56 protein-coding genes, 1 tRNA gene and 1 riboswitch (1 of these 58 cut by a window edge) are annotated in these 57671 nt (G+C 35.2%); of the genes, 48 read left to right on the top strand and 9 right to left on the bottom strand.

The features are described from left to right. From BLQ19_RS00565 to rlmN, 25 genes are all read left to right on the top strand, one after another. Positions 1 to 203, top strand: partial view of a phosphoadenosine phosphosulfate reductase domain-containing protein gene (locus BLQ19_RS00565; RefSeq protein WP_029447078.1) — the 3' end only. Its footprint begins 421 nt before the window's first position; only the last 203 of its 624 coding nucleotides appear in the window; its start codon lies off the left edge, out of view; its stop codon occupies positions 201 to 203. 86 nt (positions 204 to 289) lie between these two features. Continuing rightward, on the top strand, positions 290 to 1192 hold the full coding sequence (cysD, locus tag BLQ19_RS00560) for a sulfate adenylyltransferase subunit CysD (protein ID WP_024481760.1): 903 nt from the start codon (positions 290 to 292) through the stop codon (positions 1190 to 1192). 94 nt (positions 1193 to 1286) lie between these two features. After that, positions 1287 to 2534 (top strand): sulfate adenylyltransferase subunit 1, encoded by a 1248-nt coding sequence (locus BLQ19_RS00555; RefSeq protein ID WP_025615874.1) that lies wholly within the window; start codon positions 1287 to 1289, stop codon positions 2532 to 2534. A gap of 112 nt (positions 2535 to 2646) precedes the next feature. Next, entirely contained in the window at positions 2647 to 4740 is a 2094-nt protein-coding gene (locus tag BLQ19_RS00550; RefSeq protein WP_074537079.1) for a ferredoxin-like domain-containing protein, read from the top strand. Between the two features lie 2 nt (positions 4741 to 4742). Then, a complete protein-coding gene (gene cobA / locus BLQ19_RS00545) occupies positions 4743 to 5537 on the top strand; it encodes a uroporphyrinogen-III C-methyltransferase (protein ID WP_074537078.1) in 795 nt (264 codons plus the stop codon). A 76-nt stretch (positions 5538 to 5613) separates the two neighbouring features. Then, positions 5614 to 6675, top strand: a complete 1062-nt coding sequence (locus tag BLQ19_RS00540; protein ID WP_024481756.1) for an NAD(P)/FAD-dependent oxidoreductase — start codon at positions 5614 to 5616, stop codon at positions 6673 to 6675. Positions 6676 to 6814: 139 nt separating this feature from the next. Further along, a riboswitch (SAM riboswitch) is annotated at positions 6815 to 6939 on the top strand. Positions 6940 to 7129: 190 nt separating this feature from the next. Beyond that, positions 7130 to 8128 (top strand): homocysteine S-methyltransferase family protein, encoded by a 999-nt coding sequence (locus BLQ19_RS00535; RefSeq protein WP_034664649.1) that lies wholly within the window; start codon positions 7130 to 7132, stop codon positions 8126 to 8128. Positions 8129 to 8258: 130 nt separating this feature from the next. Continuing rightward, positions 8259 to 10979: a methionine synthase gene (gene metH, locus BLQ19_RS00530; RefSeq protein ID WP_074537077.1), complete on the top strand. Its 2721-nt coding sequence runs from the start codon at positions 8259 to 8261 to the stop codon at positions 10977 to 10979. Between the two features lies 1 nt (position 10980). Next, on the top strand, positions 10981 to 11223 hold the full coding sequence (locus BLQ19_RS00525) for a hypothetical protein (protein WP_074537354.1): 243 nt from the start codon (positions 10981 to 10983) through the stop codon (positions 11221 to 11223). Positions 11224 to 11342: 119 nt separating this feature from the next. Beyond that, positions 11343 to 12296, top strand: a complete 954-nt coding sequence (metF, locus tag BLQ19_RS00520; RefSeq protein ID WP_074537076.1) for a methylenetetrahydrofolate reductase [NAD(P)H] — start codon at positions 11343 to 11345, stop codon at positions 12294 to 12296. Between the two features lie 66 nt (positions 12297 to 12362). Next, the gene (locus BLQ19_RS00515; RefSeq protein WP_074537075.1) at positions 12363 to 13460 is read left to right on the top strand and encodes an acyloxyacyl hydrolase; all 1098 of its coding nucleotides are present in this window, start codon (positions 12363 to 12365) and stop codon (positions 13458 to 13460) included. 11 nt (positions 13461 to 13471) lie between these two features. Beyond that, positions 13472 to 14227 carry a head GIN domain-containing protein gene (locus BLQ19_RS00510; protein ID WP_074537074.1) on the top strand — a complete coding sequence of 252 codons (756 nt, stop codon included), beginning with the start codon at positions 13472 to 13474 and terminating at the stop codon, positions 14225 to 14227. Positions 14228 to 14229: 2 nt separating this feature from the next. Further along, positions 14230 to 15336: a serine hydrolase domain-containing protein gene (locus tag BLQ19_RS00505; RefSeq protein ID WP_074537073.1), complete on the top strand. Its 1107-nt coding sequence runs from the start codon at positions 14230 to 14232 to the stop codon at positions 15334 to 15336. Positions 15337 to 15458: 122 nt separating this feature from the next. Further along, on the top strand, positions 15459 to 16559 hold the full coding sequence (locus tag BLQ19_RS00500; RefSeq protein WP_074537072.1) for a hypothetical protein: 1101 nt from the start codon (positions 15459 to 15461) through the stop codon (positions 16557 to 16559). 395 nt (positions 16560 to 16954) lie between these two features. Continuing rightward, complete coding sequence (locus BLQ19_RS00495) at positions 16955 to 17782, top strand: prephenate dehydratase (protein WP_025615865.1); 828 nt, start codon at positions 16955 to 16957, stop codon at positions 17780 to 17782. After that, positions 17779 to 18924 carry a pyridoxal phosphate-dependent aminotransferase gene (locus tag BLQ19_RS00490; RefSeq protein ID WP_074537071.1) on the top strand — a complete coding sequence of 382 codons (1146 nt, stop codon included), beginning with the start codon at positions 17779 to 17781 and terminating at the stop codon, positions 18922 to 18924. The genes BLQ19_RS00495 and BLQ19_RS00490 overlap by 4 nt, the downstream gene beginning before the upstream one ends. Positions 18925 to 18956: 32 nt before the next feature. Continuing rightward, entirely contained in the window at positions 18957 to 19817 is an 861-nt protein-coding gene (locus tag BLQ19_RS00485; protein ID WP_025615863.1) for a prephenate dehydrogenase, read from the top strand. Between the two features lie 12 nt (positions 19818 to 19829). Beyond that, complete coding sequence (locus tag BLQ19_RS00480) at positions 19830 to 20912, top strand: bifunctional 3-deoxy-7-phosphoheptulonate synthase/chorismate mutase type II (protein WP_024481744.1); 1083 nt, start codon at positions 19830 to 19832, stop codon at positions 20910 to 20912. A 114-nt stretch (positions 20913 to 21026) separates the two neighbouring features. Beyond that, positions 21027 to 21701: a head GIN domain-containing protein gene (locus tag BLQ19_RS00475; RefSeq protein WP_074537070.1), complete on the top strand. Its 675-nt coding sequence runs from the start codon at positions 21027 to 21029 to the stop codon at positions 21699 to 21701. Positions 21702 to 21817: 116 nt separating this feature from the next. Continuing rightward, positions 21818 to 22771: a ribosome small subunit-dependent GTPase A gene (rsgA, locus tag BLQ19_RS00470; RefSeq protein WP_024481742.1), complete on the top strand. Its 954-nt coding sequence runs from the start codon at positions 21818 to 21820 to the stop codon at positions 22769 to 22771. Continuing rightward, a complete protein-coding gene (gene dtd, locus BLQ19_RS00465; RefSeq protein ID WP_074537069.1) occupies positions 22768 to 23220 on the top strand; it encodes a D-aminoacyl-tRNA deacylase in 453 nt (150 codons plus the stop codon). The genes rsgA and dtd overlap by 4 nt, the downstream gene beginning before the upstream one ends. Before the next feature lie 11 nt (positions 23221 to 23231). Continuing rightward, entirely contained in the window at positions 23232 to 23558 is a 327-nt protein-coding gene (locus BLQ19_RS00460; protein WP_024481740.1) for a nucleotide pyrophosphohydrolase, read from the top strand. A 56-nt stretch (positions 23559 to 23614) separates the two neighbouring features. Continuing rightward, the gene (locus BLQ19_RS00455; RefSeq protein ID WP_074537068.1) at positions 23615 to 24844 is read left to right on the top strand and encodes a 3-phosphoshikimate 1-carboxyvinyltransferase; all 1230 of its coding nucleotides are present in this window, start codon (positions 23615 to 23617) and stop codon (positions 24842 to 24844) included. Positions 24845 to 25014: 170 nt separating this feature from the next. After that, positions 25015 to 26064 carry a tRNA preQ1(34) S-adenosylmethionine ribosyltransferase-isomerase QueA gene (queA, locus tag BLQ19_RS00450; protein ID WP_024481738.1) on the top strand — a complete coding sequence of 350 codons (1050 nt, stop codon included), beginning with the start codon at positions 25015 to 25017 and terminating at the stop codon, positions 26062 to 26064. 96 nt (positions 26065 to 26160) lie between these two features. Next, the gene (gene rlmN, locus BLQ19_RS00445) at positions 26161 to 27204 is read left to right on the top strand and encodes a dual-specificity RNA methyltransferase RlmN (RefSeq protein ID WP_025615858.1); all 1044 of its coding nucleotides are present in this window, start codon (positions 26161 to 26163) and stop codon (positions 27202 to 27204) included. Between the two features lie 59 nt (positions 27205 to 27263). Here rlmN and BLQ19_RS00440 read toward each other — a convergent pair whose 3' ends face one another. Beyond that, on the bottom strand, positions 27264 to 27953 hold the full coding sequence (locus BLQ19_RS00440; protein WP_074537067.1) for a Lipl32 family lipoprotein: 690 nt from the start codon (positions 27951 to 27953) through the stop codon (positions 27264 to 27266). 227 nt (positions 27954 to 28180) lie between these two features. On the opposite strand from BLQ19_RS00440, the gene BLQ19_RS00435 reads away from it, so the two are divergent. From BLQ19_RS00435 to BLQ19_RS00420, 4 genes are all read left to right on the top strand, one after another. Beyond that, positions 28181 to 29158 (top strand): polyprenyl synthetase family protein, encoded by a 978-nt coding sequence (locus BLQ19_RS00435; RefSeq protein WP_024481735.1) that lies wholly within the window; start codon positions 28181 to 28183, stop codon positions 29156 to 29158. Positions 29159 to 29276: 118 nt separating this feature from the next. Continuing rightward, positions 29277 to 29840: an RNA polymerase sigma factor gene (locus BLQ19_RS00430; RefSeq protein WP_074537066.1), complete on the top strand. Its 564-nt coding sequence runs from the start codon at positions 29277 to 29279 to the stop codon at positions 29838 to 29840. Beyond that, a complete protein-coding gene (locus tag BLQ19_RS00425) occupies positions 29827 to 30603 on the top strand; it encodes a hypothetical protein (protein WP_029449987.1) in 777 nt (258 codons plus the stop codon). The genes BLQ19_RS00430 and BLQ19_RS00425 overlap by 14 nt, the downstream gene beginning before the upstream one ends. 111 nt (positions 30604 to 30714) lie before the next feature. Next, positions 30715 to 31800 (top strand): porin family protein, encoded by a 1086-nt coding sequence (locus tag BLQ19_RS00420; protein WP_029447061.1) that lies wholly within the window; start codon positions 30715 to 30717, stop codon positions 31798 to 31800. A gap of 31 nt (positions 31801 to 31831) precedes the next feature. On the opposite strand, the gene BLQ19_RS00415 is transcribed toward BLQ19_RS00420, so the two are convergent. The 3 genes from BLQ19_RS00415 to BLQ19_RS00405 form a co-directional block, all read right to left on the bottom strand. Continuing rightward, a complete protein-coding gene (locus BLQ19_RS00415) occupies positions 31832 to 32077 on the bottom strand; it encodes a zinc-ribbon domain-containing protein (protein ID WP_074537065.1) in 246 nt (81 codons plus the stop codon). A gap of 133 nt (positions 32078 to 32210) precedes the next feature. Next, positions 32211 to 32816, bottom strand: coding sequence for an SIMPL domain-containing protein (locus BLQ19_RS00410; RefSeq protein ID WP_024481731.1), 606 nt, complete (start codon positions 32814 to 32816; stop codon positions 32211 to 32213). A 32-nt stretch (positions 32817 to 32848) separates the two neighbouring features. Beyond that, positions 32849 to 33271 carry a hypothetical protein gene (locus tag BLQ19_RS00405; RefSeq protein WP_024481730.1) on the bottom strand — a complete coding sequence of 141 codons (423 nt, stop codon included), beginning with the start codon at positions 33269 to 33271 and terminating at the stop codon, positions 32849 to 32851. Positions 33272 to 33458: 187 nt separating this feature from the next. Here BLQ19_RS00405 and dnaG point away from each other — a divergent pair, with 187 nt between their 5' ends. Further along, positions 33459 to 35444 carry a DNA primase gene (dnaG, locus tag BLQ19_RS00400; RefSeq protein ID WP_074537064.1) on the top strand — a complete coding sequence of 662 codons (1986 nt, stop codon included), beginning with the start codon at positions 33459 to 33461 and terminating at the stop codon, positions 35442 to 35444. Between the two features lie 66 nt (positions 35445 to 35510). On the opposite strand, the gene BLQ19_RS00395 is transcribed toward dnaG, so the two are convergent. Together BLQ19_RS00395 and nadE are read right to left on the bottom strand one after the other, a co-directional pair. Further along, positions 35511 to 36140 carry a response regulator gene (locus tag BLQ19_RS00395; RefSeq protein ID WP_024481728.1) on the bottom strand — a complete coding sequence of 210 codons (630 nt, stop codon included), beginning with the start codon at positions 36138 to 36140 and terminating at the stop codon, positions 35511 to 35513. 162 nt (positions 36141 to 36302) lie between these two features. Beyond that, a complete protein-coding gene (gene nadE / locus BLQ19_RS00390; RefSeq protein WP_074537063.1) occupies positions 36303 to 37091 on the bottom strand; it encodes an NAD(+) synthase in 789 nt (262 codons plus the stop codon). 93 nt (positions 37092 to 37184) lie between these two features. Here nadE and gldB point away from each other — a divergent pair, with 93 nt between their 5' ends. After that, on the top strand, positions 37185 to 38150 hold the full coding sequence (gene gldB, locus BLQ19_RS00385) for a gliding motility lipoprotein GldB (protein ID WP_074537062.1): 966 nt from the start codon (positions 37185 to 37187) through the stop codon (positions 38148 to 38150). Continuing rightward, positions 38150 to 38485, top strand: a complete 336-nt coding sequence (gene gldC, locus BLQ19_RS00380; RefSeq protein ID WP_024481725.1) for a gliding motility protein GldC — start codon at positions 38150 to 38152, stop codon at positions 38483 to 38485. The genes gldB and gldC overlap by 1 nt, the downstream gene beginning before the upstream one ends. Positions 38486 to 38487: 2 nt before the next feature. Here the strand turns inward: gldC and bla are convergent, their stop codons facing one another. Then, positions 38488 to 39222, bottom strand: a complete 735-nt coding sequence (gene bla, locus BLQ19_RS00375; protein ID WP_074537061.1) for a subclass B1 metallo-beta-lactamase — start codon at positions 39220 to 39222, stop codon at positions 38488 to 38490. A gap of 44 nt (positions 39223 to 39266) precedes the next feature. Here bla and BLQ19_RS00370 point away from each other — a divergent pair, with 44 nt between their 5' ends. After that, a complete protein-coding gene (locus BLQ19_RS00370) occupies positions 39267 to 39644 on the top strand; it encodes a hypothetical protein (RefSeq protein ID WP_024481723.1) in 378 nt (125 codons plus the stop codon). A gap of 6 nt (positions 39645 to 39650) precedes the next feature. Here the strand turns inward: BLQ19_RS00370 and yihA are convergent, their stop codons facing one another. Beyond that, entirely contained in the window at positions 39651 to 40277 is a 627-nt protein-coding gene (gene yihA, locus BLQ19_RS00365) for a ribosome biogenesis GTP-binding protein YihA/YsxC (RefSeq protein ID WP_024481722.1), read from the bottom strand. A gap of 16 nt (positions 40278 to 40293) precedes the next feature. Next, the gene (locus BLQ19_RS00360; RefSeq protein ID WP_074537060.1) at positions 40294 to 41058 is read right to left on the bottom strand and encodes an alpha/beta fold hydrolase; all 765 of its coding nucleotides are present in this window, start codon (positions 41056 to 41058) and stop codon (positions 40294 to 40296) included. A gap of 258 nt (positions 41059 to 41316) precedes the next feature. Here BLQ19_RS00360 and mraZ point away from each other — a divergent pair, with 258 nt between their 5' ends. From mraZ to BLQ19_RS00285, 15 genes are all read left to right on the top strand, one after another. Then, positions 41317 to 41781: a division/cell wall cluster transcriptional repressor MraZ gene (gene mraZ / locus BLQ19_RS00355; RefSeq protein WP_024481720.1), complete on the top strand. Its 465-nt coding sequence runs from the start codon at positions 41317 to 41319 to the stop codon at positions 41779 to 41781. After that, positions 41768 to 42676, top strand: coding sequence for a 16S rRNA (cytosine(1402)-N(4))-methyltransferase RsmH (gene rsmH / locus BLQ19_RS00350; protein WP_024481719.1), 909 nt, complete (start codon positions 41768 to 41770; stop codon positions 42674 to 42676). Before mraZ ends, rsmH begins: the two co-directional genes overlap by 14 nt. Positions 42677 to 42678: 2 nt before the next feature. Beyond that, a complete protein-coding gene (locus BLQ19_RS00345) occupies positions 42679 to 42996 on the top strand; it encodes an FtsL-like putative cell division protein (protein ID WP_024481718.1) in 318 nt (105 codons plus the stop codon). Continuing rightward, on the top strand, positions 42996 to 44999 hold the full coding sequence (locus BLQ19_RS00340) for a penicillin-binding protein (protein WP_074537059.1): 2004 nt from the start codon (positions 42996 to 42998) through the stop codon (positions 44997 to 44999). The genes BLQ19_RS00345 and BLQ19_RS00340 overlap by 1 nt, the downstream gene beginning before the upstream one ends. Next, the gene (locus BLQ19_RS00335) at positions 44996 to 46459 is read left to right on the top strand and encodes a UDP-N-acetylmuramoyl-L-alanyl-D-glutamate--2,6-diaminopimelate ligase (RefSeq protein ID WP_074537058.1); all 1464 of its coding nucleotides are present in this window, start codon (positions 44996 to 44998) and stop codon (positions 46457 to 46459) included. The genes BLQ19_RS00340 and BLQ19_RS00335 overlap by 4 nt, the downstream gene beginning before the upstream one ends. A 55-nt stretch (positions 46460 to 46514) precedes the next feature. After that, positions 46515 to 47735: a phospho-N-acetylmuramoyl-pentapeptide-transferase gene (gene mraY / locus BLQ19_RS00330; RefSeq protein ID WP_025615847.1), complete on the top strand. Its 1221-nt coding sequence runs from the start codon at positions 46515 to 46517 to the stop codon at positions 47733 to 47735. Position 47736: 1 nt separating this feature from the next. Next, a complete protein-coding gene (gene murD, locus BLQ19_RS00325; RefSeq protein WP_074537057.1) occupies positions 47737 to 49071 on the top strand; it encodes a UDP-N-acetylmuramoyl-L-alanine--D-glutamate ligase in 1335 nt (444 codons plus the stop codon). A gap of 5 nt (positions 49072 to 49076) precedes the next feature. Further along, positions 49077 to 50279, top strand: coding sequence for an FtsW/RodA/SpoVE family cell cycle protein (locus tag BLQ19_RS00320; protein WP_074537056.1), 1203 nt, complete (start codon positions 49077 to 49079; stop codon positions 50277 to 50279). Then, a complete protein-coding gene (gene murG, locus BLQ19_RS00315; RefSeq protein WP_034664615.1) occupies positions 50266 to 51357 on the top strand; it encodes an undecaprenyldiphospho-muramoylpentapeptide beta-N-acetylglucosaminyltransferase in 1092 nt (363 codons plus the stop codon). The genes BLQ19_RS00320 and murG overlap by 14 nt, the downstream gene beginning before the upstream one ends. Before the next feature lie 27 nt (positions 51358 to 51384). Beyond that, positions 51385 to 52737 carry a UDP-N-acetylmuramate--L-alanine ligase gene (gene murC / locus BLQ19_RS00310; RefSeq protein ID WP_024481711.1) on the top strand — a complete coding sequence of 451 codons (1353 nt, stop codon included), beginning with the start codon at positions 51385 to 51387 and terminating at the stop codon, positions 52735 to 52737. After that, positions 52727 to 53446 (top strand): cell division protein FtsQ/DivIB, encoded by a 720-nt coding sequence (locus BLQ19_RS00305; protein ID WP_024481710.1) that lies wholly within the window; start codon positions 52727 to 52729, stop codon positions 53444 to 53446. The genes murC and BLQ19_RS00305 overlap by 11 nt, the downstream gene beginning before the upstream one ends. Positions 53447 to 53449: 3 nt before the next feature. Beyond that, positions 53450 to 54796: a cell division protein FtsA gene (ftsA, locus tag BLQ19_RS00300; RefSeq protein WP_074537055.1), complete on the top strand. Its 1347-nt coding sequence runs from the start codon at positions 53450 to 53452 to the stop codon at positions 54794 to 54796. A gap of 41 nt (positions 54797 to 54837) precedes the next feature. Next, complete coding sequence (ftsZ, locus tag BLQ19_RS00295) at positions 54838 to 56775, top strand: cell division protein FtsZ (protein ID WP_074537054.1); 1938 nt, start codon at positions 54838 to 54840, stop codon at positions 56773 to 56775. Positions 56776 to 56861: 86 nt separating this feature from the next. Then, the gene (locus BLQ19_RS00290; protein WP_074537053.1) at positions 56862 to 57311 is read left to right on the top strand and encodes a GatB/YqeY domain-containing protein; all 450 of its coding nucleotides are present in this window, start codon (positions 56862 to 56864) and stop codon (positions 57309 to 57311) included. Between the two features lie 159 nt (positions 57312 to 57470). Beyond that, positions 57471 to 57544, top strand: a tRNA-Arg gene (locus BLQ19_RS00285). Positions 57545 to 57671: the final 127 nt, after the last annotated feature.

The following is a 57671-nucleotide window of genomic DNA, read 5'->3' as shown; positions in this document are numbered from 1 at the left end:
TTAGAAAAGGACAAACAGCTTTGCGTAATTCTTTAGATATTTTTAGTGTGAGTAAAGACGGTGTTTTAAAGGTGAGTCCTTTTTACCATTGGTCAGATGAGCAGTTAGACGCATATTTAGAAGAATATAAATTACCAAACGAGCATAAATATTTTGATCCAACCAAGGTGTTAGAAAACCGTGAGTGTGGCTTGCATACTTAAAAGAAGACCTAAGTAAGCATCATAAAATTAGTAGTAAATAGGGTTGTTTGGCATTGCAGAAATAACCTTGACACTTAAAAAGTAACATGAAAGATACATCAGATATAAATCCATTAGAAAACGAAGCAATTTACATCATTAGAGAGGTGGCTGCTCAATTTGAAAAGCCAGTATTATTATTCTCTGGAGGTAAAGATTCTATAACCTTAGTTCGTTTGGCGCAGAAAGCATTCTGGCCAGCAAAAATACCTTTTCCGCTAATGCATATTGATACGGGGCATAACTTTCCGGAAACCATAGAATTTAGAGATAGGTTAGCTAAAGAGCTTGGGGTAGAGTTAATTGTACGTAATGTTCAAGATTCTATTGATGAAGGTAAAGTAAAGGAAGAATCGGGTAGGTATGCTAGTAGAAACTCTTTACAAACAACCACCTTATTAGATGCTATCGAAGAATTTAAATTTGATGCTTGTATCGGTGGTGCACGTAGAGATGAAGAGAAAGCTAGAGCTAAAGAGCGTATTTTTTCTGTTCGTGATGATTTTGGTCAGTGGGATGAAAAAAGCCAACGCCCTGAATTGTTTGATATGTTAAATGGACAAATTGAATTAGGTCAAAACGTACGTTGTTTTCCTATTTCTAATTGGACAGAATTAGATGTATGGTCTTACATCCAAAAAGAAGAAATAGAAATTCCGTCTATATATTTTGCGCATAAACGTAAAACTTTTGTTAGAGACGGTATGATATGGTCTGCAGAAGATGATATTGTTTTCCGTGATCAAGATGAAATCGTAGAAGAGCGCTTAGTGCGTTTCCGTACGGTTGGAGACATGTCTTGTACAGCGGCAGTTCTTTCAGATGCTGTTACCATTGATAAGGTGGTAAGTGAGATTAGAGATTCTACGATCTCCGAGCGAGGAGCGCGTATTGATGATAAGCGTTCTGAAGCAGCAATGGAGAAAAGAAAACAGCAAGGATACTTCTAGAGTCCCCTTAATCCCCTAAGGGGAAATGTTAGAGATCATAGAATATACAAATTTTTTTAAAAAAAGTCCTTCTCAGTGGGGAGGTCAGAATAGGATGGAAGTACTAAAAATAGCAACAGCAGGTAGTGTAGATGATGGTAAGAGTACCTTAATTGGTAGAATACTATACGATACAAAATCTCTTACTAGTGATAAGTTAGAGGCTATCGAAAAAACAAGCAAGCAAAAAGGATATGATTATTTAGATTTTTCTTTAGCAACAGACGGATTGGTAGCAGAGCGTGAGCAAGGAATTACCATTGATGTTGCGCATATCTATTTTTCAACAGCAAAGAAAAGTTACATTATAGCAGATACTCCGGGTCATGTTGAGTATACTAGAAACATGGTTACAGGAGCTTCTACATCACAAGCAGCTATTATTTTAATAGATGCGCGTAAAGGAGTTATTGAACAAACAAATCGCCATTTTTTCATCAATAACTTACTTCGTGTAAAAGATGTTATTGTAGCGGTGAATAAGATGGATTTGGTTGATTTCTCTGAGGACAGGTACAATGAGATTAAGGCAGATTTTTCTGAATTAATGGCTAAGAGAGATTACCAAGACCAGAAAATTACCTTTATTCCTGTGAGTGCTTTAAAAGGGGATAACGTAGTAAATAAGTCTGAACATACACCTTGGTACACAGGTCAGACATTATTAGAGCACTTAGAAGAATTAGATAGAAAAGATATTTTCAATGCGGGAACACCGCGTTTTCCAGTACAATACGTAATCCGCCCTAAAACGGAAGATTTTCATGATTTTAGAGGATTTGCGGGTAAAGTATACGGAGGTGAATTGAGTGTAGGTGATGAGGTTGTGGCTTTACCATCTCAAACAACATCAAAAATAAAAGAAATTTATTTCTACGATAAGAAGTATCAGACAGCTTCAAGACGTTCATCGGTAACCATCACTTTAGAAGATGAGATAAATGTAAGTCGTGGAGATATGATTGTTAAGGTGGGCGATTTACCGCAAATTGACAAACAGTTTACCGCTAATATTTCTTGGATGGATTCAGACCCATTAAAGACAGGTAGTAAATATGTGATTCAACATGGTGTCAATAAAGTATTGGCTAAGGTTGATCAAATTCACCATAAAATAAACCCGGATTACTCTGGTATAGAAGAGAATGTAGAAGGTTTAGGAATGAATGATATTGCTAAGGTGACGTTTAAATTAAATAAGCCTATTTTCTTTGATGCTTTTAAAGATCATAGAACAAATGGTTCATTTATTATTATTGATACAAAAACAAATAGCACGGTAGGGGCTGGGTTTATTCAATAAATCTTTTTAGCCACCACGTGCAAGCAAGTAGGTAGAAAAAATTAATAACAATATTCTTATTTTAACCGAGTAAGAATTCCTTCCCCTTGGGGAGGTTAGGAGGGGAAGATATATGCAAAGTTTTAGAACAGAAATAGAAAATCCAGTTGTAGAAAAAGATATCATCGATTTGGCTAACAAAATTGATATGTTCCACAATGGTAAACTAGACGAAGAAAAATTTCGTAGTCTTCGTTTAGCACGTGGTGTTTACGGTCAGCGGCAAGAAGGCGTACAAATGATTCGTATAAAATTGCCTTACGGTAAAGTTTCTTCGGAGCAACTAAGAACAATTTCTGATGTTTCTGAAGAGTATTCTAGAGGTCGTTTGCACATTACTACACGTCAAGATATTCAAATTCACTATGTAGATTTGAATAGAACTCCAGAGTTATGGGCAGAACTTGAAAAATCAGACATTACATTGCGTGAAGCTTGTGGTAACACTGTACGTAATGTAACGGCAAGTGAAACGGCAGGTATAGATGTAGAAGAGCCTTTTGATGTTTCTCCTTATGCACATGCGTTGTTTCAGTATTTTTTAAGAAATCCTATTAGTCAGGAATTAGGACGTAAGTTTAAAGTGTCTTTTTCTTCTAGTGATGCAGATACGGGTCTTTCATACATGCACGATTTAGGTTTTATTGCTAAAATTGAAGCTGGTGTAAAAGGGTTTAAAGTGATGTTAGGTGGTGGTTTAGGATCGCAACCACGTCATGCAGAGTTGTTATATGATTTTTTACCTTCTGATAAAATTATTCCTTTAATGGAAGGTGTTGTTCGTGTTTTTGATAGATACGGAGAGCGTAAGAGTAGAGCAAAAGCACGGTTAAAATTCTTATTAAAAGATTTAGGCTTAGATGGTTTTAAATCCTTATTGGAGGAAGAGCAAATTGCAGTTCCAATGAAATCTTTTCCTATTGATGCAGAGGCATATCCAAAGCCGCAAATAGCACAAGTTACTGTTCCTAATGTGGTTATAGAAGATCAGGCTACTTTTGATGCTTGGAAATCAACCAACATAATTCCTCAAAAACAAGAAGGTTATGTAGCTATAGGTGTAAAAGTTTTATTAGGAGATTTTTACCTTAAAGAAGCTCGTGCCTTGGCAGATTTAGTAGAAAAATATGCAGCAGACGAAATTCGTCTAAGCTTGCGTCAAAATATTGTAATTCCTTACGTAAAAGAAGAGCTAGTACCTTTCTTTTATTCCGAATTAAAAAAATTAGGCTTTACAGAAGCGGGTTATAACAGAGCTATAGATATTACCGCTTGTCCTGGAACAGATACCTGTAATTTAGGGATTGCAAGTAGTACAGGTATTGCAGAAGAGTTAGAGCGTATTATGAAAGAAGAATACCCAGATTATATTAATAACCCAGATGTGGTGATTAAAATTAGTGGGTGTATGAATGCATGTGGGCAACACAATATGGCAAATATTGGTTTTCAAGGAATGTCTGTGCGTACCAAATCAAAATTAGTAGCTCCAGCATTACAAGTGCTTTTAGGAGGTGGTAATATGGGTAATGGGGAAGGTAGATTTGCAGATAAGGTAGTGAAAATACCAAGTAAAAGAGGTCCAGAAGCGTTGCGTTTAATCTTAAATGATTTTGATGCTAATGGTAATGGATTATCATTTCCAGAGTACTATGCACAAAAAGAGCAAATGTACTTCTATGATTTCTTGAAAGACTTAACAGATGTTGAGAATTTAACACCTGATGATTTTATAGATTGGGGTAATTCTGAAGAATATATCCAAGCTATTGGAGTAGGTGAGTGTGCTGGTGTTGTGATTGATTTGATTGCTACGTTATTGTTTGAGAGTGAAGAGAAAATACAAACAGCAGAAACTACTTTTAATGAAGGTAAATGGGCAGCTAGTATTTATCACTCCTATTCTTCTATGGTAAATACAGCAAAAGCTATTCTTACTTCAGAAAATCAGAAAACAAATACGCATGCGGGTATCATTAAAGATTTTGATGAGAAATTCGTTGCGAATGGTAGAATTGCTTTAGATAAAGGTTTTGAAGAATTTATTCTTCAAATTAATAAAAACGAACCTACAGAAGTATTTGCTAAGAACTACTTAAATGATACGAAAGTATTTTTAGGAAAAGTTCAAGACTTCAGAAATGCTGAATTAGCAAAAGCAAACTAATCATGATCAAGAATACAAAACATACGAATGCTAGCAACTTAGGTTTGCTTACGGTAATTGGTGCGGGTCCCGGTGATCCAGACTTAATTACGCTAAAAGCTATAAAAGCACTGCAGGCAGCAGATGTTGTTTTGTATGATGCTTTGGTAAATCCTGAATTGTTAGAGTATGCGGAACACGCAGAGCTCATTTTTGTAGGTAAGCGTAAGGGGTGTTATGCCTATCAGCAAGAGCAAATTAATGAGCTTATTGTACAGCGTGGACAATCGCAACATGTAGTTCGTTTAAAAGGTGGTGATCCTTTTATTTTTGGTCGCGGTGCAGAAGAAATGGAATATGCAGCAAGCCATGGGTTGAATGTGGCCATGGTTCCGGGGATATCTTCATCTGTAGCCGTACCTGCATCTCAAAATATACCTGTGACTAAAAGAGGAGCTGCAGAAAGTTTTTGGGTTATAACAGGTACTACCAAAGAACACAAGCTCTCTTCAGATGTAGCTTTAGCAGCAAAATCAAACGCTACTGTGGTTATATTAATGGGAATGTCAAAATTGCCAGCAATAGTAGCTTTGTTTGAGGAAGAAGGGAAAGCAGATACGCCAATCGCTATCATCCAGAATGGTACAAGAGAAGATGAAAAGATAGGAATAGGAACTATTTCGACTATTCAATCAGAAGTAGATAAGCAACAATTAGCAAATCCAGCAATTATAATAATTGGTGAGGTTGTTAATCATAGAAAAGCACTTTCAGGTGCAATAGAGTCGTATAAACAAGTAAGCGAAGTGCACCATTAATTTATTTTACTGTCGTAAATTTGCAGTAGTATTTTAAGCGTATTTCAACACAAGAATTTTTTGAATTAGTAGAGAGATGATAAAAACAGATATTTTAATTATTGGAGCAGGACCTACAGGTTTGTTTACCGTTTTTGAAGCAGGATTATTAAAGTTAAAATGCCATTTAATTGATGCATTGCCACAAACAGGTGGTCAGTGTTCAGAAATATATCCAAAGAAACCTATTTACGATATTCCTGCTTTTCCAGAAATTTTAGCAGGAACCTTGGTAGATAATTTGATGGAACAAATTAAGCCTTTTGAAGCAGGTTATACGTTGGGAGAACGTGCTGAGACATTAGATAAGCAAGAAGATGGTTCTTTTATTGTTACGACAAATAAAGGTACACAGCATCAGGCACCGGTAGTTGTTATTGCAGGTGGTTTGGGTTCTTTTGAACCAAGAAAGCCTTTAATTCCAAATATTATCGACTTTGAAGATAAAGGGGTAAATTACTTTATTAAGGATCCTGAAGTGTATCGTGACAAAAAAGTAGTTATTGCTGGAGGTGGAGATTCTGCTTTAGATTGGGCAATTTTCTTAGCAGATGTAGCATCAGAAGTTTCTTTAGTACATAGAAGAAATGAATTTAGAGGAGCTTTAGATTCTGTAGAGAAAGCATCAGAATTAGCTAAGCTTGGTAAAATTAAATTATTTACAGAAGCTGAGGTTATTGGTATAGCCGGTGATGGTAATGTAGAAGCGGTAACTATTAAGCATAATGATGCTGAAAAAGGAGAAACAATTTTACCTGTAGATAACTTTATTCCATTATTTGGTTTATCTCCAAAATTAGGACCAATCGGAGATTGGGGTCTAGAGATAGAAAAAAATGCGATTAAAGTAAATAACGCAAAAGATTACCAAACAAATATACCTGGAGTTTTTGCTATTGGCGATGTTAATACCTACGAGGGGAAATTGAAATTGATACTTTCTGGTTTCCATGAGGCCGCAGTTATGTGTCAGTTTGCATACCAGATTATCAACCCTGGAAAACGTTATGTAATGAAGTATACTACCGTAGGTGGTGTAGAAGGTTTTGATGGATCTAAGAAAGTTGCAAAGAAAGAAGTCGTACAGAGTATATCGTAAAAATCTAAGCGATTTAAAAATACAAAAGCCTTCTTACTGTTCTAGTTAGAAGGCTTTTATTTTACCATATAATTTGGTTTTAATTTGGCGGTAACGTTTCTTTGCAGTCATTGTTTGAAGTTCATTGCAACATTGAAAATAGTTATCAAGAAAGGTGGAGGGACTAGACCCGATGAAGCCTTGGCAACCCTTTTAAGTAGTTTTACCTAAAAAGAAGGTGCTAAGTTCTATTCAAGACCCTACTCGTTTTGAAATAGATAACAAAAGCGAAACATTTCGTCTTAGTTTTTACTTTACTTGATAATTTATGATTAGAGCGTTTCATTTGCAGAAAAAGCAAGTGATTTGGCGATATCCTATTTTTTGCCTTAGCACGTAATAAAAAGTGGTGCTGTTGTGTGCAGTATAGTTATATCGCTTGAACGCATTTTTTTATAGTATAGAGATTTGAAAAATGAAGAATATAAAAGACATACTTAAGGAGCGTATTTTGGTGCTGGATGGTGCTATGGGAACGATGCTTCAACGCCATAAGTTTACCGAAGAAGATTTTAGAGGAGAACGTTTTAAGGACTGGGAGCATCCCTTACAGGGTAACAATGATTTGTTGTCCTTAACACAGCCAGAAGCAATCGCAGATGTGCACCGTAAATATTTTGCTGCCGGAGCAGATATTGTTGAAACAAATACCTTTTCCAGTACAACAATAGCCATGGCAGATTATTTTATGGAAGATTTGGTCTATGAGCTAAATTATGAATCGGCCAAGATTGCAAAGCAGGTAGCCGATGAATTTACGGCAAAAGAGCCGCATAAACCCCGCTTTGTAGTAGGTAGTATTGGGCCTACGAATAAAACGGCAAGCATGTCTCCAGATGTAAACGATCCTGGATATAGAGCGGTGTCATTTGATGAGTTAAGAATTGCGTACAAACAGCAGGTAGAAGCCTTAATTGATGGTGGTTCTGATTTATTAATGGTAGAGACCATTTTTGATACGCTAAATGCAAAAGCAGCATTGTTTGCTATTGAAGAAGTAAAAGATGAGCGCGGTATTGATATTCCGATCATGGTGAGTGGCACTATTACAGATGCATCTGGAAGAACTTTATCAGGACAAACAGCAGAGGCTTTTTTGATCTCCATATCTCATATTCCAATTTTATCCGTAGGGTTTAACTGTGCTTTAGGAGCAAGTCAGCTTGTACCTCATTTAGAAGTATTATCTGCTAAAACAGGTTTTGCAGTATCTGCACATCCCAATGCAGGTTTGCCTAATGCTTTTGGAGAATATGATGAAACACCAGCGGAAATGGCTGCGCAAATAAAAGAGTACGTAGAAAAGAACTTAGTAAATATAGTAGGTGGTTGTTGTGGTACCACGCCAGAACATATTTCTGCTATAGCCAATGTAGTGAAAGATATAAAACCTAGAATCGTTGCTGGGCAATAATTGGTTATGGTGTTTTAGCGCTGGATCAAGAATATATAGAAGAAGATAATTTTAAAATAATAATGAATCAGATTCTTAGCTGTAAAAAGCTACTAATCAGGTTTATAAAATAGTACAAAGGGTTGTAATTATGATAGAAGAGAGCAAACAACCATCAACTAACAACCGACAACCAAAGCGGTATCTGAAACTTTCAGGTCTGGAGCCTTTAGTGCTTTCGGAAAATACAAACTTTGTAAATGTTGGTGAGCGTACCAACGTAGCAGGATCAAAAAAATTCCTTCGCTTAATAAAGGAAGAAAAATTTGAGGAGGCTTTAAGCGTAGCTCGTGATCAGGTAGATGGTGGGGCGCAGATCATTGATATTAATATGGATGATGGACTTATCAATGGTAAAGAGGCCATGGTTAAGTTTTTGAATTTAGTGATTGCAGAACCAGATATTTCTAGAGTACCTATCATGATTGATAGTTCTAAATGGGAGATTATTGAGGCTGGTTTGCAAGTAGTGCAAGGTAAATGCGTGGTGAACTCTATTAGCCTTAAGGAAGGTGAAGAGCAGTTTAAACATCATGCAAAATTAATTAAGCGGTACGGTGCTGCAGTTATCGTTATGGCTTTTGATGAAACGGGCCAAGCAGATAATTATGAACGAAGATTAGAAATTTCAAAACGCTCTTATGATATTCTGGTGAATGAAGTAAATTTCGCGCCTGAAGATATCATTTTTGATTTAAATATATTTCCTGTAGCTACAGGAATGGATGAGCATAAGCTTAATGCTATTGATTTTATAAAGGCTACAAAATGGGTCCGAGAAAATCTGCCTCATTGTAGCGTAAGCGGTGGGGTGAGTAATGTGTCTTTTAGTTTTAGAGGTAATGACCCTGTTCGTGAAGCCATGCACTCTGTGTTCTTATACCACGCCATTCAGGCTGGGATGAATATGGGAATTGTAAACCCTAGTTTATTGGGTGTTTATGATGATATTCCTAAAGATTTATTAGAACGTGTAGAAGATGTTATTCTTAATAAAAGAGAGGATGCTACAGAACGGCTTTTAGATTTTGCAGAAACAGTAGTAGGTACGGCAAAAGAAAGTAAGATAGATTTATCTTGGAGAGAAGAGCCTTTGCAAAATAGAATCACCCGTGCCTTAGTAAAAGGTATTGATCAATACATTCTTGAAGATATTGAAGAAGCTCGTGTAGCAGCGCATAAACCTATTGAAGTTATTGAAGGTAACCTAATGACGGGTATGAATGTTGTTGGAGATTTATTTGGTAGCGGAAAGATGTTTTTACCACAAGTGGTAAAATCTGCCCGAGTAATGAAAAAAGCAGTAGCGTATTTGTTGCCGTATATTGAAGAAGAGAAGTTGCTAAATCCGCAAGAAGGAGACGATAAAGGGGCGGGGAAAATATTGATGGCAACCGTAAAAGGAGATGTTCATGATATTGGAAAAAATATTGTGAGTGTGGTGCTAGCGTGTAATAATTATGAGATTGTAGATCTTGGAGTAATGGTTCCGCCAGAAAAAATTATTAATGCCGCGATAGAACATGATGTAGACATTATTGGTTTAAGTGGGTTGATAACTCCGTCATTAGATGAGATGGTATTTTTAGCAAAAGAGATGGAGCGCCAGAACTTTAAAGTGCCATTATTAATTGGTGGGGCTACAACAAGTAAAGCGCATACTGCTGTAAAAATAGATACCCAGTATAGTCAAGCAGTGGTTCACGTAAATGATGCCTCTAGGGCGGTAACGGTTGTGGGCGATTTGTTGCAAAAGGATACTGCCTTAAATTATAAGAAAAATATTAAACTTGATTATGAATCTTTTAGAGACAAGTTTTTAAGTAGAACAAAAAAGAAAGAATATAAAACCATTGCAGAAGCACGTGAAAATAAATTTCAAATAGCCTGGGAAGAGTCTAAAATAGTAAAACCAAATCAATTAGGTATTCAGGTTTTTGAGGACGTTGATCTAGAGAAGTTAGAAGAATTTATAGATTGGTCTCCCTTTTTTAGAGGGTGGGAGTTGCATGGTAAATTTCCTGATATTTTAACGGATGATGTGGTAGGTGAGCAAGCTGTAGAGCTTTATGCTGATGCTCAGAAGATGTTGAAAAAGATATTCTCGGAAAAGAGGCTTACTGCAAAAGGTATTTTTGGTTTATTTCCTGCAAATGCCATCAGTGATGATGATATTGAGCTTGAAGCAGGAGGTAAAAAGTATACTTTTAGAACCCTTCGTCAGCAATTAAAAAGGCGTGAAGGAGTGGCTGACTATGCTTTAGCAGATTTTATAGCTCCTAAAACTTCAGGGAAACAAGATTATATAGGTTGCTTTTGTGTCAGTACTGGTTTTGGTGCTGATGAAATGGCAGATGCTTATAAAGAAAATCTAGATGATTATAATTCTATTTTAGTAAAAGCACTTGCAGATCGTTTGGCAGAGGCTTATGCAGAATACCTGCATAAAGAAGTGCGAATAAAGCACTGGGGATATTCGGCAGATGAGAACTTAAGTAATGAGGATTTGATCAATGAAACTTATAAGGGGATACGTCCTGCACCAGGGTATCCTGCTTGTCCTGATCATTTGGAGAAATTAACTATTTGGGAATTGTTAGGTGTTGAGGATAAAATAGGAGTAACCTTAACGGAGAGTTTGGCCATGTGGCCAGCTTCAAGCGTTAGTGGATATTATTTTGCTAACCCTGAAGCGCGCTATTTTGGACTGGGGAAAATAAAAGAAGATCAAGTAGCAGATTTTGCTGCTAGAAAAGGAATTTCTTTAGAAGAAGCTACACGTTGGTTGGCAACAAATATAGCAGATGATTAGTATGAAAAAATTTATAGAACTTAGCTTGGGTAGTTTTATGATTAGTCATGGATATGATGAAAATAATAAAGAAATTGAAGAGCATTGTCCAGTTCAAGGTTTTGCTAAAAAGTTAGTTGCTGTAGAAAGAATAAAATCGTTGAGCGAGAAATATATCTTGACAGATTATGTAGATGGTCGTTGGATCTATTGGGAATATGAAGAAGAGTATATTGCAGTAAAAAAAAAGTTGTTAAGCTTGTGATAAGCTGCGTTAAGGATAGAAGCGGTATCCTTTTTTTGCTTGGTAATGCAAGAAAAGATAAAGCAGATAGCCTGTTAAAACGCCCAAAATAAGAATAGGATTGTAATTAGAATACGGAAATGAAAGTAACAGACCACATAAAAAATGCCAACGGAAACACCTTATTTTCGTTCGAGATTGTTCCACCAGTAAAAGGGAACAGTATTCAAGAGTTGTATGATAATATTGAGCCATTGATGGAGTTTAATCCTCCGTTTATTGATGTTACCACTTCAAGAGAAGAATACGTTTATGTAGATAAAGCGGGACTTTACGATAAGAAAATTACACGTATGCGACCAGGTACTGTTGGGATCTGTGCGTCTATAAAGCATAAGTTTGATGTAGATACTATTCCTCATGTAATTTGTGGTGGTTTTACGAAAGCAGAAACGGAGTATATGCTGATTGATTGTCATTACTTAGGGATTGATAATGTGATGGCCTTACGAGGAGATGCGATGAAAGAAGAGAAGTATTTTAAGCCTACTGAAGACGGAAATTGCTTTGCTTCAGAATTGGTGACTCAGATCCAGAACTTAAATCAAGGAAGATACCTTCACGATGATGTTCAAGGAGAAGATAAGTCTGATTTTTGTATTGGTGTGGCAGGATATCCAGAGAAACATTTAGAGGCTCCATCCTTTAAATCTGATTTAATTAGATTAAAACAAAAAGTAGATGCTGGTGCAGATTATGTGGTGACACAAATGTTTTTTGATAATCAGAAATATTTTCAATTTGTTGAAGCGGCTAGAGAAATTGGAATTAATGTACCTATTATTCCAGGGATCAAGCCTATAGCAGTAAAACGTCATTTGCAATTATTGCCCCAAATATTTAGTTTAGACCTGCCTCATGATTTAGTAGAAGCAGTAGAAGCATGTAAGAATAATGCCGCAGTAAGGCAAGTAGGAGTAGAGTGGGCTATTCAACAATCTAAAGAATTAAAAGCAGCAGGAATTCCTGTTTTGCATTATTATTCTATGGGGAAATCTAATAATATAAAAGCGATAGCAAAAGAAGTTTTTTAATTATACGCTGTATGTTAGCTACGGGTTTAAAGTGAATTCTTACATTTGAGCCCATTATACCAACCAATGAAATTAAAATTTTCTGTTTACTTTATTTTTTTAGCCTTAACGTGTTACGCTCAAGATGCTCAGGAGAATAAAAGATATACGCTAGATGCTAGTCAGTTTTATGGTACAATTTTACGCCATAATCCAGATATTACGCATCTTATAGACTCGCATCCCGGTGGAGTGATTTTAAGTTTAAATCGTAAAACCTATGGGGAAGAATACTGGCAACAGCGTTATAATTATCCAGATTTGGGGTATTCTTTCATTTATCAAGATTATAATAATGAAACTTTAGGAAAGAGTTATGCGGCATATGCCCACTACAATTTCTATTTTCTGAATCGATATCTACAATTGAGAATAGGGCAAGGTTTAGCCTATATGACCAATCCTTATGATAAAGAAACTAACTTTAGAAATAATGCCTTTGGCTCTCAAATATTGAGTTCTACTTACCTGATGCTGAATTTTCATAAAGAGAATATTGTAAAAGGGATAGGTTTTAAAGCGGGGATTTCTGTAATGCATTATTCTAATGCAAATGTAAAAGCACCAAATACGTCTACCAATACATTTGCGTTAAATGCCGGTGTAACGTATGATTTAGATGGTGGGTTAGAAAACGACTATTTAACACATGAAAAGCAAAGAATCGTAGAGCCTGTAAAACTTAATTTAGCCTTTAGGACGGGAATTAATGAGAGTGATGTTATTAATTCTGGTCAATATCCATTTTATATTTTCTCAGGGTATGCAGATAAGCTCGTTTCAGATTTAAGTGCTATTCAAGTAGGGGGAGATGTTTATTTTTCTAAATTTTTAAAAGAACTTATTAAATACCAGTCTATTGCATTTCCTGAAAATAATGTCAATGCTGATGATGATTACAAGCGTGTAGGTGTTTTCATTGGTCACGAGCTGTTTATCAATAAAATGTCGGTCATCAGTCAGTTAGGCTATTATGTATATTATCCTTATGATTTTGAGGGCAGGATGTATAATAGAATGGGATTAAAACGCTATTTTGGAGATAATATATATGGCGTGTTAAGTTTAAAATCTCACGGAGCAAAGGCAGAAGCGGTAGAATTTGGTATAGGTATTAGATTATAGAAAATAAAATAATGAAAAAGTACAGTATACTATTTTTGATATTCTCATTCTTATTAGGGTGCAATAGTGAAAATGCATCAGATTGTTTTCAGAAATCTGGTGATCTAATTCAAGAAGAATTGCTTTTAGAAGACTTTTCTCAAATAACCATTTTTGAAGGCGTAAAATTAGTAATCAAACAGGCCGATGAACAAAAGGTTGTTTTAGAGACTGGTGAAAATTTACGTAATGATATTCGTGTTGAGGTCATTGAAGATAGATTGGTAGCCTATAATGATAATAGCTGCAATCTGGTACGTGATTTTGGATTGACCACGGTTTATGTGTTTTCGCCTAACATCAAGGAGATAAGAAGTAGTACAGGATTTTTAATTAAGAGTGATGGCGTGTTGGAGTACCCTTCCCTATCCTTATTATCTGAAAGTTTTGGAAACCCTGAAGCAGATACTACAGATGGCGAATTTGATATTGAAGTAAATAATACTAGCGTTAATATTATTTCTAATGGTATTGCATTTTTTAAAGTTTCTGGGCTTACCGCCAATCTAAACGTAGTTTTTGCTGCAGGAGATTCTAGATTGCATGCAGAAAATCTTATGGCTAATAAAGTGAATGTATCGCATAGAGGTTCTAATGATATGTTGGTCAATCCGCAAGAATCACTAACAGGCAGTTTGCTAGGTACAGGAGATCTTATCAGTTATGGTCAGCCATCAACGGTAGCGGTTGAACAGCCGTATAAAGGAAAACTCATTTATAAAGATTAAAATTGAAAAAGCCGTTCTTATCTTATTTTAAAGATTTTTTCGCTTTTAAGCGTGTTATTGGCGATGATGTTCAATTACAAGGCTTGGTAAAAGCAGATGCGCTGCTGTCTCATTTAGTTACTGCTCATAAAATTCCGGGGATTGCCATTTCGGTTTTAAAGAATGGAGCTCCTTATTTTCAAAAAGGATACGGATTCGCAAATCTTGAAAATCAGACTCCAATACATCCAGAAACATCCGTTTTTAGAATAGCCAGTGTTTCTAAACCTATTGCGGCAACAGCTCTTGCGCATATGGTGGCAGAAGGTCTTATAGATTTAGATACATCGTTTTATATATATGTACCTTACTTCCCAAAAAAGAAGTGGGATTTTACCATCCGCCAGCTCGCTAGCCATACGGCGGGTATTAGAGGGTATTTAGGTAAGGAATATGCCTTAAATAAGCCATATAGCATAAAAGAAAGTATTGCGGTGTTTAAAGATGCAGATTTGCTTTTTAAGCCAGGAACAGGATATCACTACAATAGTTATGACTGGGTATTAATTTCATTGGCTATGCAAGAAGCTAGTGGAATACCTTTTGAAGATTATGTGTCTAAAAAGGTAGTGCAGCCTCTTGGGCTTAATAGTGTTTTTCCTGCAGATCGTTCAGGAGTAGATCATATAAAAGCTAATAAATTAGCGCTCACCACTTTTTATTCTAAGCGCGCTATAGGTTTTAGACCTGCAGTAGCCGTTAATAATTATTATAAGTTAGCGGGCGGTGGGTATTTAGCAACGGCGACAGATATTGCCAAATTGGGTCAAGCTTATTTAGATAAAAAGGTGTTGGATGAACCTACTCTGATGCAATTTTTAACCAGTGAGTTGCTTGATGATGCGCCAACGTATTATGGTTTAGGGTGGCAAGTAAGTCAGGATGCTAAGGGAAGATCATATTATGGCCACATAGGTAATGGCGTTGGAGGATATTCTAACTTTTTCGTGTATCCAGAGCAGAATGTTGTTATTGCAATGCTCATTAATTGCACGAATCCTAATGTGCAAGAAACCTTAGATCAGGTAATTCATGAAGTTCTAGAATCTTCACCACCAACAGTAGGTTAAGATATTGTTGTTCAGAAATCTGTAAGTATATTTTCTATAATAATTTAAAATTAAGGTCGTTTAAAATTGATAAGGTGATTAATAATCGCTAAACCAACCAAATAATTAACCAATTTTAAATTATGAGAAAATCAAATTTACTAGTTATGTGCTTTTTAGCCGCAGGAATATTTTCGTGTTCTAAAGACGATGAAGCAAAGCTATCAGCAGAAATAGATCCTGATGGAGTAAATGCGACAGAAGAAGTTCAAATAGATATTAATGAAGCTTCAGGCGGACTTATCGTAGAAGGAGCAACATCTAAAACCGGGAGTATTACTCCAACAGGCGATTTAGTGTTTAGTTTAGATTTTTCGACGCAAACAGCATTTCAAAAAAATGGTTTTGATATTGTTTTTGATGCGTCTGCAGAATTTGCAGGAGCATATATTCAGCTAAAGGATGAAAACGGAATGGCAGATACTTATTTAGATGTGCCATTAAGTGCAATGAATAACTATGATAATAAGCTTACACAGAACAAAAGGAAAAAAATTTTTACTAAAGAAATGACATCTACTCGTAAAGAGGAGGGTAATACGATAAACGTCGATTTTGAATCGTCAGTTCCTGCAGGTACTTTTTGTTACGTAATTTGTCTGTATGATGCTCAGGGAAATATTAGTTTGCCAGAAGATGTTTGTGTTACTGTAGAAGCATGGGGAGGTAATGTAAACCTTGTTGCGGATTGGGAGTATACTAAAGAAATTTTTGAAGGTGAAACTATTAATTTAGGAGAAGCTATCTGCGAGGAAAATTCGTTTACTTTATCTTGTGATAGTGGGGAAGTTAAAGAGGTGGAAGGTAGTTATTGTTATACGCTTAATGGTTTTAATTTGACCTTTAATAGTGATGGAACTTATACCTATACTCAAAATAGCACTGACTCCAATTATGATTATGATGCTTCACAAGAAAACTGTGAATTGGTTGTATCTTATTATGACGAGACATATACTTCAAACGGGAATTGGGCATATAATGAAGATAAAGAAGAATTGACTTTGATTGAATTTGAATATATAAATACGGAGGCAGGTGATGATCAAATATATGATATTGAAGGCGGAGATGTAGTTTTTACTGGAGAAATAGATCTTTCATCTAATCAACTAATACTTAAAATCACAGATATTTACGAGGGCGACACGGAATACTACGAATATCACTTCAATAAAAAATAAACAACGGATCATTTATATTTCAAAAAGACTTCTTCATTGAAGTCTTTTTTCGTTTCAATATTTTTTTTAGAATCAATTATTCATAACAAAAGGTTCATAATCTCACAGTATCGGTACTTATTGTTTTAAAAAATAAAAGATTAAAAAAAAGATCGGACTATATTTTGATTTTTGAATATAAGTATTACTTTAGCCAAAGTTTATTACAATTATGACAAAGCAATATTTCTGGAACGGTTTCTTTTTTTACTTCTTTTTTAAGAGAGGTGCGGGACTGTTGTAGTATATTTCAAAATATATTTTCAAAAAAGTCCCGTATATAACGGGGCTTTTTTTTTGATTTTTTTTGAGCTGGCAATGCGTATTGTAAGGTATAAATAATTAGGAGTTTAGGTATGAAGTTAAAAATAGCCATACAAGGAGTAAAAGGATCTAACCACCATCAAGTGGCTAAAGATTATTTTGGGGAGCATATTGAATTGGTAGAATGTATGTCTTTTGATGAACTGGTTTGTCAAACACTATCAGGAAGAGCAGATAAGGCGGTAATGGCTATAGAAAATTCTATAGCAGGATCTATCATTCCAAATTATGCATTAATTCATCATAATAACTTACATGTTATTGGAGAGCATTTTTTAAATATTCACCATAATTTAATGGTCTTACCAGGTCAGAAAATTGAAGATATTAATGAAGTGCATTCACATCCAATGGCTTTGTTACAGTGTAAAGATTTTTTAAAATCATATCCGCACATTAAGCTTGTAGAAGCTGTTGATACCGCAGAGACAGCACAGCAGATTCAAGAGAAACAACTAATTAATATTGCGGCAATTGCTCCTAAAGCAGCGGCAGAATTGTATGGTTTAGAAATTATTGCAAATGAGATTCAGACCATCACCAATAATTCAACTCGTTTTTTAATTATCAATAAGGAAAATAAAGAATTGCCACCAGAGGAAATTAACAAAGCCTCTATACGCTTTATTGCAGATCATAAACGCGGTAGTTTAGCCGCATTATTGAATGTAATGAGTGATTGCAATTTAAATTTAACTAAAATTCAATCGTTGCCCGTAATAGAACGACCTTGGAAATATGCATTTTTTGTGGATATTACTTTTGATGCTTATCAGGACTTCTCAAAAGCAAAATCGCTTTTAGAGATTATGACGGAAGAATTTAAAATATTAGGAGAATACAAAAACGCTAGAGTATGATCACAACCGCAGATCGGCTGAATACCGTAGAAGAATACTACTTCTCGAAAAAACTTAGAGAAGTTCGTGGATTAATGGCCGATGGAAAACCAATTATCAACATGGGTATTGGTAGTCCAGATTTGGCACCTTCAGAAGAAGTAATAAAAGCAGTGCAAGCTGCCGTTACAGAAGATGGTGCACATCAATATCAAAGTTATCAAGGGCTTCCAGAGTTTCGGGATGCTATTGTTAATTTTTATAAAAAATATTACAATGTAGCCCTTAATCCATCAACAGAGGTATTGCCCTTAATGGGCTCTAAGGAAGGGATTATGCATATTAGTTTGGCATTTTTAAATCCTGGAGATGAGGCGTTAATTCCTAATCCTGGATATCCGACCTATACTTCAGTTACCAAATTGGTTGGTGCAGCGCCTAAATATTATGATTTAACGGCAGCATCTAATTGGTTTCCAAATATTGAAGCGCTAGAGCAGCAAGATTTATCTAAAGTGAAGCTCATGTGGGTGTCCTATCCTCATATGCCAACAGGAGCATCGGCAAATAAGGAGCAGTTTAAAGCCTTGGTTGCTTTTGCAAAACGTAACGATATTCTTTTAGTAAATGATAATCCCTACAGTTTTGTACTAAATGACACGCCAGATAGTATTTTAAGTATGGAAGGAGCAAAAGAGGTGGCTCTAGAACTGAACTCGTTAAGTAAAACGTTTAATATGGCCGGGTGGCGCGTAGGAATGGTTTTAGGAAATGAGGCGCATATTAGTGCGGTTTTAAAAGTAAAGAGCAATATGGATTCTGGTATGTTTTACGGCATACAAAAAGGAGCTATCGCGGCACTAAAAAGCAGCCAAGAATGGTTTGATGGCTTAAATAAGGTCTATGAAAAACGTAAGGAGCTTATGTTGCAATTAGCGGATAAGTTGGGTTGTACCTATGATAAAAATGCAGTGGGAATGTTTATTTGGGCAAAATTGCCTGAAGGTGCAGTTTCCGCAGAAGAGTTTATTGATGATATACTTTATAAGAAAAATATATTCATTACTCCAGGAACTATTTTCGGAAGCAATGGAGCGGGATATATTCGGTTTTCGCTTTGTGTAAAAGAAGATAAAATTAAAGAAGCGATTAGTCGCTTTTAGAAGAGAACAACGTAAAAAGTGATCAAAATAAAATGAACGTATTTGTTGTAGGTATCGGATTAATTGGAGGATCAATGGCTAAGGATATAAAAGCTACTAATCCTGATGCGGTGATTTATGGTATTGATATCAATGAAAAACATATAGAAGAAGCTTTAGCAATTGAACTTATTGATAAAAAAGCCACTTATAATGATTTGTCAATAGCGGATATCGTAATCGTCTCAGTACCTGTAGATGTTATGGTTTTGGAGCTTCCTAAAGTGTTGGATGTCGTAAATGATGATGCAGTTGTCTTGGATGCAGGCTCTACAAAATCGTTAATTTGTAATGCCGTGGCTTCACATCCTAAAAGAAGAAATTTTTTAGCATGTCATCCTATTGCGGGAACAGAGTTTTCAGGTCCAGCAGCAGCAATTAATAATTTGTACCGTGGTAAAACAAATATTATTTGTGAGGTAGAAAAAACAGCTTTCAAATTGCAAGAAAAAGCATTGGCAATTTTTCAGCAATTGGGCATGCGTATTCGGTATATGAATCCGGAGGCACATGATAAGCATATTGCCTATGTGTCGCATTTGTCGCACATCAGTTCGTTTATGTTAGGTAAAACTGTCATAGCAAAAGAAAAGAATGAGCGCGATATTTTTGATATGGCAGGGAGTGGATTTGAAAGTACGGTACGATTAGCAAAAAGTTCACCAGCCATGTGGACACCAATTTTTAAGCATAACAAAGCTAATGTTGTAGAGACATTAGAAGAGTATATAGAAAATCTAAAAGAGTTTAAGCAAATGCTTTTAGATGATGATTTTGAAGGTATCTATAATGAAATGAATAGTACCAATAGAATAAAAGAGATTTTAAACGGAATACCACTTAATAAAAAATAGAATAACAAAGAGATGGAGAATTCAAAACAAATGAGAACATGGTTGGATGATATGAAACTAGATCATCCTCTAGTAATAGCAGGGCCATGTAGTGCGGAAACTGAAGAGCAAGTACTTAAAATTGCACATCAATTAAAAGATACTGATGTAAATTATTACCGCGCTGGTATTTGGAAACCTAGAACTCGCCCAGGAATGTTTGAGGGTGTAGGAGCTTTAGGTTTAAAGTGGTTGCAAAAAGTTAAAGCAGAAACAGGAATGAAAACCTGTACAGAAGTTGCAAATGCAGCGCATGTAAAATTAGCTTTAGAGCATGATGTAGATTTATTATGGATTGGTGCACGTTCTACTGTAAGCCCGTTTATCATGCAAGAAATTGCCGATGCTTTAGGGGAAACGGATAAGATTGTATTGGTTAAAAACCCAGTAAACCCAGATTTAGCACTTTGGTTAGGTGGTATTGAAAGATTAAAGACTGCTGGTGTTAAAAACTTAGGCGCTATTCATAGAGGATTCTCTACTTACGAAAAGACAAAATACAGAAACATTCCAGAATGGCAATTAGCTATTGAGTTTCAAAATAGATTTCCAGATTTACCTTTAATAAACGATCCATCGCATATTACTGGAAATAGAGAAATGATTTTTGATGTATGTCAAACGGCATTAGATCTGAACTTTGATGGTCTAATGATTGAAACACATTTTGATCCTGAAAATGCTTGGAGTGATGCTGCGCAACAAGTAACGCCAGAGAAACTAGTGCAAATCATGCGTGATTTGAAAATTAGAAAAGAGTCTGATCCTGAAGCAGAATACAATAGCGATTTGAGTAACTTAAGAGCTCAGATAGATGTGGTAGATACACAGCTTATTGAAATGTTAGGAAAGAGAATGAAAATTTCTGATGGTATTGGAGCCTTAAAAAAGCAAAAAAATGTTGCAGTTCTTCAATCAAACAGATGGAATCAAATTTTGGGAGCAATGATTTTAGAAGGAGAATCTAAAGGATTAAGTGAGGAGTTTGTTTTAAAAATGTTTAAAGCAATTCACCAAGAATCAATAAATCACCAAGAGAAAGTTATAAACTCTTAAGGAGTAAAATAATATTCATAAGTAAACCCGCTTTTTTAAAGCGGGTTTTTTATTTTTAAAAGTGTAACATTCTTAAAATCGAGGTGTCTTTATAAAAATTAAAATAATCACGATATGAAAAATTTAATACTTGCAGCATTCTTCTTAGTAACCCTTAGTGCTTTTTCTCAACGAACTTTAGATCGAGATATGGGCGATTTTCATGAGGTTAAGGTTTTTGATCTTATTGAGGTAAACTTGATTAAATCTGAAGAAAATAAAGTGCTTATCAAAGGAAAAAATGTTGATGACATAAAATTGGTTAACAATAATGGGGTACTTAAAATTAGAATGGAGTTAGATAAAAAATTTCATGGGGAAGATACTTTTGTTGAGGTATATTATACAGATTTAAGTTTGATAGATGGGAATGAAGGCGCTAGAATTACATCAAATGCTACCATAGAACAGAATACCATTGAGCTTAAAACACAAGAAGGAGCATTAATAAAAGTTGGTTTAGATGTAGATGTTCTTATAGTGCGTGCAGTTACGGGGGGTATTGTTGATGCATCTGGAATGGCAAAAAATCAGCAAATAGTTTTAAATACTGGAGGAATATTTGAAGGTAAAGAGCTAAGGACAGAGACGGCAACAGTGAAAATTACCGCAGCAGGAGAGGCAGATGTTTACGCTTCAAAAAAAGTAGATATTAAAATTAAAGCTGGTGGAGATGTAACGGTTTATGGTAACCCAGAACATGTAAATAAAAATACATTTGCTGGCGGTCGAGTAAGAATTATTGAATAAGTTATTTTTTATGATTTTATCGATACTCTTGTGTAATAGCAAAACCAACTTCGTTTCTTGTACTTAGTTACGCATAAAAGTTGTTATTTTGTATATCGCAACCGAAAAAGAAGTAAATGCAAGGAGTCGTATATAAATCTACTGGTAGTTGGTACACTGTAAAAACCGCAGAGGGTAGCTTTTACGAATGCAGAATTAAAGGAAAATTTAGAATTAAAGGCATTAAAAGTACCAATCCAGTTTCTGTTGGAGATCATGTAACTTTTGAGGTAGAAACTATTGGAGATGAAACCATCGGTATTATAAATGCTATTGCAGATCGTAGGAATTATATTATTCGTAAGTCTGTAAATCTATCAAAACAGACCCATATTATTGCGGCCAATTTAGATCAAGTATTCTTAATGATCACCTTAAATAATCCGCCAACATCTACAAGTTTTATAGATCGTTTTTTGGTAACGGCAGAAGCCTATCATATTCCAACTATCTTATTATTTAATAAAATAGATACGTATAATGAGGAGGAAACCGATGAAATAAAATACTTAGCGGCATTGTACAGAAGTATAGGGTACACGTGTATTGGTATTTCTTCTACTACAGGAAAGAATATAGACAAAGTAAAAGAGTTAATGGTGGGTAAAACCAGTATGTTTTCAGGGCATTCTGGAGTGGGGAAATCTACATTGGTAAATGCGTTAGAACCTAAACTAGACTTGAAAACAAAAAAGATATCGGTACAACATGCACAAGGGCAACATACCACTACGTTTGCAGAAATGTATGATTTAGATTTTGATGCTAGAATTATAGATACGCCGGGAATAAAAGGTTTCGGAATTGTAGATATGGAAAAGGAAGAAATAGGAAATTATTTCCCCGAGTTTTTTGCTTTAAAACAACATTGTAAATTTAATAATTGTTTGCATATTGAAGAGCCTAAGTGTGCTATAAAAGAAGCGTTAGATAATGATGAAGTGGCATGGAGTAGGTATCGCAGTTATGTGCAGATGGTAAATGGGGAAGAAGAGAATTATAGAACAGATATTTACGGAGAGAAAAAGTGAGAGTAGTTTTGCAAAGAGTAGCCAATGCGAGTGTTGCCGTTGAGGGAGCAATAATTGCTGAGATTAATGCAGGTTTGCTTATCCTGCTAGGGATAGAAGATGCAGATAGTTTAGAAGATATAGAGTGGCTTTCCAGAAAAATCACCAATCTGCGTATTTTTAATGATGAAGATGAGGTTATGAATAAATCACTTTTAGACACTAAAGGTGATGTTATTGTTGTGAGTCAGTTTACACTGCATGCTGCAACTAAAAAGGGGAATCGGCCATCGTATATAAAAGCAGCAAGACCAGAAGTTGCTATCCCGCTTTACGAGCAATTTATTCAAAAATTAGAAAAAGATTTAGGGAAAAAAGTAGGAACTGGTGTTTTTGGGGCAGACATGAAAGTGGCACTCGTAAATGACGGCCCGGTTACTATTTCTATAGATACAAAAAATAAAGAATAAAACAATTGATCATGAATATTTCAGATTCACAAAAAGCGGTAGATACTTGGATTAAAGAACATGGGGTTCGTTATTTTAATGAACTTACCAATATGGCGCAATTAACGGAAGAAGTTGGTGAGGTTGCTCGTATTATTGCTCGTAGATATGGAGAACAGAGTGAAAAAGAATCTGATAAAAATAAAGATCTTGGAGAAGAATTAGCAGATGTAGTCTTCGTTGTATTATGTTTAGCAAACCAAACTGGGATAGATTTGCAACAAGCTTTTGATAAAAAGTTAGATTTGAAAACAAAACGTGATCACGACAGACATCATAACAATAAAAAGCTCGAATAGTAGTATCTTTACGGCTTAATTTTTTGAGTAGAAAATCCTAAAAATACTACTGTATATTGAAACTACATCTTACCCTTCCGCAAAGTAATTTAATAAAAGAAGCCGTAAAGGTTACAGGCTCTAAGAGTGAGTCTAATCGTATTTTGCTGTTGCAAGCACTATATCCTAATTTAGAGATTGATAATATCTCAAATTCTGATGATGCACAGGTAATGGCAAAAGGTTTAAAAATTGCTTCAGGAGTTGTAGATATTCATCATGCAGGAACAGCAATGCGTTTTTTAACAGCTTATTTTGCTTCTCAAGAAGGTAAAGAGGTTGTTTTGACCGGTTCGCAACGAATGACTGAACGTCCAATTGGCGTTTTGGTAGATGCATTGAATGCTTTAGGGGCCGAGATTACATATGAAAAAAATGCGGGGTATCCACCACTTAAGATAAAAGGGAAAAAGCTTACTGATCATAAAGTATCGCTTCCCGCAGATATAAGTAGTCAGTATATTTCAGCTTTGTTGCTCAATGCTGCCAAATTAGAAAATGGTTTGGAGTTAGCGTTGGTTGGTAAGATTACTTCAGTGCCTTATATAAAAATGACACTTGCTTTATTAACACAATTGAAGATAGAAAATTCTTTTGAAGGAAATAGTATTAAAGTGTTTCCTAAGAAAGAGGTAAAGACGCAAACCTTAGTTGTAGAATCAGATTGGAGCTCTGCATCATACTTTTATAGTATTGCAGCACTCTCAGAAATAGGGTCGCAAATTACCTTATCATCGTATAAAAAAAACAGCCTTCAAGGAGATAGTGTTCTTTCTAAAATCTACACCTCTTTTGGAGTAGAGACGGTTTATCAAGAGAATAGTATAATACTTAAAAAAATAGCGAATCCTACCATTGAAAATTTAGAATGGGATTTAGCAAATGCACCGGATATTGCACAAACGATAGCGGTGACGTGTTTTGGCTTGCAAATGTCTTGTTACTTAACAGGCTTACATACTTTAAAAATAAAGGAAACTGATAGGTTAGAAGCCTTAGATGTAGAGCTTTCTAAATTAGGAGCAGCTATAACGGTGACCGATAAAACCTTAACGTTAAAAGCAACAACAGCTATACATGCAGATGTTGCTATTGATACCTATAATGATCATAGAATGGCTATGGCCTTCGCGCCTTTAGCGTTAAAGACGACTATTTTTATTAATAACGCAGAAGTAGTGTCTAAATCTTTTCCTGATTTCTGGAGAGATATGGCCACTTTAGGAATAGGTGTTCAGGTGCAATAATTCTTTTTTAGAGTTATTAGTTCATAGGTTTTTGGCGTATTTACTACTAAATCACTAGTAGAGAGACTTTAATAATCAATATTTCAAAATATAAACGGTGTTTTACTTGACAACGCCCTATTCAGGATTGTATCTTTGCAGCCGCATTAACAATAACAAAAAATTGATACATGAAATTATCCGGATTTAATTTTGAATTACCAGAGGAGCTATTAGCAGAATACCCTGCAGAAAATAGAGACGAATCCAAGTTGATGGTAATTCATAGAGAAACAGGTAAAATTGAACATAAAATGTTCAAGGATATGATAGATTACTTCGATGAAGGTGATGTCATGGTATTAAATAACACCAAAGTTTTTCCTGCGAGACTATACGGAAATAAAGAAAAAACGGGTGCGCGTATTGAAGTGTTTTTATTAAGAGAATTAAACGAAGAACAACGTCTTTGGGATGTTTTAGTAGATCCTGCACGTAAAATTCGTATTGGTAATAAATTGTATTTTGGGGATGATGATACGTTAGTAGCAGAAGTTATTGATAATACAACCTCTAGAGGTAGAACCCTTCGTTTTTTATATGACGGATCTTACACAGATTTTAGAAGAAAACTAAAAGAGCTTGGAGACACGCCTTTACCAAAATATATCAAGAGAGAAACAGAAGCAGAAGATGCGGAGCGTTACCAAACTATTTATGCAAAGCATGAAGGAGCGGTAGCAGCACCAACAGCGGGCTTACACTTTTCTAAACATTTATTAAAGCGTTTAGAGATTAAAGGTGTAGATTTTGCAGAATTAACATTACATGTTGGTTTAGGTACTTTTAACCCAGTGGAGGTTGAAGATTTATCTAAGCACAAAATGGATAGCGAAGAATTGATTATTGACGAGAAAACTACGGAAATAGTGAATAGCGCTAAGAAGAATAAAAAACGTATTTGTGCCATAGGTACTACGGTAATGAGAGGTTTGGAAAGTGGAGTTTCTTCGCAACATACGCTAAATACTTTTGAAGGTTGGACCAATAAATTTATTTTCCCTCCTTATGATTTTAGTATAGCAAACTGTATGGTAACTAATTTTCACTTACCAAAATCTACCTTATTGATGATGGTATCTGCTTTCATGGGCCATGATTTAATGAAAAAAGCATATAAAGAAGCTATTTTAGAAGGATACAAATTCTATTCTTATGGCGATGCAATGTTAATCATATAACGATCCTTTATTTGTTAAATGAATCCCGCTTGAGCTTATTAGTCTTGGCGGGATTTATTTTTAAATACAATTTTTAAAAATACCTATCTTTAATACGTGGATACAATCAAAAAGAAAGACATACGTGCCTTAACCAAAGAACAATTACGAGAATTCTTTGTTGCAAATGGTGATAAAGCCTTTAGAGGAAATCAAGTGTATGAATGGCTTTGGCAAAAAGGGGCACACTCTTTTGAAGCAATGACTAATGTTTCTAAGGAAACTAGAGACATGCTAGAAAATAATTTTGTGATCAACCACATTAAGGTAGATGTCATGCAGCGAAGTAATGACGGTACCATAAAAAATGCGGTACGTTTGCATGATGATTTAATTGTAGAATCTGTATTAATTCCTACAAAAACTAGAAGTACCGCTTGTGTATCTAGCCAGGTTGGTTGTAGTTTAGATTGCAAGTTCTGTGCTACGGCACGCTTAAAGCGCATGCGAAACCTGAACCCTGATGAAATTTATGATCAGGTTGTAGCGATAGACAATGAAAGTAGGTTGTACTTTAACCGCCCACTGAGTAATATTGTTTTTATGGGTATGGGAGAGCCTCTAATGAACTATAACAATGTTCTGAAGGCCATAGACAAGATTACGTCTCCGGAAGGATTGGGGATGTCTCCAAAACGTATTGTAGTTTCTACGTCGGGTGTGCCTAAGATGATCCGTAAAATGGCAGATGATGAGGTTAAATTTAAACTAGCAGTCTCTTTGCATTCGGCTATAGATGAGATTAGAACTTCTATTATGCCTTTTAATGCTAATTTTACATTAACAGATTTAAGACAGTCCTTGCAATATTGGTATGCAAAAACAAAAAGTAGAATAACTTATGAGTATGTAATTTGGAAAGGAATAAATGACAGTCAGAAAGATGTCGATGCCTTAGTAGACTTTTGCAAGTTCGCTCCGTCTAAAGTAAATTTAATAGAATATAATCCCATAGATGATGGGGAGTTTCAGCAAGCCTCAAATGCTGCTATAGATATGTATGTGAATACCTTAGAGCAGCATAATATAGCTGTTACGGTGCGTAGGTCTCGCGGAAAAGATATTGATGCCGCTTGCGGTCAGTTAGCAAATAAAGCATAAAAAAAAAGGGGTTGTTTAAAAACAACCCCTTTTTACTATTTAACACTAAACTATTTAAATTATTCTGCTGCAATCTTAGCATTTAATTCTTCAATTGTTTTAGCCATTACTACTCCTGGTAATTTAATTGGAGCAGCAACTTCAGCCATAAACGTACCTTTTACTTCACCTGTTTTGTAGGTTGTAAATCCAACTCTGTACAATCCAGCAGTAATTGCCTTTGTAGGGTTGCTTATTTCACTCTTATATCTTAAAAGAGAGTTGTAGCTGCTTCCACTTGGTTGCTTAGGCATCTCAGAACTATCATCATTACTAGCTAAAGTAACCCAATTAGCTCCTTTTGCACTGCTATCCGTAAGCCCGTCATTAGAAATAATATCAGAACGCTCTAAGGTAATATACGTGTCAAAGAAATCTTCAGAGCCTGCATTATCAGTATACTCTTTAGAAGCTGTAGCACCTTTTGTTTTTCCATCTGTAGGTGAAACCATACGTACTCCTAATTCTGGAGCAGCTAATGGTACCCATACATAGATGTAATAAAACTTTTTGTTGTCTTTAACTTCATCTTCATTGCCAGATTCAGCATATCCTAAATACGAAATGACATCGGTATAAGGAACTTTAATAGTTTTTGGCCCCACCTTTTTCTCAACAGAGCTACCGAATTTTTTTAATTTCTGAGCTTGTGTAGCACTTAAGCCTCCAACTAATAAAATAGCTAACGATACAATAAATTTTTTCTTCATTTTAAAATGTTTAATTATTATTTCCTTCGGCAAATATAGAAGATAGTAACGCTTAAGCAACCCCTAGTGATGGTGAAAGTCTCATCCCTGAAATCAGGGGTTACCCCTGTAAATTTCATTTTTTGCCAATTTCTATTTAAATTAAACCTGTCTGGATTAGCCTACTTGTATTTTTTAGCTAATTTTACAAAGAACTAAATGTAAGCATAACTACAGGAGTACTATTTGTGAAAGTTGTTGACCAAATAAAAGAACCCATCATTGCGGAAATGGAACTTTTTGAAAAGAAGTTCTATGAATCTATGACCTCTAAGGTTGCTCTTCTAAATAGAATTACCCACTACATTGTAAATAGAAAAGGAAAACAAATGCGACCCATGTTCGTTTTTCTTACTTCTAAACTAATTAACAATGGTGAAGTAAATGAACGGACGTATCGGGGAGCTTCAGTTATTGAGCTAATCCATACCGCTACTTTAGTGCATGATGACGTAGTAGATGAAAGTAATAAACGTCGCGGCTTTTTCTCGATCAATGCACTTTGGAAGAATAAAATAGCCGTTTTGGTTGGTGATTATCTTTTGTCAAAAGGCTTATTGCTGTCTATAGATAACGGCGATTTTGATTTGCTTAAAATTATCTCCGTAGCGGTTCGAGAAATGAGCGAAGGGGAATTACTTCAAATAGAGAAAGCAAGGCGTTTAGATATTACCGAAGCAGTGTATTATGAAATTATCCGCCAAAAGACTGCGACCTTAATTGCAGCATGTTGTAGTTTGGGGGCTTGTTCTGTAAAACCCGATTCTGAAGAGGTAGAAGTTTTTAGAAAGTTTGGAGAGTACTGCGGAATGGCGTTTCAAATAAAAGATGATTTGTTTGATTATGGTGATGCCGCTATTGGTAAACCTACGGGTATTGATATTAAAGAGCAGAAGATGACACTTCCTTTAATATATGTGCTCAATAACTGCTCTAAAAAGGAGAAGAGGTGGGTTATCAATTCCATAAAAAACCACAACAAAGATAAAAAACGCGTAAAAGAGGTTATCAATTTTGTAAAAGATAACGGAGGACTTGATTATGCGATAACAAAAATGCTGGAGTTTAAAGATCAAGCATTAGCAATACTGGAGACTTATCCAGATTCTGATTATAAAAATTCACTGCAGCTCATGGTGAATTATGTAGTAGATAGAAAAATATAATATTTTTATTTATCTAAAAATCAGTAGGTTGTAATTTTTTTTCATTTTTTTTTAGATCGTAGACAACCTTTTTAAAAGTGGTCTCGTCTATCTTTATAGAAACTAAAACTATAATACGTTGAAGATTATTTCTTTTTATACAAACGAAAAACTTCTGATCAAAAAAGCGGTAGCAGGTAATGCACAAGCTCAGAAGCATATTTATGAAAAGAATGCGCCTAAAATGCTTAGTGTTTGTCGGCAATATATAAAAGATACGGCCTTTTCTGAAGACGTTATGGTAACAGGTTTTGTAAAAGTGTTTAAGTATTTAGACACCTTTAAATTTGAAGGTAGTTTTGAGGGGTGGATTCGTAGAATCATGATTAGAGAATCAATTACCTATTTACGCAAAAAACAATTTGTAGTGTTTGATGATGATGTTTTTGAACGGAATTCAGTATCTCAAATTTCTTTCTCCTCAGAAGTAGATGCAGAACAAATACAATTGTTGATAGATAATCTTCCTGAAGGATATAAAATGGTTTTTATGCTTTATGCAGTAGAAGGTTATAAGCACAGCGAAATTGCCGATATGCTGAATATTTCTGAAAGCACCTCAAAATCGCAATTATTTAAAGCAAGAAGAACGCTCCAAGAGCAAATGAAGGAACAAAAAATAGTAAGTTATGGCACCAATTAAATTTGAAGAACATATAAAAGAAAAACTAGATGAGCGTACGATTATGCCATCTGCAAACGCTTGGGATAAAATTTCTGGACAGATAGTATCTGCTCCAGTAAAAAAATCAAAGGGTTTTGCATGGTATGCTATTGCAGCGTGCCTTATTGGGTTGTTAATTGCGTCTTTTGTCTTTTATATAGGAGCAGAAAATACTATAGTTCTTCCTGAAACAACTATTGCAAATGAAAATAATGAGAAAAGTAAAGAATTGGAAGCTCCAATAGAACAATTTGTTTTACCGCCTGTAGCGAATAAAAGCAAAGACAATTCATTAAATACTATTGTTTTAGAAGATAAAAAGGAAGCAAAGGTATTGGAAAATGAAGTGTATAATTCAAAAAACACTGTGGCTACGTCTAATCTTGAAATTACAGAAATGGTACAGAGAGAAGATAGAGTTATAGCTACGGTTCATCAAAATGTTTTTAATAAAGACGAAATTATCAATTCAAAAATAAAAGATCTTGTAGCTCAGGTAGATGCGCTAGAGTCTAATAATACAGTGGTTTCTGATGCAGAGATAGAGGCACTGTTGCGAAAAGCGGAACGCGAAATACTAGCAGACAAAATTTTTAAGTCAACTTCAAATAAGGTAGATGCTATGGCATTATTGGATGAGGCTGAAAATGAATTGGATACATCCTTTAGAGATCATTTGTTTGATACCTTAAAAGAGGGCTTTTTTAAAGTGAGAACTGCAGTCGCAGATCGCAATAACTAAAATCAATACGTATTTATAATACCATTTTTTCTTTTCTGATATCAGCTGTATTTAGAAAAGGAGCAGGGCGGAGTTTGTTCATTAATTACTAATCAAAAAAATAATCATCACATGAAAATCACTATACTATATATCGCGATATTATACTTTGGTCTTTTGGCACAAAGCGTATTGGGGCAAGAAGATTACAAGAGTAAAGTTGTTACTTTAAATCAGTTAAAATCTGAAATACCAATACAAGAAAAACATGCTCTTAAGGTAGAAATTGCTTCGATTATGAAGCAGCTAGATGCTAAAGAGATCACAGAAGTTGAGGCGCAAGTCTTAAAAGAAGCAGCAGCAAAGAAACGTGCTTTAAATATTGAAAATAGACTAAGTATTATAGACCATGAAATTGCATTACTAGAACGTAATGGCGGTCAAGTATTAGCTTTAGACTCCTTGGGAACCAGTGGTTCTATGGTGGAAATTAATTGGGGTTCAAAAGATGAAGGTGAAGACCGGTTGTTCGGCATCAACATAGATACGGATAAGAAAAAGTTAGATTTAAAATATGATAGACGTACCTATTCAGATTTTGTTATCGCTGTAGGTCTAAATAATGCTATTATTGAGGATCAATCTTTAGAAGATTCTCCTTATAAAATAGGCGGTAGTCGTTTTTTTGAGATGGGTTGGCAGTGGAGAACGCGTGTGTTTAAGAATAGCAATTTTATGCGATTTAATTATGGCTTTTCTTTCCAATTTAATGGGTTAAAAGCTAAGAATAATCAATATTTTGTGGTTAATGATGGGCAAACAACACTGGAGGATTTTCAATACGAATTAGATAAGGCAAAACTACGTATGGATAATTTGGTATTCCCTATTCATTTTGAATTTGGTCCGTCTAAATTGACAAAAACGGATAAAACAATTAGATATGATGTGTACAAGAAATTCCGTTTTGGTATTGGAGGATATGGAGGTTTTAATTTGGGGACACGCCAAAAATTGAAATATGAAGTTGATGGGGAGAACGTAAAAGATAAATTAAAAAGAGATTATAATACCAGTAATTTAATTTATGGACTAAGTGCGTATGCAGGTTTTGGAAATACGCAGTTATATGTAAAGTATGATTTAAACCCTATTTTTAAAGATGCACTGGTAGATCAGCATAATATTTCTTTAGGACTTCGGTTTGATTTGGATTAAAACAAAAAAGCCAAGACTTAGTCTTGGCTTTTTAATTTGAATTAATTTCTTGCTGCATTTCTGATGAGAATTCATTTTCGTAATACACTTTTTTGCAGTGCGAGCAAGCTATTGTTTTTGTGGTTGCTATCTTAAAAAGTTTTATCCAAAATAGATGAAAATAAGTGCTGCTTTCAGAAAAGTATAGTGTGTTTCCCTGTTGGCAGAAGGTGCAAGAGCTTGTTTTTAATTCTCTTTGAATAGTTTTTCCTGTTCTTGTTCCGAAAAATAGAATCATGCTTTAGTTTTAAACTCAAAGGTAAAAAATAGCATTCTATTTATTTAAAATAAGAAGAACCTTGCGCAAGTTTCCTAAAAACAATACCGGTAATAGTACGCAAGGTCTTCTCTACAAACAACCAACTAAAGGTTTATAGCAATTCAAAAGAAACCGATATTTGGTAGTCTCTTTTTGAGAAATCAGAGCCATAATAAAGTGATTCTGACATTTTATTGGAAGAACTATCGTGGATATATATTGCTTTGCCCACTTTACGATCTATTTTCTTTGCAATAGCCTCTGCCTTTGCTTTCGCATTGTCATAAGCTGCTTTTGCATAAGTTGCAATTTCATCATCTGTTAAGGTGTACTCAAAGCTAGAATCAGATTGTGATACCCCAAATGCTTTTATAGAAATAAATTTTTCAAGCGTTTCTATAGAATTGGTTTCAAATTCAAAGTATGTACCTTCTTTTTCGTAGCGTAAGAGTTCATAAGCAAACTTATCTTCTTTCAATGCTTCAAGGTCAATACCTTGCTTTTTTAAAGCAGCGAAGTAGCTTTCTTTTAATTCTGGAAAAGTCATCCCAGGGGCATCGTAATACACGTTATTTAAGCTAAGAATCATTTTAGCATTAAATGTAGGCTTAATGGAATATGTCGTTGTTCCATTAACACTTATGCTTGGTGGAGCAGTTTGAGCCATTGCAGTCATAGTGAATAGTAAAATAAAGGTTTGAATAATATATTTTTTCATAGTGCTTTTATTTACAGCAATTTATGGTGTTTTTAGACAGCGAAAAGAAAAGAGGCAACAATCATCCAAGCACCTACGATAAGACCTAGTACGCCTAATTTTCCTTGTTTCGGTGCAATTTTCGCACGTATAGCATCTGCTTTCTCTTTTGCATTTTCGTTTTTAGAAAGGACGTACTTGTTGATCAATCCAAATCCTAACATAAATCCTAGTGCAGCAGAAACTATATTTCCAGCCAAGAACGTAATCCACCATATTGGTGCTACTGTCAGCCATCCAATGTTTAATACAGCACTTATAATTCCCCAAATTCCCCAGAAACAAAATACCATTCCGATCCATGCTTGGTAAGGTTCAATTTTTTCTAATAACTCTTTGGCATTTGGTTTTTTTGATAAGATTAAAGATGGTACTGCAATGATGCTTAATAATACGAGTGTAATTCCCCAGATCATAATGTTTAGTTTTAAAAAGATTAATTATTTATTTGTTATTATTTCTGATACAAAATTGCGGTAATTATGAAGTGTGTAAAACCCTTTTTGTAGTAAAATTGACACCCCTGTAAACCGTGATAGGATCATATTTATAGTTATATTTGAGGGTTCTAAAGGAATCTTAATTTAAACAAAATAGAAGAGTTTGATATCAAAATCTACGATCGATAAAGTGTATGAAACAGCTCGTTTAGAGGAGGTTATTGGCGATTATGTGCAGCTCAAAAAATCTGGGTCTAACTTTAAAGGGTTGAGTCCGTTTACAGATGAGAGGTCTCCTAGTTTTATGGTAAGTCCTGTAAAACAAATATGGAAAGATTTTAGTAGCGGTAAAGGAGGTAATGTCGTTGCCTTTTTAATGGAGCATGAACATTTTACCTATCCGGAGGCGATTAAACACTTGGCTAAGAAGTATAATATAGAGATAGAAGAGACAGAGCAAAGTAATGAGCAGAAGGAGCAGGCTAATGAAAGAGAGAGCATGTACCTGGTTTCAGAATACGCGCAGAAGTACTTTACGGATATACTTTGGAATACAGAATTAGGAAAGGCGATAGGTCTTTCTTATTTTAAAGAGCGTGGTTTTACAGATGAGACCATCAATAAATTTGCCTTAGGATATTGTTTAGATAATTGGGACTCCTTTACCAATGCGGCATTAGAAAAAGGATATCAGATAAAGTATTTATCAGACACTGGGCTAACCATTGTAAAAGAAGATGCGGCTAATCCTGCAAATTCTCGAAAATTTGACCGTTTTAAAGCACGTGTCATGTTTCCTATTCAATCCTTAAGTGGGCGTGTATTAGGTTTTGGCGGACGTATTCTAACTAATGATAAGAAAGCGGCAAAATACTTAAACTCTCCAGAGAGTGATATTTACCATAAGAGCAAGGTGTTGTATGGTATTTACCATGCAAAACAAGCTATCGCAAAAGAAGATAATTGTTATTTGGTAGAAGGTTATACAGATGTTATTCAGTTTCACCAACGCGGAATAGAAAATGTGGTAGCGTCTAGTGGAACCGCATTAACTCCAGAGCAAATTCGATTAATTAATAGGTTAACTAAAAATATTACTGTTTTATTTGATGGTGATGCTGCTGGGCTACGAGCCTCCTTACGAGGAATTGACTTAATTCTAGAACAAGGAATGAATGTAAAGGTCTGTTCTTTTCCAGAAGGTGAGGATCCAGACAGTTTTGCGAAAAATAATAGTTTAGAGGAGGTTCTCGAGTATCTAAATGGTAATTCAAAAGACTTTATACAGTTCAAGGCTTCTTTGTTGGTAAAAGACGCAGAGAGCGATCCTGTGAAGAGAGCAGATACAGTACGTGACATTGTGCATAGTATTTCAAAAATTCCGGATCGTATTCAAAAAGAAATATATATTCAAGAGTGTGCTCAGATTATGAACATCTCTGAAGCGGTACTTTTTAATACGCTAGCTCAAATAGATAAAAAGGATGTTTCTGACACGCAAAAGAAAGCGAAAGTTGAGCAGAAAGAGCAGGTTTTTAATGTAGTTAAAAACGAAGAAGTTGGACAAAAGGTGGATGTTCAATTTGAATTAGAGCGAAAAATCATTGAAATATTGTTGTTGTATGGAAACTCTCCACAAGAGTTTGAAGATCTTATTTTAAAAGAAAATGAAAAAGGAGATTTAGAACTTGAGCCAGAAAAAATTGAAGCAAAAGTGTACGAGAAAATATTTCTAGATCTACAGGATGATGAGATAGAATTGAGTAATGAGAAGTTCAAAAATATCTACGGGAAGTTAATTCAGGAGCTCAATGAGAATGAGAAATTTAGTATCAATACTTTTATAGCACCGCTAGATCAGGAAATGGTGTCTGAGATATCTTCTATTCTAATGGAAGAAGAAAAGTATGTCTTGCATGATTGGGCACGTAAAGAGATTTATCCGAAGGAAAAAGAAGTATCTATAGCGCAATTAACGAATGAAACGATATTAACCTTGCGCTGCTTTTTAATTAAGCGTAGAATTAATGCCTTGCAGAGTGAAACCACAAAGGCTGAAAATGATCATAGAGAAATTCTTGAAGAAATAATGAATTACATTCATTTAAATACACTCTTGAATAAGAAATTAAATAGAGTGTTGTCTTAAAGGAAAGATGTTTATAATAAAAAAGCCTAGCATTGCTAGGCTTTTTTATTATATAATGGCGTAGAATTAATATAATTCCAAGGCTTTTGCTTGTTGTAGTAAGTCTACTAAGTTATCTACGTTAAGCTTACGCATTAAACGTGCTTTGTAAGTACTTACTGTTTTTTCATTTAAGTTTAAACCAATAGCAACGTCTTTGTTACGTTTACCACTAGCCAACATTTTTAAAACTTCAACTTCTCTAGTAGATAGTTTTCTGAAAAATCTTCTTGGCTTTTTTGTGCCTTCATCAAAGGCAAGTCTTTGTGCAAGCTCATTAGTAATGAACATATCACCTTTACTTACTTTTCTTACAGCAGAAATAATATAGTCTAAATCAGCGGTCTTAGATAAATAACCATAAGCACCAGCCCTGATAGTACTTAATGCGTACACATCTTCAGATTGGCCGCTATAGATAAGAACTTTAACATCAGGATACTCAGCCTTAACTTTTCTTAAAGTAGCAATACCGTTAATCTCAGGTATGTCCATCTCTAGCATCACTACATCAGGGCTTATTGTCTCTAATTTTTCAAACAATTCGGTTGTCGTTGCGACATCTGCAATAACCTCAAAATCTGATGCTGTATCTAAAACAAACTTGATACCTGCTCTTACAACTGGATGGTTATCAGCAATTAATACTTTAATCATGTTCCTTTTTTTTTATTGATTTTCAACTTATTACACCTAAAAGCCAATAATTTCTGACATGCAATGTAAAGTTTATTTATCTGATTTCTAGTGTAAATTTCATTTTTTTTTATGAAACCACCTTATTTTTTCGTTTTATTCACTTGATTTTAAGGTGAGTGGTTATTTTAGTGTCTTAGGAATCTCACAAACGGGGATGGGAACCATTTTATGTCTGTTAGCAGTATTAAACCTTTTGTAAATACTAAACACTTCTTTTTGTCGTCCTGAAAAATCATCCACTGTTTTGCCTTTATCTACCATTTCCATGGCCCATTCTAATTCAGGATATGAAGCTCCAATTTGGTCTTCATCGGTACGGTCATCTCCCCAGAGTCCGTCAGTAGGAGCGGCATTGATAATTTCTTCATTAACACCTAAAGCTTTAGCAATTTCCCAAACTCCAGTTTTTAATAAATCGGCAATCGGACTTAAGTCTACCCCGCCATCTCCATACTTGGTGTAAAATCCTACACCGAAGTCTTCCACCTTATTTCCGGTGCCAGCTACCAAATAAGATTCAAGGGCTGCAAAATAATATAAGCTGGTCATTCGCAATCTAGCGCGCGTGTTTGCTAAAGACATAAAACGTTCTTCTTCGTTTTCTACTCTTGGCATTGCAGCTACTAAACTGTCAAATACAGGAGTGAGGTTTACTTCTTGTCTTTTTACATTACTAAAATTCTCTTGTAGCCATGCGATATGTCTTTCTGCTCGGCCTACTTGGTTTTCTGCTTGGTGAATAGGCATTTCTAAGCAAAGTAAATCTAATCCTGTTCTTGCACATAATGTAGAAGTGATAGCAGAATCTATTCCGCCAGATATGCCAATGACAAATCCTTTCATATTAGCTTTTGTTGCATAATCTTTTAACCAGTCTACGATGTGATTTATTACTTTTTCCGTTTGCATTGGGCTATTTTTTTAAGTTGAAAACAATTAACTTTGCTTCGTAAAAATAAAACCTAAGTACTAATAAATAAAACTTAATAGAAATTACTTTATATGAAGAAGTTAATTTTTGCTCTTTTACTAGTTTCGCCTTTCTTTTTTTACAATTGTGAGGAAGAAGATAAGGTAGCTCAAGAGATTGATAAAATAAAGGTTGATGTTCAAGTAGACCGCTTTGATCAGGAGTTTGCAAAAACAACCATTGAAAACTTAAATGTAACCAAGGCTAAGTACCCATATTTATTTCCACAGCAATACACAGACAGCGTTTGGTTGTTAAAATTGCAGGATACTATTCAAATAGAATTGAATACAGAGGTAGAGAAGGTATTTCCTAAATTTGATACAGAAACAGAGGAGTTAACGCGTTTGTTTCAGCATATAAAATATTACTTTCCAAAGTTTCCAACTCCAAGAGTGGTTACTTTAACATCCGATGTTAGTTATGGGAGTCGCGTTATTTTGGCAGATACCTTATTGCTAATTGGGTTGGATAATTATTTAGGCAAGGATCATAAATTTTATAAAGGATTTCAGAATTATATTTCTGCAGGATTAGATAAGCAATTCATTGTAAGTGATGTAGCTTCAGAATTTAGTGCTGCAGTAATGCCTCGTCAAAAAGGAAGAACTTTTTTAGATCAGCTCGTTTATTATGGTAAAGAACTTTATTTAAAAGATAAATTAATACCTTTTAAATCAGAGGCGCAACGTATAGGGTATACGCAAGAACAGTTAGAATGGGCAGAAGCTAATGAAGAACAGATCTGGCGCTATTTCGTGGAGCGAGAACTTTTGTATAGTACCGAAAAGCAATTGCAGCCAAGATTTATAGATCCTGCTCCATTTTCTAAATTTCAATTAGAGCTAGATAATGAATCTCCAGGAAGAATTGGGCAATATGTAGGTTGGCAAATTGTACGGGCTTTCATGAAAAATAATGATGTCACTGTACAGCAGTTGTTGACAATCCCTACAGAAGAAATTTTTAATAAATCAAATTACAAACCTAGAAAATAATGGCAAAATTACATACCTCAGAAATAACATTACGTGTAGGTTTAGACGAAAACAGAGTGCCGGAAGAACTTAATTGGTCTGCTGAAGATGGCGGCATAGATAATGAAGAAGCAAAAGCAATGTTGTTATCTGTTTGGGATAGTAAAAACCAAGAATCGTTAAAAATAGATTTATGGACCAAGGATATGCCTGTAGATGAAATGAAAACATTTTTTCATCAAACTTTAGTGTCTTTATCCGATACTTTTATGAAGGCTACTCAAGACGAAAAAATGACGGCTACAATGAAAGATTTTTGCGATTATTTTGCAGAAAAATTAGAGCTAAAAAAATAAGTTTATTTAAACAGTTCAATAGTATAATCTAATAATTCCTGGCCACCGGCATCGCCGTGACCAGGAATTACTAGTTTTAAATCCGGATACTCCTCTTTAATCTTTTGGATTGTATTGCTCCATTCCTCCAGGTTGGCATCGCCAGTATATCCTTTAGTTGCATTCAAACTTTTAACCATGCAACCGCCAAAAAGTAATGCTTCACTAGGTATATAGCTCACGATATTATCAGCGGTGTGTGCCTCGCCAAAATGGCGGTTCATTACTTCTAATTCCCCAACTTTTAATGTTATTTCGGAATCAAAACCATAGTTCGGAGTTACAAGGTTTTTCTCTTTTGATAAGGCTAATGTCTGCGTGTTCCCATAAGAAGGAATGTCTATGTCGTGAAAGGCAGTTAGGCCACCTTGGCAATCTTCATGAAAATGATTTACCACTACGGCCTTGATACTACTTTTTTTAATTTCAGTAATCCAACGTATTAATTCGGTACTTACAGCATTAGAAGTTGGGGTGTCAAAAATTATGGCTTCATTATTGTGTATGACAACAAGTCCGTTGCAGGCAACTTTTCCGTAATCATTAGTATTGAGGTAGGTAATATGTTGAAAGGCATTATTGGATAGCGGAATTAATTTTAATGTGTCGGAGCTGTAAGCAACAGTATTTTTTGGAGACTTACAGCCTGTAATAAAGAGTAGAAGTAGCGATAGAATAACTAGTCTAGTGTTTTTCATGATAAAGTGTTGAAGCTAGGCTAAAGATAAGATGATGTAGCGGTATGGAAAAGGTAAATGTAGAAAAGTTGATTTTTATTTATAATGCAAATTCAGGAACACACAATGCTGTATTAGATACGGCGCATAAAATTTTTAGTCCAAATACCTATGAATGTAGTTTGTGTGATATCACTTTTGGTATTTTCACAGAGAATAAGATTTGGAGGAAATTTAGAGCGCAATCAACTACTCCAATGGAATTTCTTCATAAGGATGAATTTTTGAAAATGTACAGTTCTAAATTCGATGCTAAGTACACGTTTCCAATTGTACTTGCAGAAACCCATGAAGATTTTGAGGTGGTAATAACAACGGATAAAATGAATTCTCTAGAAAACGTTGAAAGTTTAATGAGTGAAGTTTTAGCTACTTTAAATTAATACGAATTAGATAAAATCTGCCCAATTATCTTTTTCGAAATTTTCATTCATAAGATCAATGTAGTCTAGGACTTCGTCTTGCCCAATATTTTTTGAGGCAGAAGTAATAAAGTATTTAGGTGCTTCTACCCACAAACTTTCTAATAAATGATCAATGTACGTTTGAACATTTTTTTCAATTACGTTTGGCTTCAATTTATCGGCCTTGGTGAAAATGATAGAAAACGGAATTTGGTTTTCGCCCATCCACTCTAGAAATTCTAAATCTACTTTTTGTGGTTCGTGACGTATATCTACAAGGACAAAAGCAGAAACCAATTGCTTTCTCTCTAAGAAGTAATCAGTGATATATCTTTGAAAGGTTTTTTTGTCTCTTTTAGAAACTCTAGCGTAGCCGTAACCGGGTAAATCTACCAAATACCAACTGTCATTAATCTTGAAATGATTAATTAATTGTGTTTTTCCTGGTCTTCCTGAGGTTTTTGCTAAACTCTTTTTATCGGTTAGCATATTAATTAATGAGGACTTTCCTACGTTTGATCTCCCTATAAAAGCATATTCTGGAATAGGCTCTTTAGGACAATTCGTCACATTAGAATTGCTCATTACAAACTCGGCTGACTTTACTTTCATGGATTGTTTTTTTGTATTAGAGCTTACGGACTTTAAGCCAGGCTTCTAATATCGTATTAAATTCATCAGGGTGTTCCATCATTGCTGCATGGCCACATTTATCTATCCAAAATAAATCTGAATCTGGTAATAATTTATGAAAATCTACAGCAACATCTGGTGGAGTAACGTTGTCGTTTTTACCCCAAATAATACATGTTGGTGTACTCATTTTAGGTAAATCTTTAGCCATGTTATGACGTATGGCACTTTTTGCAATAGCCAAAGTTTTAACCAATTTTATACGGTCATTAACTGTAGCAAAAACTTCATCGACAATTTCAGGGGTTGCAACCGCAGGATCGTAAAAAACATCTTGCGCTTTTTTCTTTATAAATTCGTAATCGCCTCTACGTGGATATCCGTCTCCCATGGCACTTTCGTACAATCCAGAGCTCCCAGTAATTATTAGTGCTTTTACGTTTTTAGGGAATAATTTAGTATGTAATAATCCTATATGACCACCTAAAGAATTACCTAGAAGGATAACGTCTTTTAAGCCTTTGTGCTTTATAAAATCATCAACAAATTTTGCGAAACTTTTTACGGTAGTTTTTAAAAGGGGTTTGTCATAAATAGGTAATTCAGGAACAAGAATCTTATATCCTTTATTGGGGAAATAATTCATGACTCCCTCAAAATTACTTAATCCCCCCATTAATCCATGTAAAACGATTATTGGAGTGCCTTCGCCTACTTCAACGTACTTGTATTTGCCTTCCGTGATTAACTCTTCTTTCATTAATGTAGGTTGTATTCTGTAACGGCAAATATAGACATTTCCTAATAATACGTCTATACTTGTTTTAATGTCATTTGTCAAGACAATTTTGAGCCTTGTAATTGTTGTTTTTGAAAATTCTAAAGTCCGTTTTTGGCCTTTTTTGGAAGTTTTCAGACCTCTAATATATCAGAATTTATTAACAATGTGGTAAATAGTGGTAAATTGTGGTAATAAAATCAATATATTTGAGTTATAATTTGAAACAAGGATAAAAAAGTGATCAATTTCATTGGTACATATGATTGTAAAGCGGACGCGAAAGGTCGGGTAATGCTGCCTGTTGCGCTTAAAAATCAGATGTCTCCAGTGTTAACAGATGGTTTTGTAATCAAGCGATCAGTCTTTCAACCTTGTTTAGAATTATATCCAATGAAAGAGTGGAATCTCTTAATGGAGAAAATGAATAAGAAAAATCGTTTTGTCAAAAAGAACAATGATTTTATCCGTCGTTTTTCTGCAGGTGTAAAGGTAATAGAGATTGATGCAACAGGAAGATTATTAATTCCTAAGAATTTAATTGATGTTGCAAATATTGCTAAAGAAGTAGTCTTAAGTTCGGCTATTAATATTATTGAAATTTGGGATAAAGACAGCTACGAAAAAGTGTTGGAGGATACTACTCTAGACTTTGCGGCATTGGCAGAAGAAGTAATGGGAGGAGACGAAGATGAATTATCATAATCCGGTATTATTAACGGAGTCTATAGATGGGCTAAATATTAAAAGTGACGGCATTTATGTGGATGTTACTTTTGGTGGCGGTGGTCATTCAAAAGAAATTTTGAGTCGCTTAGGAGCGAAAGGAAAATTATACGCCTTTGATCAAGATGAAGATGCGCTTAAAAATGCTATTGATGATGAGCGTTTTGTTTTGATTCATGAGAATTTTAGATTCATTGGTCAGTTTTTGAAGTTTTACGGAGTGCGTAAGGTGGATGGGATTTTGGGTGATTTTGGTGTTTCATCTCATCAGTTTGATGTTGCGGAGCGCGGATTTTCTACTCGTTTTGATGCTGATTTAGATATGCGCATGAGTAAGCGAAATACAGTTTCTGCTTATGATGTAGTGAATGCTTATGATTATGATGAGTTGCGTAGGGTGTTATTTCAATATGGTGATTTAAGAAATGCTAATGCTATAGCTACGGCAATTATTGCCAATAGAGAAGCGGAGCCAATTAAAACCACAGATCAATTAAAATCTGGTTTAAAGCAATTTTTGCCTGCACGGGTAGAACATAAAATTTTAGCTCAGATTTATCAAGCTATACGTATTGAAGTGAATCAAGAGATTGAGGTGATTAAAGAATTTTTAATGCAAGTGCCAGAGTTATTAAATGAGGAAGGTCGCTTAAGTGTTATTAGTTATCACTCGTTGGAAGATAGGTTGGTAAAGAACTTTTTTAGATCAGGAAAATTTGAAGGAGAGCCAGATAAAGATTTTTATGGGAATATGAATCTTCCGCTTAAAAAAGTAGGTGGATTGGTGGTTCCTTCTAAAAAAGAAATTGCAAGTAATAATAGAGCGCGTAGTGCAAAATTAAGAATTGCCGAAAAAGCAAAAAGCAAAAAGTAATCATGCGAAAAGGCTTGTTAGATATCTTAAAAGGAAAATTTTTAGTGAGTGGCGACGCTCCAAAAAATTGGATTTTTATCATTTTCACTTCTTTTTTAGCGGCAGTAATGATTGCAAGTTCCCATGGTGCGGATAGTAAAGTGCATCAGATTGCAGCGTTGAACGAAGAGGTGAAAGAATTGCGAAGTGAGTTTATAGATGGGCAGACCGATGTTCAGAAATTAAAGCTCGAATCGGAAATATTAAAAACAGTAAGTAATGATGGTTTGTTTCCTTCAGAAACGCCACCACATAAAATAAGAGTTAAATCGGCTGAATAATGGCGGTTACAGAAAAAAAAATATTAACGAGACTATATATAGTAGCAGTATTTCTGGTGCTATTCGCTGTTGCGGTAGTTGTAAAGCTTTTTAGTATTCAGTTGGTTGATGGGGATAAGTACCGTCAATTAGCCGAAGATCGTACAGAAAAGGTTTTTACAATCACCCCAAACCGTGGTAATCTATATTCTGCAGATGGTAGTTTATTAGCTACTTCTGTTTCTCGTTTTAATATTCGTTTTGATGCGGTGACCGTAAAAGATAAAGATTTTAAAGAAAATCTTAAACCTTTATGTCAATCCTTATCAAAATTGTTAGGAAAACCTGCATCGCATTATGAGCAGATTTTTCGTAAGGCCAAAGCAAATAAGAATAGGTATGCCTTGGTAGTTAGAAATTTAGACTACTCAGACTACGTTCAGGTAAAGAAGTTTCCATTGTTTGAGAAAGGTCCTAATCGTGGTGGTATTGTGGTAGAGCAAAATACGGTTCGGGAACATCCTTTAGGAAAAATAGCGGAGCGTAGTGTGGGGTATGAGCGTTTTGATGAAAATGGTTATGCTACTCGTGTAGGTTTAGAAGGTGCTTTTACGGAATACTTAAGCGGAATAAAAGGGAGTCGTCTAAAGCAAAAAATTGCAAAAAACCAATGGAAACCTATAGGTATGGATAACATCGTGGAGCCTAAAGATGGCTATGATGTGTATTCTACTATAGATGTTAATATACAGGATATTGCACATCATGCACTGTTGGCGCAATTAGAAAAGTATAAGGCAGACCATGGCTGTGTTATTGTAATGGAAACCAAGACTGGTGAAATTAAAGCAATTTCAAACCTCGGAAAAACAGAAGGTGATAAGTATTACGAGCGATTGAATTATGCCATTGGAGAATCTCATGAACCAGGTTCTACTTTTAAGTTAATGTCCATGGTGGTTGCTTTAGAAGATAAGGTGATAGATACGAGCACAATTATAGACACTGAAAAAGGATTATTTAAAGTATATAATAAAACGGTTAGAGATTCTAAATGGGGAGGCTACGGAAAAATATCGGCTGCTAGATCTTTTGAAATTTCGTCAAATACAGCATTTGCTAAAATTATTTACAATAACTATAAAGATAGCCCAGAGAAGTATGTAAACCGTTTGATGAATATGGGATTGAATAGGAAACTTGATCTTCCTATTAAAGGAGAAGGCGCTCCTGTAATTCGGTATCCAGGTGATAAAGGTTGGTCTGGTATTTCTTTAGCATGGATGTCTCATGGGTATGAAGTTTCGCTTACGCCTTTGCAGACACTTACCTTTTATAATGCTATAGCTAATAATGGGGAAATGGTTAAGCCACGCCTTTTAAAAGAAGTGAAAGAATGGGATAAAACCATTTTTAAGTTTGATAAAGAAGTGATAAATCCATCTATCTGTTCGCAAGAAACGATAGATAAGGTTAAGGAGATGTTGAAAAACGTGGTAGAAAAGAAGTATGGTACAGGGCATAGTTTGTATTCGCCAAACTTTTCTATGGCGGGTAAGACAGGTACAGCGCAGAAAGATTATGTATCTAAAGATCCAAATAAGTTAAAATACATTTCTACATTTTCTGGGTATTTCCCAGCAGATGAACCAAAGTATTCATGTATCGTGGTGATTCATGAACCAGACAAAAGTGTTGGGTATTATGGGGCAGACGTTTCAGGGCCTGTATTTAAATCTATCGCACAAAAAATATATGCAACCTCGCCTTTAGTAGATGAGGTTGATGGTTTGGAGATTAATGATCCTGGATTGGAGAAAAAATACGAACAATATTATGCAGAAGCATCGAAGAAACATAGCAAGGTTCCTAATGTAGAAGGGATGAGTGGTATGGATGCTATTGCAATTTTAGAAAATTTAGGCTTACAGGTTAAGGTTACAGGATACGGTAAAGTAAAAAAACAATCTGTAAAAGGTGTGAATATTAGCGCTGCAGGAGTAATTGTATTAGAATTATCATGAAATCACTTAAAGACATATTATTTGGGGTGAGTATTACTGCGGTTAGCGGTTCTACCTCGGTTATGGTAAATTCTATTTGCTTTGATTCGCGCATAGTATCCGCTGATGATGTTTTTATCGCGATAAAAGGTACAATCACAGATGGTCATAAGTATATTGATAAGGCTATATCATTAGGAGCTAAAACCATCGTTTGTGAACTTATGCCTGAAGTTCTTGAAGAAGGTGTTACTTACGTGGCAGTAGATAATGGCAATAAGGCTTTGGCTATCATGGCTTCTAATTTTTATGATAATCCATCTAAAAATTTAAAGCTTGTAGGAGTTACGGGAACAAATGGAAAAACAACCATTAGTAGTTTGCTGTATCAATTATTTAAGAAAGCAGGTTTTAAAGTGGGACTTATTTCTACGATTAAAATCATGGTAGATGATACTATGTATAAAACTAGTCATACAACACCTGATGCTTTAACGATAAATCATCATTTAAAACTGATGAATGATGTAGGAGTGGAGTTTTGTTTTATGGAGGTAAGTTCTCATGGTATACATCAAAAAAGAACAGAAGGTTTAGTTTTTGAAGGAGCGATTTTTACAAACCTCTCTCATGATCATTTAGATTATCATAAAACCTTTGCAGAATACAGGGATACCAAGAAATCACTTTTTGATAAGCTGTCTAAGAAAGCTTTTGTGCTGACTAATATTGATGATAAGAATGGCTTAGTAATGTTGCAAAACACAAAGGCAAGAAAGTATACATATGCTTTAAAAACGTATGCAGATTATAAAGCTCAAATTCTAGAAAATCAATTTAATGGACAACTTTTAAAGATTGATGGTAATGAGGTGTGGTCAAAATTAATAGGTGATTTTAACGCCTATAATATGTTGGCAATTTATGGTACAGCACAATTATTAGGTTTAGAGAAATTAGAGATATTAAGACTTTTAAGTGAGTTAGAAAATGTGGATGGCAGATTTCAATATTTTATCTCTAAAGAAAGAATTACGGCAATTGTAGATTATGCACATACGCCAGATGCACTTAAGAATGTACTGGATACCATTAATTCATTGAGAACAGGAAATGAAAATGTCATTACTGTTGTAGGGTGTGGTGGCGATAGAGATAAAACCAAGCGTCCGGTTATGGGGCATATCGCATCAGATATGAGTACCACCGTCATATTTACTTCTGATAATCCTAGAACAGAGAATCCGGAAGAAATACTTAAAGAAATTGAAGCGGGAGTTGAAGCTCAAAATGTTAGAAAAACACTAACTATTGAAAATAGAGCACAGGCTATAAAGACAGCTTGTCAATTGGCGAATTCCAACGATATTATTTTAATCGCCGGAAAAGGCCATGAAACGTATCAAGAGATTAATGGGGTAAGAACTCATTTTGATGACTACGAAACCGTTCAAAGTTTATTAAAGGACTTAAATAAATAAAACAACTACAATTACGATCACAGTAATTGAAAACCATTAAGACACGAAGTAAAGTATGTTATACTATTTGTTTGAATTTTTAGAAGATAATTATCAAATCCCAGGTGCTGGACTGTTTCAGTTTATCACTTTTAGGGCAGCATTAGCGGTATTAACATCGCTTTTGATCGCTACGGTATATGGTAAGAAAATAATTCTTTTTCTTCAGAAAAAGCAAATAGGGGAAACTGTTCGCGATTTAGGTCTTGACGGACAGAAACAGAAAGCAGGTACACCAACAATGGGTGGTCTAATTATCATTTTAGCTACTTTAATTCCTGTATTGTTATTTGCTAAGCTTGATAATATCTACGTAATACTTTTGATTGTGACCACCATTTGGATGGGAATCATTGGTTTTGTAGATGATTATATCAAAATATTTAAAAAGGATAAAGAAGGTTTAAAAGGAAGGTTTAAAATATTAGGACAAGTTGTATTAGGCTTAATTGTAGGGGCTACCTTATACTTTCATCCGGAAGTAACGATGAAAGAACGCAGTCAGAGTGTGATAACCACCTCTTATACGTTAGAGAAAGTTGCTGGTGCGGAAGTAAAATCAGTAAGAACTACAGTGCCTTTCTTTAAAAACAATGAATTAGACTACACTTCATTCATTGGTTGGATGGGTGACGGAGCAAAAGAGTATGCGTGGCTGATCTTTATTCCGGTGGTTATCATTATTGTTACTGCCGTATCTAACGGAGCAAATCTAACAGATGGCATCGATGGTCTAGCGGCTGGGTCTTCGGCAATAATTGTCCTCACCCTCGGTATTTTTACCTGGATTTCTGGGAATATTATATTCTCCAATTATCTGGATATTATGTTTATCCCTAGGGCGGGAGAACTTGTGGTTTTCGTAGCGGCATTTGTAGGAGCCTTAGTCGGTTTCTTATGGTATAATGCTTTTCCTGCTCAGGTTTTTATGGGAGATACGGGTAGTTTAACTATAGGTGGAGTAATTGCAGTTATTGCGATCATCATCCGTAAAGAATTATTGATTCCTGTTTTATGTGGAATCTTCTTTGCAGAATCTATTTCCGTAATGTTACAAGTGGGATATTTTAAATATACCAAGAAGAAATTTGGAGAGGGAAAGCGTGTTTTTCTAATGGCTCCATTGCACCACCATTATCAAAAGAAAGGCTATCACGAGAGTAAAATTGTGACGCGCTTCTGGATTGTTGGAATTTTACTAGCTGTAATCACCGTGGTAACATTAAAAGTGCGATAAGATGCAGCGATTGGTAATTCTTGGTGGAGGAGAAAGTGGTGTGGGAACCGCCATTTTGGGGAAGAAGAAAGGATATGAAGTTTTTGTTTCTGATAAAGGAGCAATTAAAGATAAGTATAGAAAAGTTCTTGAGCATTTTGATATTGAATGGGAAGACCAAATGCATACAGAAGGAAAAATTCTGAATGCAGATGTGGTCATGAAAAGTCCTGGTATTCCAGATAAAATAGCCTTGATTCAGAAATTGAAGGAAAAGGAAATTCCAGTAATCTCAGAAATAGAATTTGCGTCAAAGTATACCGATGCAAAAATTATAGGGATTACAGGTAGCAACGGAAAGACCACCACGACCATGTTAACCAATCATATTTTAAAGAATGAAGGTTTTCATGTGGGTATGGCGGGCAACATTGGAGATAGCTATGCTAAAATGGTAGCAGAGAATGATTTTGAATATTATGTATTAGAAATCAGTAGTTTTCAATTAGATGGTATTGTAGATTTTAAACCGCATATAGCTATTCTAACCAATATTTCACCAGATCATTTAGATCGGTATGAGTATAAGTACGAAAACTATATCGCATCAAAATTTAGAATTGCAGAAAACCAGACAGCAGATGATTATTTCATTTATGATGCAGATGATAAAGACTTGACAGATTGGTTGGAAAAGCACCCTGTTAAAGCAAAATTAATGCCCTATTCAATAGAGAAGATGATAGAAGAAGGCGCATTTAGTACAAACAACGATATAACGATTACAACTAACAACGACACACTGAAAATGAAAGCAGATTCTTTATCCTTAGAAGGAAAACACAATCTTAAAAACACAATGGCGGCTTCTACAGCGTCAAAACTTATTGGTATTAGAAAAGAAACTATTCGTAACAGTGTAGCCAATTTTCAAGGTGCAGAACACCGTTTAGAAAAGGTGCTTAAAATTCATCATGTAGAATACGTGAATGATTCTAAAGCTACTAATGTAAATGCTACCTATTATGCATTAGATAGCATGAGGACTCCAACAGTTTGGATTGTTGGTGGTGTAGATAAAGGAAATGATTACAAGTCGTTAATGCCTTTGGTGCGTGAGAAAGTTAAAGCAATTATCTGTTTGGGTAAAGACAACACAAAAATAATAGAGGCTTTTGGCAATGTTGTAGATCTTGTGGTAGAAACGTATGATATGGCAGAAACTGTAAAGGTGGCTTATAAAATGGCAGAACGTGGTGATACTGTTTTATTATCGCCAGCATGTGCTAGTTTTGATCTTTTTGATAATTATGAAGATCGTGGAAATCAATTTAAAGCAGCAGTAAAAAACTTATAATAAAAATGGAATTTTTCAACAAAATAGGCGGAGATAAAGCAATTTGGGCTATAGTGGCCTTACTTGCCTTGTTTTCTTTTTTACCAGTTTACAGCGCAAGCAGTAATCTGGTATACGTTGTTGGAAATGGGACAGGAACTACGCTAAGCTTTTTGTTTAAACATGGGTTGTTGTTGGCTTTAGGTTTCGGTATTATTTATGGCGTACATAAAATTCCGACGCATTTTTTCAAGGGACTATCTTTAATAGCAATGCCTATTGTGCTATTGTTATTAGCATATACGTTGGCGCAGGGCACCACAATTGGTGGGGCTAATGCAAGTAGATGGATTCGCTTGCCTTTGGTTGGGTTTACATTTCAAACCTCAAACTTAGCAGCCGTAGTTTTAATGGCTTATGTAGCACGTTATTTAACGAAAATAAAAGATAAAGCTATCACTTTTAAAGAGAGTATTTTGCCGTTGTGGATACCTGTTTTTTTGGTCTTGATTCTAATTTTACCCGCGAATTTCTCAACAGCAGCCATTATCTTTTTCATGGTTATGGTACTTTGCTTTCTGGGAGGGTATCCTGTTAAATATTTATTAGGAATTATAGGTAGCGGTATTTTAGTGTTGACCCTTTTTATCTTGGTGGCAAAGGCGGCTCCAGATTTATTTCCTAATCGCGTAAATACATGGCAAAATAGGATTGAAAATTTTGCGAATGATGAAGATAGTGATGCGGATTATCAAATTGAAAAAGCGAAAATTGCCATCGCTACAGGCGGGGTAATCGGGAAAGGTGCCGGTAAAAGTATTCAGAAGAATTTTCTGCCTCAAAGTTCTTCAGATTTTATTTTCGCCATCATTGTTGAGGAGTACGGTTTAGTAGGTGGACTAATTTTAGTCTTCTTCTATCTGTTGTTACTTTTTAGAATTGTTGTGGTTGCAAATGGTAATAATACCATTTTCGGGAAATTATTAGTCGTAGGTGTTGGTTTACCTATCGTTTTTCAGGCATTTATAAATATGGCGGTTGCTGTAGAATTATTTCCTGTAACAGGACAAACATTGCCGCTTATTAGTAGTGGAGGAACCTCTACCTGGATGACTTGTTTGGCAATTGGTATTATATTGAGTGCCAGTAATAAAGAAACAAGTGAAGAGTCTAGTGGAGCAGAAATAGATGATACAAACCCTTTAGAAGTGTTAAGTGGACAATTATAAATTTATATTATCTGGGGGTGGTACTGGCGGACATATTTATCCGGCAGTGGCAATCGCAAATGAACTAAAGCGTAGGTATCCTACTGCTGAGTTTTTGTTTGTGGGGGCAAAAGATAGAATGGAGATGGAGAAAGTACCCAATGCAGGGTATAAGATAGAAGGATTGTGGATTTCAGGATTGCAGAGAAAACTGACTTTCAAAAATTTGATGTTTCCTTTTAAGCTCATCAGTAGTTTGGTGAAAGCTGGCGGAATTGTAAACAGGTTTAATCCAGATGTGGTAATTGGTACCGGTGGCTTTGCTAGTGGTCCGCTTTTAAAAAGAGCCTCAGGAAAAGGGGTGCCATGTGTACTACAAGAACAGAATTCTTTTGCAGGAATTACGAATAAATTATTAGCAGAGAAATCTAAGAAAATTTGTGTAGCGTATGATGGCATGGAGAAATTTTTTCCAGCAGATAAAATTGTAAAAACAGGAAACCCTGTACGTGAAGATTTGGTGACTATGGCGGCAACGCAGCAAGAAGCTTTAGCATTTTTTGAGTTAGATGCGTCAAAACCAACCTTAGTAGTTTTAGGAGGTAGTTTAGGGGCAAGAAGAATAAACCAACTTATTGAAAAAGAATTAGACTTTTTCAAAACTTTAGGCATTCAAGTGGTGTGGCAATGTGGGAAGCTATATTACGAAGAGTATAAAAAATACCAATCAGATAGTGTTAAAGTATTTGATTTTTTAAATAGAATGGATTTTGCGTATGCGGCAGCTAATTTTGTAATTAGTAGAGCAGGGGCAGGTTCGGTGTCAGAATTATGTATTGTTGGAAAACCAGTAATCTACATTCCTTCGCCAAACGTTGCGGAAGATCATCAAACCAAAAATGCCATGGCATTAGTGCAAAAAGATGCGGCATTAATGGTGAAAGAAAGCGATTTAGCATCACAGTTTGAAAGTGTTTTTTCAGTGCTTTTTAAAGACGAAGAGAAACAACAAGAATTGAGTGTTAATAGCAAGAAAATGGCAATGCCAAATGCTACAAGTGATATTGTAGATGAAATAGAAAAATTATTAAAAAAATAAAGGCTTAGGGAGACTTAGGTAGTGATTATGAACATGAATCAGATACATAGCGTATATTTTTTAGGTATTGGCGGCATAGGAATGTCGGCCTTAGCTAGGTATTTTGTGTATTTAGGTAAGAATGTGGGCGGGTATGATAAAACGCCTTCACCGCTTACGCTAGAGTTAGAAGAGACGGGTATGGCTATTCATTATGACGATGATGTGGCGTTGATTGCTCCTAACTTTTTAGATAAGGAAACTTGTCTAATTGTGTATACCCCGGCGGTTCCTAAAGAGCATTCAGAGTTGAATTATTTTTTTGATCAAAAATTTACAGTAAAGAAGCGTTCAGAAGTTTTGGGTTTAGTGACAAATGAAACTTTTTGTTTTGCAGTAGCAGGTACGCATGGCAAGACAACGACTTCCAGCATATTGGCACACATACTAAAAGAAGCTCATGTTCCTATGACGGCTTTTTTAGGAGGGATATCGGAAGATTTTGGAAGTAATTTTTATTTTCAAGGTTCAGAATATTCCGTAGTAGAGGCAGATGAGTTTGATAGGTCTTTTTTGCGTTTATCACCAAACATTGCTTGTATAACATCAATGGATGCAGATCATTTAGATATCTATGGCACAGGTGAAGAATTACAGAAGTCTTTTAGAGAGTTTGCTGCACGAATTAAAGTAGGTGGTAAATTGTTCGTTAGAAACGGCTTACCTATGGAAGGTATTACTTATGGCATAGAGGATGCTGCTGATTATTGTGCGAAAAATGTCGAAATAGTTAATGGAGCTTATGTTTTTGAGTTACAAACGCCTACAGTTTTATACAAAGGCATACGTTTTAAAAAACCAGGAAGGCATAATTTATTAAATGCAGTAGTGGCATTAGGGATGGCTTTAGAAGCCAATGTGAAGCCAGAGAATTTATTTCCTGCATTGGAAAGTTTTAAGGGAGTGCAACGTCGTTTTTCATACCGAATTAAGAATGATGACTTTGTATTTATTGATGATTATGCGCATCATCCTACAGAGATAAACGCTGTTTTTGAGGCGGTTTCGGAAATGCATCCAGGTAAAAAAGTATTGGCTGTTTTTCAACCGCATTTATTTTCAAGAACAAAGGATTTTGCTGAGGATTTTGCAGAAAGTTTATCGAAATTTGCAAACGTTTTATTGTTGGATATTTATCCGGCCAGAGAAAAGCCAATTGAGGGCATTACATCGGAATGGTTGTTGCGTAAAATAACTAGTCAACATAAGAAATTAGTTCAGAAATCAGAGTTGATTTCGGAAATACAAAAACAAGCGCCAGAAGTTTTAATAGTGATGGGTGCAGGTGATATAGGTTTGGAAGTTGTGAAAATTCAAAAAGCTATAGTAAATGAAGGTTAATTGGAACATTGTAAAAGTGTTGGTATTGTTACTTACAGTGATGGGGCTCTTTGCGTTTTCTAATAGTAGACATAACAAAAAACCTATTTCAGAACTGGATGTTATGTTCACTGATGAGAATAATTTATACGTGACTACGGGCATGGTTAATAAATTGTTAATACAAAGTTTCCAAGGGTTTGATATGGTACCCAAAGAAAATTTAGTTTTGAATAACATGGAAAAGGCCATTGAGGCCAATGAAATGGTTAAAAATGCACAAGTATACCTCACGGTAAATGGTAAGTTGACGACGAAAATCGCTCAACGTAACCCCATTGGTCGTGTGGAAAGTAGTACAATATATTATCTAGATGATGAAGGAAAGCGTATGCCGCTGTCTAGAAATCATTCCGCAAGGGTTCCTGTCATAACAGGAAATATCACTGAAGATAGTTTAGCAGAAGTACATTTTATACTGAACTATGTGAATGGAGATGATTTTTTGCGCAAAAATGTAATTGGTATTCAGGTGTTAAGAAACCAAAAATATCAGTTGAAATTTAGAACAGAAAGTTTTGTAGTTAACCTTGGAAAAGCAGAGGCGTTAGATCAAAAATTTAACAAGTTTAGAGCTTTTTATAAAAAGGGTAAAAAAGATAATTCGCTTACCAATTATAGTTTGGTAAGCTTAGAGTATAATAATCAGGTAGTGTGTACCAAAATTTAAGATATGGAACAAGGTAAATATTCAGTTGGTTTAGATATTGGGACTACCAAAATAGTTGCCATAATCGGTAAGGAAAATGAGTATGGGAAGATTGAAATTTTAGGCATTGGAAAATCTAAAAGTCTTGGAGTACACAGAGGTGTTGTAAATAACATTACACAAACCATACAATCTATTCAACAAGCTGTAGAACAAGCGGAATCTAATTCAGGATTAAAGATTGGTTCTGTAGTAGTAGGTATCGCAGGGCAACACATTCGTAGTTTGCAACACAGTGATTACATTACAAGAGATGATTCTGAACAGGTTATTAATGAGGATGATGTAGATAAGTTATGTAATCAAGTATATAAATTAATCATGCTTCCTGGTGAGGAGATTATTCATGTTTTACCACAAGAATATAAAATTGATGGCCAGGCAGAGATTAAAGAACCTATGGGAATGTATGGTGCTCGTTTAGAAGCTAATTTTCATGTGGTGGTAGGGCAAGTGTCTTCTATTAAAAATGTAGGGCGCTGTATTAAGAGTGCAGGTTTAGATTTGGGTAGCATCACATTAGAGCCATTGGCGTCTGCTAATGCCGTACTGAGTCAAGAAGAAAAAGAAGCAGGTGTAGCTTTAATTGATATAGGAGGTGGTACTACAGATTTGGCTATTTTCAAAGATGGTATTATCCGCCATACAGCGGTAATCCCATTTGGTGGTAATGTTATCACGGAAGATATCAAAGAAGGGTGCTCCATCATTGAAAAGCAAGCAGAATTACTTAAGATTAAGTTTGGATCTGCATGGCCAGGGGAAAATAAAGAAAATGAAATTGTCTCTATTCCAGGATTACGAGGAAGAGAGCCTAAAGAAATAACACTTAAGAATTTGTCTAAAATTATCCATGCAAGAGTGGTGGAAATTGTAGAGCAAGTGTATGTTGAGATCAAGAATTATGGTCATGACGAACAAAAGAAAAAATTAATTGCAGGTATTGTACTAACAGGTGGTGGCAGCCAGTTAAAGCACTTAAAGCAATTGGTAGAATATATTACAGGTATGGATACCAGAATTGGTTATCCAAACGAACACTTAGCTGGCGATTCTGATGAGGAAATTGCGAGTCCGTTATATGCAACAGCAGTAGGGCTTTTAATGAATGCATTGAAAACAAAAGCTAAGAATGAAGCAATTGGGGCTGAGGAGGAAGAACTGCAAAATCAATTGCCAGAAAATGAAATGAATGATGATACTGCTGAAGCAGAAACTGCAGTAGTAAAACCGGAAATTCAAAGAGATCGGAAATCTATATTTGACAAATGGTCAGATAAGTTAAAAGACTTTTTGGATAACGCAGAATAAAAAAGCACGAAGAACACAGTATAACCAGTAATACAGAACGTATGAGTAACAGTAACGAATTTGGAAGTATTTCCTTTGATTTGCCCAAAAATCAGAGTAATGTAATAAAAGTCATCGGGGTAGGTGGCGGTGGGAGCAACGCAATTAACCACATGTATATGGCGGGAATTAATGGTGTTGATTTCATTATCTGTAATACAGATTCCCAAGCACTTGATAATAGTACAGTACCCAACAAAATTCAATTAGGGGTTTCCTTAACTGAAGGTCTTGGTGCTGGTGCAAACCCAGAAGTGGGAGAGCAATCTGCTATTGAGAGTATGGAAGAAATAAAGAATATGTTGGGTACCAACACTAAAATGGTTTTCATTACTGCAGGAATGGGCGGTGGTACTGGAACAGGTGCGGCACCAATGATAGCAAAACAAGCTAAGGAACTGGATATCCTTACGGTTGGTATTGTTACAATTCCTTTTCAGTTTGAAGGTCAGATGAGAACCAAACAAGCGCAAGCAGGGATTGAAAAGTTACGTAACAATGTAGATTCTTTAATCGTTATCAATAATAATAAACTAAGAGAAGTTTATGGAAATTTAGGTTTCAAAGCTGGTTTCTCTAAGGCTGATGAAGTGTTAGCTACAGCAGCAAGAGGTATTGCAGAGGTTATAACACACCACTACACACAGAATATTGATTTACGTGATGCTAAAACAGTACTTTCAAATAGTGGTACGGCAATCATGGGGTCTTCAACTTCATCAGGTTCCAATAGAGCTAATGAAGCAATTATGAGTGCTTTAGATTCTCCTTTGTTGAATGATAATAAAATATCTGGAGCAAAGAATGTATTGTTGTTAATCGTTTCTGGAACTAAAGAAATTACAATTGATGAAATAGGAGAGATCAACGATCATATCCAAACAGAAGCGGGTCATAGTGCAAACATCATTATGGGTGTTGGTGAAGACGAAACACTGGGGGAAGCAATTGCTGTAACGGTGATCGCTACGGGTTTTAATATTGACCAGCAGGATACTATTGTAAATACAGAATCTAAAAAAATAATCCATACCCTTGAGGATAGCCAAAAGGCAGAGCAAGTATTAATGGGTTCAGAGAATGTAGTCTTTCAGTTGGTCGAAGAAGAGGAAGAAAAAAAGGTAGTAAAAGAAGAGCCTAAAATTGTAAAGCATGTTTTAGAAGAAGATAAGCCAGACATGGATTTGATTCCGACATCTAGCTATATTAAAAACTTTAATGTCTTTTATGATGAAGTGATTGCTGATAATGTAGGTGATGATTTTATTATCGTAGATTCTAAGGCTAAGATTGATAATTTTGAAGTTATTGATCCTATTACTGTTTCTTCAGCAAAAATAGAAGATGATCAGTTTATTTTTAGTTTTGATGGCCCTGAGGCAGAAAAAATTAAAGAAGACAAAAAAGAAAATGTAGTATTATTTTCTTTGGATGACGAAGTAAAAGATATGGAAGTAAAAGATCCTATCGAAGTTATTCCTGTAGTAGAGTACAATAAGCAAGGTGAAAAGCGTTATAGTCTTGATGATTATATGGAGTTAGAAGGGAAGCTTAATGACGCTAAGTCTAAAGCAGAAAAAGTAGCTCCAAAGGTTCTAGAAGAAGAATTGCGTTTTGAGCAAAAGACGGTGGAGAAAGAAACAAAGCAAGTAGAAGAAGTCGCAGACGTAGATCCTATGGATATGCCTTTAGAGGAGCTTTTAAGAAGCAGATCTGAAGAAAGAAAACGTAAGCTAAAAGATTTTAACTACAAGTTTCAGAACAACAATGCGAAGCATATTGATGAAATAGAAAAGCATCCCGCATACAAACGTCAAGGCGTTCATTTAAATGAAGTAAATAGAGAGAACAAGATTTCTAGAACATCATTAAGTGAGGATAGCAATGATGATATTCAAATAAGAACAAACAATTCTTTCTTACATGACAATGTAGATTAAAGAATGTTTTAACCTGATTATAAACCCAAAAATACGAGCTATTTTTGGGTTTATTTTTTTATCTTCGTCCCGCTAAAATAGATATTATGAGCTTACAAGACCAGGTAATGACCGAGATGAAAACAGCGATGAAAGCTAAAGATAAAGTAGCTTTAGAATCGTTAAGAGCAATAAAATCGGCGTTGTTACTAATGCAAACAGAAAATGGTTCAGGAGAAGCTATTTCAGAGGATGCAGAAATTCAGCTAGTTCAGAAGCTTGTAAAGCAACGTAAAGATAGCGCCGCTATTTTCATAGAGCAAGGTAGAGAAGATTTAGCAGTTCCAGAATTAGAGCAAGTAGCTATAATAGAAAAATTCTTGCCAGAGCAGTTATCAGAAGAAGAGATAGAGAAAGTTGTCGTACAGACTATTGAAGCTACTGGTGCAGCAGGGATGAAAGATATGGGTAAAGTTATGGGAATGGTTTCTAAAGAGCTTGCAGGTCAAGCAGACGGCAAAACTATTTCTATGATTGTAAAAAAGAAATTAGCTTAAGAAAATAATGGCTGCGTAGTTCAACTGGATACCTGCCTGTCGGCAGGCAGGGAATATCAAGTATAGGTGTGAAGTACTATGTTTATGTGTTAGAAAGTGAGAAAGAGAAAAGTATTTCAAAACCGGAAGTGGTAGAGAATTTTTAAAGAAAATAGTAACGGCTGCGTAGTTCAACTGGATAGAATATCAGATTTCGGCTCTGAGGGTTGGGGGTTCGAATCCCTTCGCGGTCACGAATAAATAAAAAGTCTCACAAAATATACAAGCTTGCTTGCGTATATTTTGTGAGACTTTTTATTTTCAAAGCGGAGCTTTGAGGGATCAACGCAGTTCATCCCTTATTCGTGAAAATGTTGAATA

The sequence above is a fragment of the Cellulophaga baltica genome (assembly GCF_900102165.1).
In the GTDB taxonomy this organism is placed as follows: Bacteria; Bacteroidota; Bacteroidia; order Flavobacteriales; family Flavobacteriaceae; genus Cellulophaga; species Cellulophaga baltica.
This window is presented reverse-complemented; position numbering and strand designations above follow the sequence as displayed.

Coding starts and splice junctions, on each gene's coding strand:
- cysD (WP_024481760.1), top strand. CDS start 290: ATGAAAGATACATCAGATATAAATCCATTAGAAAACGAAGCAATTTAC.
- BLQ19_RS00555 (WP_025615874.1), top strand. CDS start 1,287: ATGGAAGTACTAAAAATAGCAACAGCAGGTAGTGTAGATGATGGTAAG.
- BLQ19_RS00550 (WP_074537079.1), top strand. CDS start 2,647: ATGCAAAGTTTTAGAACAGAAATAGAAAATCCAGTTGTAGAAAAAGAT.
- cobA (WP_074537078.1), top strand. CDS start 4,743: ATGATCAAGAATACAAAACATACGAATGCTAGCAACTTAGGTTTGCTT.
- BLQ19_RS00540 (WP_024481756.1), top strand. CDS start 5,614: ATGATAAAAACAGATATTTTAATTATTGGAGCAGGACCTACAGGTTTG.
- BLQ19_RS00535 (WP_034664649.1), top strand. CDS start 7,130: ATGAAGAATATAAAAGACATACTTAAGGAGCGTATTTTGGTGCTGGAT.
- metH (WP_074537077.1), top strand. CDS start 8,259: ATGATAGAAGAGAGCAAACAACCATCAACTAACAACCGACAACCAAAG.
- BLQ19_RS00525 (WP_074537354.1), top strand. CDS start 10,981: ATGAAAAAATTTATAGAACTTAGCTTGGGTAGTTTTATGATTAGTCAT.
- metF (WP_074537076.1), top strand. CDS start 11,343: ATGAAAGTAACAGACCACATAAAAAATGCCAACGGAAACACCTTATTT.
- BLQ19_RS00515 (WP_074537075.1), top strand. CDS start 12,363: ATGAAATTAAAATTTTCTGTTTACTTTATTTTTTTAGCCTTAACGTGT.
- BLQ19_RS00510 (WP_074537074.1), top strand. CDS start 13,472: ATGAAAAAGTACAGTATACTATTTTTGATATTCTCATTCTTATTAGGG.
- BLQ19_RS00500 (WP_074537072.1), top strand. CDS start 15,459: ATGAGAAAATCAAATTTACTAGTTATGTGCTTTTTAGCCGCAGGAATA.
- BLQ19_RS00495 (WP_025615865.1), top strand. CDS start 16,955: ATGAAGTTAAAAATAGCCATACAAGGAGTAAAAGGATCTAACCACCAT.
- BLQ19_RS00490 (WP_074537071.1), top strand. CDS start 17,779: ATGATCACAACCGCAGATCGGCTGAATACCGTAGAAGAATACTACTTC.
- BLQ19_RS00485 (WP_025615863.1), top strand. CDS start 18,957: ATGAACGTATTTGTTGTAGGTATCGGATTAATTGGAGGATCAATGGCT.
- BLQ19_RS00480 (WP_024481744.1), top strand. CDS start 19,830: ATGGAGAATTCAAAACAAATGAGAACATGGTTGGATGATATGAAACTA.
- BLQ19_RS00475 (WP_074537070.1), top strand. CDS start 21,027: ATGAAAAATTTAATACTTGCAGCATTCTTCTTAGTAACCCTTAGTGCT.
- rsgA (WP_024481742.1), top strand. CDS start 21,818: ATGCAAGGAGTCGTATATAAATCTACTGGTAGTTGGTACACTGTAAAA.
- BLQ19_RS00460 (WP_024481740.1), top strand. CDS start 23,232: ATGAATATTTCAGATTCACAAAAAGCGGTAGATACTTGGATTAAAGAA.
- queA (WP_024481738.1), top strand. CDS start 25,015: ATGAAATTATCCGGATTTAATTTTGAATTACCAGAGGAGCTATTAGCA.
- BLQ19_RS00440 (WP_074537067.1), bottom strand. CDS start 27,953: ATGAAGAAAAAATTTATTGTATCGTTAGCTATTTTATTAGTTGGAGGC.
- BLQ19_RS00425 (WP_029449987.1), top strand. CDS start 29,827: ATGGCACCAATTAAATTTGAAGAACATATAAAAGAAAAACTAGATGAG.
- BLQ19_RS00420 (WP_029447061.1), top strand. CDS start 30,715: ATGAAAATCACTATACTATATATCGCGATATTATACTTTGGTCTTTTG.
- BLQ19_RS00415 (WP_074537065.1), bottom strand. CDS start 32,077: ATGATTCTATTTTTCGGAACAAGAACAGGAAAAACTATTCAAAGAGAA.
- BLQ19_RS00410 (WP_024481731.1), bottom strand. CDS start 32,816: ATGAAAAAATATATTATTCAAACCTTTATTTTACTATTCACTATGACT.
- BLQ19_RS00405 (WP_024481730.1), bottom strand. CDS start 33,271: ATGATCTGGGGAATTACACTCGTATTATTAAGCATCATTGCAGTACCA.
- BLQ19_RS00395 (WP_024481728.1), bottom strand. CDS start 36,140: ATGATTAAAGTATTAATTGCTGATAACCATCCAGTTGTAAGAGCAGGT.
- nadE (WP_074537063.1), bottom strand. CDS start 37,091: ATGCAAACGGAAAAAGTAATAAATCACATCGTAGACTGGTTAAAAGAT.
- gldB (WP_074537062.1), top strand. CDS start 37,185: ATGAAGAAGTTAATTTTTGCTCTTTTACTAGTTTCGCCTTTCTTTTTT.
- gldC (WP_024481725.1), top strand. CDS start 38,150: ATGGCAAAATTACATACCTCAGAAATAACATTACGTGTAGGTTTAGAC.
- bla (WP_074537061.1), bottom strand. CDS start 39,222: ATGAAAAACACTAGACTAGTTATTCTATCGCTACTTCTACTCTTTATT.
- BLQ19_RS00370 (WP_024481723.1), top strand. CDS start 39,267: ATGGAAAAGGTAAATGTAGAAAAGTTGATTTTTATTTATAATGCAAAT.
- yihA (WP_024481722.1), bottom strand. CDS start 40,277: ATGAAAGTAAAGTCAGCCGAGTTTGTAATGAGCAATTCTAATGTGACG.
- BLQ19_RS00360 (WP_074537060.1), bottom strand. CDS start 41,058: ATGAAAGAAGAGTTAATCACGGAAGGCAAATACAAGTACGTTGAAGTA.
- rsmH (WP_024481719.1), top strand. CDS start 41,768: ATGAATTATCATAATCCGGTATTATTAACGGAGTCTATAGATGGGCTA.
- BLQ19_RS00345 (WP_024481718.1), top strand. CDS start 42,679: ATGCGAAAAGGCTTGTTAGATATCTTAAAAGGAAAATTTTTAGTGAGT.
- BLQ19_RS00340 (WP_074537059.1), top strand. CDS start 42,996: ATGGCGGTTACAGAAAAAAAAATATTAACGAGACTATATATAGTAGCA.
- BLQ19_RS00335 (WP_074537058.1), top strand. CDS start 44,996: ATGAAATCACTTAAAGACATATTATTTGGGGTGAGTATTACTGCGGTT.
- mraY (WP_025615847.1), top strand. CDS start 46,515: ATGTTATACTATTTGTTTGAATTTTTAGAAGATAATTATCAAATCCCA.
- murD (WP_074537057.1), top strand. CDS start 47,737: ATGCAGCGATTGGTAATTCTTGGTGGAGGAGAAAGTGGTGTGGGAACC.
- BLQ19_RS00320 (WP_074537056.1), top strand. CDS start 49,077: ATGGAATTTTTCAACAAAATAGGCGGAGATAAAGCAATTTGGGCTATA.
- murC (WP_024481711.1), top strand. CDS start 51,385: ATGAACATGAATCAGATACATAGCGTATATTTTTTAGGTATTGGCGGC.
- BLQ19_RS00305 (WP_024481710.1), top strand. CDS start 52,727: ATGAAGGTTAATTGGAACATTGTAAAAGTGTTGGTATTGTTACTTACA.
- ftsA (WP_074537055.1), top strand. CDS start 53,450: ATGGAACAAGGTAAATATTCAGTTGGTTTAGATATTGGGACTACCAAA.
- ftsZ (WP_074537054.1), top strand. CDS start 54,838: ATGAGTAACAGTAACGAATTTGGAAGTATTTCCTTTGATTTGCCCAAA.
- BLQ19_RS00290 (WP_074537053.1), top strand. CDS start 56,862: ATGAGCTTACAAGACCAGGTAATGACCGAGATGAAAACAGCGATGAAA.